Below are 57671 nucleotides of genomic sequence, written 5' to 3' on the forward strand. Positions count from 1 at the left end.
GCACCAAACTCTGCTCGTGTGATAGCAAACCTCATGAACCTGCCTTTAGAAATTCCTTGTTTAACAGTTGCGAACAACTGTGTATCAGGACTCGAAGCAGTTGCAGAAGCATCTCGCCGAATTATGTTAGGTGAAGGGGAAGTATTCCTCGTAATCGGTGAAGAATCCCAAACTTCTATGCCGTTCGTTGTAAAAAATGCTCGCCTTAACAAAAAAACAAACAGCTTAGATTCACTTGTAAAACTCCTTCCAAACGACCTTCCTGAAGGTGTGGAACTACGTGACACATTAGAAGATGGTCTTGGTGATGGGGAAACTTCTTACGGAATGCAAGTAACAGCAGAAATCCTCGCACAAAACTATGCACTCCCACGTGAAACACAAGACAAAGTAGCTTACGAATCTTTCAAAAGAGCTTTCGAAGCAACACAAGAAGGTCGTTACAAACCATATATCATGGAAGTAAAAGACGATGAAGGAAACCCACTCCAAGCAGATGAAGCGGTTCTCCTTCGTGAAGGTCTTGTGAAAAACCCTACTCGTATGGGTCGCGCAATGCTTATGTTTGATAACCCAGCAATGAAATTTGATGCATGGAAAGAAAAATACGGCAAAGATTTGAAAAAATCTCATGGCCCTACTGTTTCCATCTTCAATGCAAGCCCACGTTCTGATGGAGCAGCTGGAATCATTGTCGCTTCTGAAGCGGCAGCAAAAAGACTCGGACTTAAAGCCGAAGCAGTAGTCACTGGTTTCAAAATGAAAGGTGTTGCTCCTAACCTTATGGGACTTGGACAAGCAGAAGCAACTCTTGGTCTTCTGGAAGAAGTGGGCGAAAAAGTGGAAAACATCGATGTGATCGAAATCCATGAAGCATTCGCGGCAACTGCAGTTGCAGCTCTTGAAGAAATCAAAATCAGAACTGGTTTTGATTGGGAAAAGAACTTTGATGCAAAGAAAATCAATCCTAACGGTGGATCGATTGCCATTGGACACCCGTTTGGTGCGACTGGAGTGAGATTACTTCACAACGCCATTATGGACTTCCATGAAAACAAAGATGCAAAGAAAGTTCTTGTGACCGCTTGTGCACACGGTGGAATCGCAGGATCGATGATCGTAGAAAGACCGTAATTCGAATCTAAGATTCAATTACGTTCGTTCGAAAGATCGATGGAAAAGCCAAGGGAAACCTTGGCTTTTTTTGTTTAGGAAGGAAGTTGAAAGATTTTGGGTATATATCTTGCAAAAGAATGAACTTTTCTCAAAAGAATTCTCGGTTTTCAAGAAGGGATTTGCAAAATGGAAAGAGTTGTAGTAGAGAGGACGTATTGGGTGGCGGGTGGTCAACCCCACCCAATACAGGGCGGGGATACTAAATTCACACTTTCCCCCCAAACCGCTCAAGCATAGGAACAACCCCATCTCGCGACTGCCTCGCCGTATCGTAACCCGGAAAAATCTTATATAATTTTAAATAAAATTGTTTTTCGACGCGTTTGGTACCAGCACTTGTGCGTTCCAGAATATCCTTTGTGTAAAAATGAAATTCAAAAAAACCAATTTTAAATTTTCCATCTACGCTCAGTCTACCACCTAACCGTAATCTTAATGGTGTTTCTATGTTGATACTCGGATACATAGGAAATCCATCTTCAAAATCTGATTTTGTGATCTGAATGGTTTCTTTCATATCCATTTCCAGAAAATCTTTTTGATTTGGCAGTTGGCACAAAACTTTTCCTTCACGGCGAAATTCTATCTGGTAGGACAAATACTCTGAATTTTCAACATCAATGGGAAAAACATCAATTCTGAGGTGGTGATCTAAAATTTCAGTCGAATGGGTGATGATATTTCCTTCTCTTTGTCCAATCACTATGATTCGATTTCCTTCATTTGGGATTGAATACTTGTAGATCGTTCCCGGTTCCGGTAAATCTCTTCCAGTTACCGTTCGTTCATTGTGAACGGGAGTTTGTGTGATCGTATGGACATCGATGATATTTGGATCTTCCATCTGACTCTCCATGGAACCTTTATCAGTGGATTTTAAACTTTGTTTTAATTTAAAAAGTTCAGAGGATTTAAGTTTTGCCAATGCAAGTTTTTGCATGACAACGATTAGTAGAAGTACGGCAACAAACAAAACCAAAGCAAACACCCATATCTCATAAGTGATCATTTTCTCTTCTAAGATTCGAATTTGTTCTAATGAATATGGTTTCATATCGGTTCTTGTTATGTTTTGATTTTTCTAAAAATCAATCTTACATTGAATATCGACTTCTTTGATTCAGAAAAATACCCTTTGTTAGGAAAAGAGATCGACTCTAGTTATGCACTTCCCTATTTTTTACACTATGTCAGGTATTGTATTCTTCTTATCTCTCCTTTTAACGAGCCTCATTTCGCCAATACTCTCACAAAATCATTGGGATGATTATATCGCTGAAAAAAACATTAAATCCACCTATTACATATTTGGTGACAATGTAAACTTGAGAGAAGCAGATCATCTCAATGCTAAAGTAATCCGAAAACTGCCTCTAGGAACTGTGATTAAGATTCTGACAAAAACGAACCAAATCTTAGAACAGAATTCATTGAAAGAATTTTGGTATAAAGTGCAAGTTGGTGAGGAGACTGGTTATCTTTGGGGAGGCCTTATCTCAGATTATTCATTTCCCCTGAACGACACGATTATCCTTTGTAAAAATCTTGGAACAAAAACTAAAAAATTGGAATTAAAGATCCTCCAAGGATCGAAAATTCTAAGCCAAGGAAGTTTTGAAGTTGGACCATTGAGTAATGAATCATGGGACCATACGATATACAATCCGAGTCTTTTTTCACCTAGCCCGCATACAATATTTGCTATCAAATTTTTAATCTTTTCAGAAATTGAGTATGGTTATTCAAATGAACAAGTATTCACTTTGAACCGAGAATTGAAAATTACACCGCAGTTTTCGTGGAATCCGGGTTCTTGTGATCCACCAGCATGTGCGGAAACATGGTTAGTTTTCCCAAAAGATACCTTACCGGAAGATAAAAAAATGAGTCGAAAAACCCTAAAGGGAAAAGAGAACACAATCATTGAACTTATGCATAGTTTCGATTTAGATGAGACAAACCAACATGATTTTTACCAATCTGAATATGTGTGGAATGGATCTCAGTTTCAGAAAAAGGAAAAATAAACACCAATGAAAAAACAAATCATCTACAGTATTCTTATATTATTTTCTATTCCATGTTTTGCTTGGAATAATCATGCAGGTATTACCTATCTTATATTAAAAGACCATTGGAAAAACCAAAACACTCCAAATGTCAAAGTGGAATCATTAAAATCATTTTTAACAAAAGAAAAAGATTCAATTCAGGAAACACTATCGCTTTCAGAAGATTGGGCTCTCAATCGTTTGCCTCATTTATCTAAAACAAAGGATGAATTGAAATTTTCGCCTAACACAAAAGATGTGGATATCGTAACCAAATTTTACCTTGCACTTCGCGTGAATCCCAAACATAAAGCTGCATTGTACATCCAATCGGTTCCAAGAAAAAATGGAAAAAACTTACCACTGGACGAACTCACAACATTGAATGAAAAGGGAAAACTCGTAAACGAAACGTTTCTCTCACTCAAAGAAGGGCAGATGATTGGTGCCGATGAAGTCATTGTTTCTGCAACAGATGAACCTGATTATGATTTGGACTTATACCTTTTCGAAGATAATGTAAGTGATGTGGGTAAGTTATATGGTTTTGGTTACCAACCATTCGGAAATCCTGCAGTTGAGTTTTCATCCCAAGCACCATTCCACATGGGTTTCTTTTATGAACCAAAAATCATTTTTACTCTAGCTGGATTTTTAAAACGTACATACCCAGAACTTAGAATCCATCAATTTACAGAATTATCAAAATTAGCCTTTAGAAAAGGACATCCCTATTGGGGTTATCGATTTGCAGGTTGGGCATTACATTACATACAAGACCTAACACAACCTTATCACTCATCTGTATTGCCAAGAGTGAGCGCTTCCAAACAAATTGGAGTTCAACTAGTTTCAATCGTTGGTTACCAAACTCCCAAAGACAATATGATTCAATTTGTGTCTGGCCGACATACTTTGATTGAAGAATATCAATACTATCTCATTAAAAATGTAATCTCTTCCAAAAACTGGAAACACCCAGTTGTAACTTCGATTATGAATTTTGGACCGAATGATTTAACAGAATGGAAAAGTTTGGATGATCTCCGTGTGAATGTTTGTAAAGAAGCTTATGATGCAGGTGAACCAACCGACGAACAATTGGAAAACCTAAACATTCCAAAGTATGAAACTTTATATGACGAAAATCATCCCATTCATACGATCTTAGCAACTCTTTTGAGAAATACATCCAAACACACGAGAGCCTATTTGGATTCACTCAATGTGAAACGTTAATCGATAGGTTCGACAGCAAATCTTTCCAGAAGTTCCAAGGGAATGATTTCTAACGCTCGTTTGTGAGTTGACTCTAAAAAAACCTTAGGAGCTACTCCGTTTCGATATGCCTCGAGCCACCTTGAGGCACATAAACACCATCGTTCCCCTGGTTTCACACCAGGGAATTCATATTCAGGCCATGGAGTGATGAGATCATTTCCTGATTCTTTTTGAGAAAGCAAAAAGTCTTCAGTTGCCAATACACAAACGGTATGAGAACCAAAATCCTCATCTGAAGTATTACAACACCCGTCCCTAAAAAATCCAGTCAAAGGATCTGTAGAACAAGGTAAAAGAGGTCCGCCGAGTACATTGAGAGATTCATCCATATTGATACAAAATGTATAGGAATCTATAAGAGACAAGTGAGGAAAGTTGTTTCTCTACACAAGATATGAAAAAAGAAGGGGGTTTGCACCCCCAAAGTACGACCAAAAGGTCTTGGAAAGCCCAAAGCCATACTACTATACATATATTTACTTGTCAAACGATTACGCGCTAACTTGAAAGAAAAATACTTTTTTTTCGACACCATTCACTTTCACAACCATCTTCCATTTTCCTATAAAATTTGGGTGTTTTGGGATTTCGAAATAACGAAATTCGACCGCTCCTTCATTTTGTGAGAACCAATTCATATAATATGGCTCAACTTTATCACCATCAGTTGTTAGTAAAAGTTCGATTTGATTTTTAGTAGGTTTTAAAAATTCCAATTGTAACGCATAACGATCACCCAACCGGAAATTTGTATCATTACATTGAGTTAACAATTCTTTTCCATTGGACTTACATAACAAGATATCTTCTTCCAATAAATCCGTTTTTGGTGGGTCAATCCCTTGCCTAGGTTTCCAATATAAATAAAAAGGAGATAATGTTTCGTGATCGTTATATTGGGTTCTAAACGATGTGGGGAGTGTTATAATTTGAGAATCTTTTGTTGGTTTATGAACTTCAAAATGCAGATGTGGCCCTTGCGAATAACCAGTGTTACCCGAATAACCAATCAATTGTCCTTCTTCCACTTGGTCTCCAATATTTACAGTAACTCCGTCCTTTTTTAAATGAGCATAGTTACCGATAGTCCCATCATCATGTTGGATCATTACATAATTTGCTTTTGACAATAAATCTTTTCTAACTCCTCCTTCTGAATATTTTTTTACAAGAGAAACAACGATTCCTTTTCTTGCTGCATGAATTGGAGTGCCGATCGGCAAAGAAAAATCTAAGGAATACTTTAAATAACCCGAATGAGTGAATCCTCCATTGTATCCTTGTCCGATTCTTGCGCGAATACCACTTGGGAATGGTAAGGAATAAGAATACGCATCATCATGTTTGGCATCCCAATCTCCCATATTGACTGTGATAGAATAGGAATAAAAAAAAGATTTTGTAACATCTACAATCTTTAAGTTTGTTACAAAAACTGGATCGGCACCTCGAAGGACAAAAAATTTGGGGGACACTTGATCCGAACTCATATTTTTGAGTGAAATATTGATTGTGACTGACTTTATTGCTGCAAGGTTCGGATCTTTATTTTTTAAATACAGTTCATAGCCATTTTCAGTTGGAACAAGGATTGTACATGTGCTCTCAACGATACAGGATTCTTCTCCAATCATTTCAGGCGCAGAAACAATCGGTAAGGTAATCAAACAGAATAATAATATTAATTTTTTCACTTTAAACTCGTTATTTGGAATTCCATTTTCTTTTGGGTAATATGGTTCACTGTCACAGTGAGGTTCCATTCACCATCTAAAGGTTCCTGAAATTCTTGGATGGGTATCATAAATGAAGTCCACCAATCTTCTTTTTTAGAATCCCAAGTATATTCGTAAAGTATGTTACTATCTTTTTTACGCAAAAACAATTGAAAAGTATAAAGATCAGGTCTTAAAATTGGAAGCGTTATGAATATTGGTTTCAGTTTCGAAAATATGTTTTGGTTACAAAGGCTAACTTCGTTTGCCTCTGAATTTTCACATAAATAAATTCCATCGGAGTCAACTAACTTCTTTTCAGGAGGGGTTCCAAATTCTCGTCGCCAAACAAGAACTCCTTCAGACAGGATTTCGCCATCCGACATCTGGGTTCTAAATTTTGTTGGAATTGTCTTTTTTCTCAAAGTGTTAGTTGGTTGGTATACTTCAAAATGAAGGTGTGGTCCCTCACTATATCCTGTACTCCCCGCATAACCAAGGAATGTTCCTACATCCACATGTTGTCCTCGTTTCACAACCACACCCATATATCGTAAATGAGCATATTCTGCAATGGTTCCATCATCATGAAGAATCTTTACAAAATTGGCGGATTGTTTGTATTTTGGATCAAATCCTCCTTCATTATTTTTTTCTTCGGTATCAATTACGATTCCTGGTCTTGCAGCCATAATCATATCATCTTCTTTCAGTCCAAAATCAATAGAATACCGATTATCTCCCGAATGGCTTTTTTTCCCATGATAGGCTTGGAAAATTCTAACCTTCAGTTTCGAGTCAAAGGGAAGTTCATAAATATAACCTGAATTATGTGATACATGATAATTCCCCAAAATCCACTTATAGTGTATCTTATAAGAAATCTTCTTTCGTCGGTTAATGGTCTTTAAATGGAATAATTTAATCCTCCTTTTCCCTTTCAAAATTGTGACAAGTGGCAAAGGAACCGAACTTTTCATATTTTTGTATAAAGCATTAACAGAAATTGATGTTTCCGTCACGTTTGTTGCAATCTTATTTTGAAAAAAAACATCAACACCATTTCGATTCGGCTCAAAGTCTACGCATACACGATTCATAGAACAATAAGAAAGTGGTTCATTGGCAAATAACAATCCTAAGGGTAACAAAACCACTATTGAAAATAAACCGAATCTCATAATGATGGAATCAGATTATAGAAAAGAACAGTTTCGACAATCTATTTTTCCGAGATAAAAACATAGTTGCATAAAGAATTATTTTTTATGAAAGTCGACAGATGAGTGCAAAGCTTTATACGTTTCCGATCTCTCACTTCTCCGAAAAAGCAAGATGGGGTCTCGACTTAGCAAACTATCCTTATTTGTTAAACCCATTAATTCCTGGCCAACACATCCAAACACTAAAACCGCTTGTGAGTGATTTGTATGTTCCCGTTTTGGAAACTGATTCCGGAATTGTCCAAGGTTCTGGGCATATTTTAGATCTAGTGGAAGAAAAAGCCTTTGGTTCCAAATCTTCTGAAGAAGAAAAACAGATGGAAGAAACGATTGATTCAAAAATTGGGAAAAGCCTACAGACACTCTTATACCATTTTATCCTAGATTATCCGGAAATTGTAGGAAAACTTTTTTTACTCAATCCAGCAAAACTTTCTGATACTGTCTCACCACCCGAACATTTTGAATTGATAGCTTTATCACTAAAACGCAGGTATAAAATTACTCCTAAAAACATTGATGTCGTAAAACTGGCATTAGATGAATGTGCGAAAGAACTAATTGAAATTTATAAAACAAAAAAGTACTTCAATGGAAAATCTTTCGGCAGAGTTGACTTAACAATTGCTAGTTTGATGGGAATGCTCGTGGAACCAAAAGAGTCCCCTGCTTACCCATGGTTTACTTCTATCACAATGCCAGAATCATTCCTCCAATGGAAAAAAGATCTTGGATACGATCTCTTGTTTGATAAAATCAAAGAATTTTACAAAGACTTTCGGATCCAGTCCAAATAACTTGGATTCCCTTTCAGAATAGGCCAACCAACGATGCAGGGTATATCATAAGAATGCAAATCTCTTATCCTCTGTATCAGTGGTTCTGATTTTTCCATGGTAGTTTTCAATAAACAAACTACTTCCGTTGTTTCCTCTAATTGTTCGTTCCAGACATAAATCGATTCCATCTGATCAATGAGATTTGCGCAAGCTGCTAGTTTTTCTGTTACAAGAATCTTTGCCGTCTCTTTTGCTTCCGCTTTTGAGGGAAAAGTGGTATAAACTGTTACATATTCAATTTCAAATTCCATAAATAATATTTCCTACTTGCCCATTCTATCCAATGCTTATGATTTTGCTTTATGAATCTTCGTAATTTCAAATCCACATTACTCATCCTGAGCATTTGTCTCCCACTATTTTCCGAATCATTAAATCCACCTGTCATCACATCAACAAGCCAACTCCAACCCAAAACCAAAAAGTACATCCCAGTATTCGCCATGGATGGAAAACTAAAAACAAGTTGGGTAGAAGGAGCGGAGGGGGAAGGATTAGGCGAATCTCTCCAATTCAAATACAAAACTCCAATCAATTTTAGATCACTTTCCATTTATAATGGGTTTGGTGATCCTAAACTATGGGCTGCCAACAACAGGATCAAAAAATTAAAAGTTACCACGGAAAGTGGCATCGAAGAAGTGGTCACTCTAAAAGACTCACTCTCAAGGCAAGTGGTAGAATTCAAAAACGAAATCCGAGCTAAAGAAATTTCCCTAACAATCCAAGAAGTATACAAAGGAACCAACTCAGAAAACACAGCCATTGCAGAAGTGATGTTTGATTCGGAACAAGCTGGTTCAGCATTAGTTCCACCTAAGAATACTTGGGCAATTGGAAAATGGAAAACGAAATCAAATATTGCAAGGATCCAACTTCATAATGATGGAACTTGTGAAATGGGATATGAAACTGCAAAAATGTTATGTACTTGGACAGAAAAAGGGGACAAAGTCATTGTTAGCCTAGAAGCAACATTACCTCTAACCAATACTGATATTTTGGAAATCAAACGTAGAGGGAATGCCACTGACCCAGTAATTGAAATCAATGGTAAACACGAATTTGTTCTCAACAGAGATGAAGTTTAAACAGATTCTCCCAAACTTCCTTCGGTCCATGTAGACCAAATGGATTCAACCACAGTAGATTCATTTTCTACTGTGGTTTCAAAATACAATACTGCATTTTGGTAGGCTTTTCCAGTTAAATCCCGAACAGGTGTGAGTAGAACCAAATCACAATTTAGATCAGTTTCTAATTTCCTTAGTAGTTCCCATTCCTTAAGTTTTCCTTGTTTCGGATAAGGTAAGACTAGTAGTCCACTAATCATTTCCGATTTCACGTTTCTTTTTTTGCGAACTTCCCATAAAATGCGCCCTATCGAATAACGAAAATTAAATTCTGAAACAGGTTGCACAACAGTAATACCAGCGCCTCTATACAGAAAACCATCAATTGCACAAGGCCCTGTGTATTCACTTGGGATGAGATTCTTCAAGTCTTTTACTAGATCATATACTTTCGGAAGGAACAAGGCTTCATATCCACTATGATTGCCACCAATGTGAATTCCTCTAAATCCACCATCATGATCAATCCACATGTTTGTGGCTGTGAGATAAAAAAACTCACTCTCTTTCACATCCCAAAGTGTGGAAAAATCAAAAAAACGAGAATCTCCCACCCACTCTTCACAAACAATTGGATAACCAAATAAACGTTTGTTTACTTGAGAGAGTTTCCATGAATCAGAAGGTGTTTTGAAGATGATATGATTTCGGCCTGCAAGTCCAAATTCACTTTTTAAAACCACAGGTAATTTTGCCTCTTCTAAATCGGCAAACAAATGTTCTTCGGATGAAATCAATTTGGCAGGAAGTGGGGAGTGGTTTTTGCGAAAGTCAAGTTGGGTGACCTTAGAATTAAGATACCTAACCATTTCCAATTGAATCGGATCAATTACAAGTTCACCATCTTCCCAAAAATGACGCCTACCCCATTCGACAAGTGTTACATCTTGTAACAAAGAGCCAACTAACGTTGGGATACCTGGAGTGAAACCTTTTTCTTTCCAATGTGAATACAATTCATCAGACGGAAGTTCTTCGACAAGGACATAGTCCTCTTCATTTGTGATGGGGAAAAATAGTTTCTCCAAACAACGATTCCTCCTCTTAAGTGAGGAATCTAAATTGAGAGGAGGTGAATGGAGTTTATACTCAAATAATGAGTCTAAGTAGTATAACTTTGGCACCAATCAATAGATACGTCGGATAGCGGTTGCAATCCTTTGCACATTATCTTTTGTTAGGTTAGGATAGATCGGGATACAATGCCCTCTTTGGAATAACCTTTCTGCATTTGGGTATTCTAAATGGTTTTCTTCCAAAACTCGGTGAAGTGGTTCTTCTACTGTCCTTTGAGTTCCAATATGAATTGATTTAAAGTATCTTTGGATTTCTTCATAATTTTGACCAGAGACAACAATCGGAAACCTTTGGAATGTATCTTCGTTTGGATTTTGGAAAAAAGTTTCGAGCCTTGAGTTTTGAACAGCTTGCAAATATGCAGAGGCAATTTTTTTCTTACGTTCTAAAATCACACCAAGTTTTGACAATTGTTCGATTCCAAGAGCAGCTTGGTAATCCACCAAATTATAATCATATTTTGGTTCACCAAAGTTGCGTTTTGCGGTAGTACCAGATTTATAAGATTTCACAACATTCGCCAATTGACTTTCAGCAGTGATGATCATGGCACCATTACCTGTGGTGATAATGTTTTCAGCGCTAAGTCCACAGATGGCAATTTTGGATTGTTTCCCAACTGTGATGGTTTCGGAAGTGGCACCAATGGCTTCGGTGAAGTCTTCAATCACTTCCAATCCATCGATGGAATAATCAGTGATTCGTATAAGGGAACCAAAACTGTGATCAAACAAGGCAAACTTTGCACCAGATTCATTTTTTTTACGTAAAAATTCTTCAGGGCATGGGTGGAAAGAATTACGTTTTAAATCCACTATCACCGGTTTTGCTTGGATTAAAAAAAGCGCATCCAACGCAGAAATAGGTGCATAACTTGATAACAAAACAGAATCACCAGCTTTCACACCTAACCCAAGCAAGGCGAGGTGATAAGCAGAAGTTAAGGAATTAGAGGAAATGGCATATTTGATTTTAAATGTATGGCAAAATGTTTTTTCAAAACGTTCTACAATTTCACCAGTGGAAAGATGTTCTTCCACGAGACATTCTAAAACACCCTTCAGATCTTCTCTTGAAAGGGTAGGTTTGAAGAATTCGATGTTTTTTTCTTTTCGAATCGGTCTTTGTATTGTTTCGGTGCTCATCCAACAGCACTCCTCTTTATTATGTCACTTAAATACTCGATTTACGAATTATGTCACTTCATTTTTCGAAATGCGAACATAATTTTAGAAAATCCAAGGAAAATTGGTTCTGAGTAGAGAAAGTTCCCAAAATATGACCGAAACCATGGACCAAATTTACTCTTTGTGGGCCGACCGACTCCGAAAGAACCAAGGGATCCGATCACTAATGGAAGACTTAGGCAAGACCACTGGCCACCCCAATGAAATCCTCCTAGGTGGGGGTAACCCAGCTCATATCCCAGAAGCTGAAGCGATATTCGAAGAAACGTTTGGCAAATTGGCAAAAGACCCCATCCTTCGTTCCCTTCTCGGAGATTACCAAGCACCGATTGGAAACGACTCCTTTCGCGAATTGGCTGCAGAGTATTTGTCTCCACTCCTCCAATCAAAATTCAAAAAAGAGAACATTGCATTTTTCAATGGAAGCCAAAATACCTATTCCTTCCTTCTAAACCTCCATTCAGGACTTATGGCAGATGGGAGTTTTAAAAAAATACTATTGCCAGTGGTTCCAGAATACATTGGTTATGCGGACCAATCAATTGCGGAGAATGTGTTTTTAGCAAATCCACCAAATGTAGTTTCGACTGGGGAAAACCGTTTCCGATATGAGTTAAACCAATCCACTTTCGATCTAGCGGATGTAGGTGTTTTGGCAATTTCCAGACCAACCAATCCAACAGGGAATGTCCTTTCACTAGAACAATTGGAGTGGATGGAAAAAAGTACCACAAAACAAAACATACCGATTCTCATCGACCTTGCCTACGGAAATCCATTCCCAAATTTAATTGGGAAGGAATCACCCATCCAATACAAAGAAGGACGAACTTTATCCCTAAGTTTTTCCAAAATCGGATTACCTGGAGTCAGGTTTGGAATTGTAGTCTCAAATGAAGAAACAATTGATACCCTCTCCTCTTTTGCTGCTGTGTCAAACCTTGCGGTTGGAAATTTGGGAGTGTATATGATGCAAATCCTTTTCCAAGAAAATTTGTTACCCAAGTTATCAGAAAACATATTACGTCCGTTTTATGAAGCAAAAGCAAAACTCGCGCTCCACTTGTTCACAGAAACATTTAAAAAGATGGGAGTTGAGTATGAAATCCATGATCCAATGGGTGGTTTTTTCCTCTGGATTCGATTTCCATCACTATCCATATCCAATCATGAATTGTATCACCTTTGCAAAGATAAACGGCTCTTCATTGTTTCAGGACATTATTTCTTTCCTGGATTAAACACTGATTTTTCGCATACGAAAGAATGCATACGTTTGACATATTGCCGTAAGGAAGAAGAATTAGCCAGGGGAGCCCAAATCCTTGCAGAAATTGTGGCCTCTCACCAGGCGAATTCCAAATGAGTGAAGATAGTATCGATTTATCAGACACAGTCTTAGAGAATCCCTCATCTAAAGAGGAGAATACTTCTGAGAGACCATCTGCTCAATCTTATATATTTTTGTCTGATTCTGTTGGTAGCCTAACTCCCACAGCACGTTGTATCTTAGATGAATTGAAAGACTGGCACAAACGTGTAGAAAAACATGGGAGTAAAGAGAAACACGCATCGTACCTCATGACAGTGGACAAACTTCCAGAGGCCCTTGGGAAGTACACGAACCTAGGTGCACAAGGTAGATCGGAAAATTCCATCCACCATGCTCTCCGCCAAATTTTAGACATAGACCACCGTGGACAAAATAGAGCCGCTTATGCATACCCATATCTGATTCGTACGGGAAGTAAAATTTCTTCAAAAATTGCCCTCATTGCACCACAAAACGAGAACAAGACGGACACCCAACCATACAGGCAAGCTTGTTTTCGATTCTCACAAGAACTCATCAAAGTTCTATTAGAAAACAGAGCCAAAAAAGGAAGGAACTGGGACGAAGACAATCCAGGTTCACTTCTTTTACAAAAAAACAAAGATGGGAATACTTGGCTTTATCCCAAGTTAGGTTCTCTGGAAGCAGAGATTTCCTCACTTGTTCGTAAAGGATTTGGGAACTTACCATATATCCCGATGCCAGATTTTCTACAAGACTTCACACTGTTTGCGAGAGAACAAAATTTGGCACTTCCTATCTTAACCGATTATCATATTGTGATTGATGAACTGAATATTTTACCTGATGGAAGTTTCAAACGATTACCAGAAGTAGTTAACCAAATCCTTGCACACTTAAATGGATTGGAACATTTTGCAAAGGAACAACTCACAAAACTTGCAAAAGATGCAAAATACGAATCGTTCTTAGCTCAATTTAATGAATACATATCTGTTCCGAAATTTTCTTCTCTAGAAGCAAAGATGAATCCGGAAGAAGAAGTGAAAAAGTTTTTATCCATCATCGAAAACTTTCCTGTCCCTGCAGAAAAAAACAACCGTGCACTTTCCATCAAAGAAACCATAGATCTCAGCATTAAAATTTTAAAACGACTTACGGAAGAAAAAGGATCAGTTTTAACGAGAAAAGATGATAGTATTTATGGCACTGTCAAAAATGCAGTCATCAGTAAAATTCCGGAACATACAAAAAATCATAATACACTATTACGCATCAACTTTGAAGAAGAAGTTGCCAATGCCGGGATCACAGATCCAGATAAAGTGTCTGAATACATCAAACGATTAAAGGACGATGTATTCTCAGAACATTCTTACTATGAAGAAAAAACTCCGGACGGTCGAGTTGTCTATTATGTTGTTGACCATGGTTATATGGCAGCTGTTATCCACAAACTTGCGTTTGAAGGGAGAACCAACCCAGAATACAAAAAACAATTGGGTTATGCCAAAATTATCAATCATAAACTTTCTAATCCCAAACACCCAGGACTCAATAGCAAACTCAAACCCGAGTTAATTGCCAAACTCAATGCGGATGTCAAAAATATGGAAGTGGAGGAATTGGAAAAGGAAAGGTCCAATGAAATTCGTTCACGTTTTAATGTCATTCCAGGGATTTTAACATTCGTTGTGAGTACGATGATTTTTATCACAGGGGCGTATTACTTACGTTCTGCGATGCCAATCTTTTTTGGTGTTCCTTTTTCTGTGGTTCTTGGATTTTTAGCTGCGATTTATTTTAGAGAAAAAACTACAGAAGAAATCCGAGAAGACATTAAAAATTCAGGGAAATTTTCTGGTGTGGGTGACTGGGGAAAACCAAGTTACTCTTCCAGTTCCTCACCAAGTTATGAAGAAGAACAAGAGACTAGCAAAAAAGAAGAAAAACTTTCTCACATTTACAAAGCTGCTGACAATTTTGTTTTTCCAAAACGATTTAATAAAATCACAGACAAAGTGTTAGATCCAAAATCCTTACGATCCCGTATCTACGAAAATTTGGACAATATCAAACGGAACAACATGACCCTCGCCAAAGAAAAAGATGAGGATAAAGTTGCTTCCACTGTTGAATATGCGGTTTTACAATCTGTGTCGACAATCGTTATACCCGATGATGTAGCCGTACGTGACCTTCCAAGCACAATTCTCATCAACCGAAATGATATGAAATCTGCGCTTTTCCGAACCCAATTGGCAGATTTTTACCGCGAAGAGATGAACAAAAAGAAGTTCGATAAAAAATTAGTCAAATACTACACCTATCTCATCAATACAGTTGAGATGGAGTATTACAAATACCTTCCGAAAAAACGAGTTTAGAAACTAAAATCATTTGATTCTCTGTGGGACATACCTCCTATGGAGTTGATGTATCAAAACGGTATCGTACAATTTCCTATCATCATCATTGATGAAGATTTTCGTTCCGAAAATGCCAGTGGTCTAGGCATTCGAGCTATTGCAAAGGCCTTAGAAGGCGAAGGAATCGAAGTTTTGGGTGTGACCAGTTATGGAGATCTCACGAGTTTTGTACAACAACAAAGCCGGGCTTGTGGATTCATCCTCTCCATTGATGATGAAGAGTTCACTCCGGAGACAGAAGGTGAAGTACCGGACGCTCTTCGACAACTGAAAGATTTTGTGACCCAAGTGCGTCATAGAAACGCAGACATCCCTCTTTTTTTATATGGAGAAACGAGAACAAGTCGTCACATTCCCAATAGCATTTTAAAAGAACTCCATGGTTTCATTCATATGTTTGAAGACACACCTGAGTTTATGGCGAGGGCCATCCACAGAGAAGTAAAATCGTATTTGGATAGTTTACCTCCACCGTTTTTCCGAGCACTCACTCAATATGCACATGATGGAAGTTATAGTTGGCACTGCCCTGGTCACTCAGGTGGTGTTGCCTTTTTAAAAAGCCCTGTGGGTCAAATGTTCCATCAGTTTTTTGGTGAGAATATGTTACGAGCTGACGTGTGTAATGCGGTGGATGAACTCGGTCAACTTCTCGATCACACGGGTCCCATTTCTGCAAGTGAACGAAATGCTGCCCGAATTTTTCAATGTGATAGTTTGTACTTTGTGACGAACGGAACCTCCACTTCCAATAAAATTGTTTGGCATAGTACCGTTGCTCCTGGCGACGTAGTGATTGTAGACCGTAACTGCCACAAAAGTATTTTACATGCTATTACCATGACAGGAGCCATTCCTGTATTCCTCATGCCAACACGAAACCATTTTGGTATCATTGGCCCTATTCCCAAATCCGAATTCACTTGGGAAAACATCAAAAAGAAAATCGCAGAACATCCGTTTGCAAAACATGTAAAAGGGAACCCAAGAATCTTAACCATCACACAAAGTACTTATGATGGAATTCTGTATAATGTGGAAGACATAAAATCTGAGTTAGATGGTAAAATTTCCACCCTTCATTTTGATGAAGCATGGTTACCTCATGCTGCGTTCCATCGTTTTTATACAGGTATGCACGCGATAGGATCTGACAGACCACGTCCGAAAGAAAGTATGATCTTTGCAACGCAGTCCACTCATAAATTACTCGCGGGACTTTCACAAGCAAGCCAGATCCTTGTCCAAAACAGTGAAAAGGAAACTTTAGACCGAAATTTATTCAATGAAGCATTTTTGATGCACACAAGTACAAGTCCACAGTATGCCATCATTGCCTCTTGTGATGTGGCTGCGGCGATGATGGAATCTCCTGGTGGGAATGCACTTGTGGAAGAATCCATTGAAGAAGCTTTAGATTTCAGACGAGCGATGCGCAAAGTGGATTTGGAACTAGAAGAAGATTGGTGGTTTAGTGTTTGGGGTCCAGAAGCCCTCGCCGAAGAAGGTGCTGGCGAACGAGATGAATGGATCCTCAAAGCAAATGATCGTTGGCACGGGTTTGGTGACATTGCAGAAGGCTTTAATATGCTCGATCCGATCAAAGCAACAGTCATCACACCTGGTATGAGTGTGGAGGGTGAATTTGCTGATTGGGGAATCCCTGCCCTTATTCTCACCAAGTACCTTGCCGAACACGGGATCATCGTCGAAAAAACAGGGCTTTATAGTTTTTTCATCATGTTTACCATCGGTATCACAAAAGGCCGTTGGAATACAATGGTCACCGAATTACAACAGTTCAAAGATGATTATGATTCCAACCAACCATTGTGGAGAGTGATGCCAAAGTTTACGGCAGCACATCCAAAATACGATCGTATTGGTTTACGTGACCTTTGCCAATCCATGCACGAAGTCTACAGAGCCAATAATATTTCTCACCTAACAACTGAGATGTATTTGAGTCCGATGATCCCAGCAATGAAACCATCAGAAGCGTTTGCAAAAATGGCCCACCGGGACATTGAACGAGTTCCAATTGATGAATTGGAAGGAAGGATCACTTCCGTGTTACTCACTCCGTATCCACCAGGGATCCCACTCCTCATCCCAGGAGAAAAATTTAACTCAACGATCATTCGCTACTTACAGTTTGCTCGTGAGTTTAATACAAAATTCCCTGGGTTTGAAACAGACATCCACGGTCTTGTAGAAGAAAAATCAGAAACAGGAATTTTGACATACTTCGTTGACTGTGTGATAGAGTCTTAAGTCGATAAAACCAAGGAAACAAAATCTCTAAAAAAATCTCTCGTGCAGTGTATGCTGCACGAAAGATCAAACTTCTAAAGTTTTATATTGGATTCACAATATTTCATTCGAAATGATTCGATCGGATTTTTCTGATGGATTATTCCCATTCAATCATTCGTACAACATCTTTCAAACAATCTTCCCTAGTGGATTGGTCTCCTTTTGCTGTTGGAAGTCCTGAATACCATTTGCCGTCAGGGAATTTTAAATCCACCCAATAGGTAAAGAGTGTCGTTTCTCCATTATTGTTTTTGATTTCGATGTTCAAAAGTTTTAAATCCGAAAGTCCTGTTTCTTTATAAAATGTTTCTCCATTTTTGGTTCGGATGCGGATCTTTTTGGGAAGGACTTCATAAGTAGTTCCTTTTTTTTCTTCCCGTTTTGATTTGAGTTCCCAAGAATCAATTTTAATCGAATCAAGTTCTGCGATTGTTAATTTCTTTTTGTATAAAATCCCATCTTTTGTATGTTCAAAGAATATCGACTGACTACCGCTAGTTGATTCTCCTCGAACCGTTCGTCCATCACAAAGGGTTAAGTTCAAAACCTTTGTTTCCCCCGATTCTTTTTCACCACGGGCATTTCTTGGTTCTTTCGTTTCTTCATTTGGTAACGAAGGCAAACTAGGTTCTTTTGGCATTCGTGGTTCTCCGAAGGCCGGAGAAAAAAAACCGAGGGTTCCGAGCCAAAGAAAGAGTCGCAGTCGAAGTAAGTAGTCCATATTCTGACCTTTATCCATGGATGCATTTCTGACTGCAACTTTTCAAACCCTACCCTTACCATTCCTCATACTTGTCATCATTGGCTCTATCCTTGTCCTTGGGAAAGCTGCTGATGTTTTGGTAGACGAAGCCGTTTCCCTCTCCACAAGATGGGGTGTCCCAAAGATGATCATTGGTGCAACGATTGTCAGCTTAGGAACCACTCTTCCAGAAGTTTCTGTTTCTGTCCTCGCTGCCCTCGAAGGAAATCCAGGAATTGCCCTGGGAAATGCTGTGGGATCGATTATCTGTGATACTGGACTCATCCTCGGGATTGCCATTCTCATCTCACCACCTGACATCGACAAACGCCTTGTCAACCGCCAGGGTTGGATCCAAGTTCTCAGTGGATTTTTACTTGTGTTTGCTGCTCTACCATGGTCAAACCTGGCATCCGTATTCACAACTGGTGGACGAATTGACCAAGGGACAGGGATTGTCTTTTTAATTTTATTAGGTGTTTATGTTTACCTAAGCATTCGTTGGTCAAGGTCCAAACCGGGGGAACTCGAAGCAGGTCTCGATGACACAACAGAATATGACGAGTCTCCTTTTTGGATTGTCTTCATCAAACTGGTGACTGCCATCACTCTTGTCATTTTATCATCAAAAGTGCTTATCCCTTCTGTCCAAGAAACAGCAATTCGATTATCAATTCCTGAATCCATCATTGGGGCAACTCTTGTCGCCTTTGGAACGAGTTTGCCTGAACTTGTCACTGCCATCCAGGCTTCAAGGCGTGGGCACTCAGAACTTGCTGTGGGTAATATCATTGGTGCCGATATTTTAAATGTCCTCTTTGTATCAGGTGCTGCGGCAGCCGTAACCAGGAATGGCCTCGAAGCTCCCGTGAGTTTTTTCAGTTTTTATTTTCCTTCGATGCTCATAGTTCTCGTTTTATTCCGTTTGGGAATTGTATTCTCCAAAGATAAAATCAAACGTCCGTTTGGTGTATTTTTGCTAGTGATCTATGTAATCGCAACAATCGCTGGGTTTATCTTTAAAGGTTAAATTGAAAATCCAACACCTCTTCTTCCTTTTTCTTAAGGAAGGAGGTGTTTTTAAGTTTTTGCCACTCTTCGTAAGAAAAAATGATTCGTTCGATCGTTTCCGTTTTTACGATTTGACTCCCACCACACAAATGACTTGCACCTTGCCGTAACAACATCTTCCCTCCTTCGTTATCAAATTGTTTTGGGTGATCAAAGACAAAAATTTCCCTGTTTTGTTCCATGGCACTCATCGCTGTGGAAATAGTGCCCGATTTTTTACCTGATTCCATGATAAAAACCTTTTGGCAAAGTCCAGAAATCACACGATTTCGTTTCGGAAAAGTCCATTTGGCAGGTTCTGTATGCAGGAGGAATTCAGAGATTAACAATTGTTTGGGGTCATTTTTAATTCGTTTGTAAAGATCACGATTCCCCGGTGGGTATTCGATTCCAAGTGTGGTACCGAGGACTCCCACAACAGGGATTCCGAATTCGAGTGCAGTGACGAAAGCCTGTCTGTCAATCCCGAGGGCCATTCCAGAAACAATGGCGATGTTTTCTTTTTCAGAGAAAGAACCCACAAGTGCTTTTGTTGCTTGTAAGGAAACAGGCGAAGATTTACGGGTTCCCACTATGGCAACAAGGTCTTTCTGCAATAGAGTTAAGTCACCCATTCCCACAATCACTAGTGGGGGATCATAAATTTCTTTTAGAAGTTTTGGATAATTGGAATCATAATAGGAAATTAAGTTCCAACGAGGGTCTTTGTTTTGTTCCCATACTTTACATTCGGATAACCAAAATTTCCAATCTTCTTCTTTAAAAAACATGGGTAAAGTTTGGAATAATGGTAAAAATTCATGATAATTACGCCAAATCTTTGTTTTGCGTAAAAAAGAAAGGACTTTCGGATGACCCAAAATGGAAAGTACCACATGGGATTAGGTCAGTTAGATTTGTTTTGGGCCCCGAGTACACTTAAATTCTTTAAGACATTTTGATAAGAAGAGTTTTCTTCCAAAGGTTCGCGGATACTTCCTTTCCCCTTCATTTCTTCTAAAATGGATTTGATTCGAATATATTCATCATGGGCGAGAGAAGTCTTTCCAATTTGGTATAAAAAATTAGCCTTCGCAAATCGAGTGGGAACATTATAAGGTTCTTTTCGCAATATTTGGTCTAACAAAGAAAATGCGGAATCCAATTCATCATAACCACTTGCCAGTTTTCCATTCCAACTTTCATCCTTCAAAGAAGAATCAAAATAGATCAGAGCTAATTGGAATGGGAAACGAGTATCGTCTTTGTCTAATTTTGCCAATTGTTTGAATAAACTAATAGCACGACTCCTTCGTGTAGGTTCCCATCCCATATCTTTAGATGCATTTGCATAAGCAACAGCTGTTTCATATAACAATTGTTTGTCTAGTTTCCCCGACTGGATAGCCTTTTCAAAAAAAGGGATTGCAGATTCGTAAGAATGGATTTCATATCCACCTTGTTTTGCATTGGGAATGGATTCTGTGACGGCTTCCTCGTAATAACGAACACCCACATCTGCAGAACCTGCACGCATATAAGCGCGGGCAATTTTCCAAGAGAGGGCTGCCGATTGGTTGGACTTTTGGACCAATTTTCGGATCCGTTTGTCCATTTCTTCAATTTCGGCTTCTTCCAAAGCTAGTTTCTCTTTCCAATTGACGATGTCTTTTTCTGTGGGTTCTCCACCGATTCGTTTGCGGTACCGGGATTCTGTTAGGGATTTTAAGTAATCACAATGGGTAAAAAAGAGGAGCATACCCAAAACAACTCCCCACTTGAGTGCGAAAACCATTGAAAACCAGTTGTTTTTTGTGCCCATCGGTTCGATTTTAGTTTCTTTCTTTTGGATGAAAAGAAAAAAATGTGATTATGTCTCTTAGTTTTCAAAGGTTGGGTGAAGTCCATTTGCCAGTGATCCTTACTTGGGAAAAACTATGTTTTCCAGGTGAGGAATGGACAGATAAGATGATCCAAACTCATTTGGAATTCCATGCCGCATTTGGCATAGGTGACCAAAAAATACAATGTTATGCGTTAGTTTGTGAGACACCTTGGGAAATTGAAATTTTCCGAATCGCTACACTACCCAACTTCAGAAAGTTAGGCCTAGCAAAACAATTGTTAGAAAAATTATTTAAGGAATTTCCAAAAAAGGAATTTTTCTTAGAAGTGAAAGAATCAAACGAACCAGCAATCAATCTCTATTTGTCTGCTGGTTTTAATGAACTTGAGAGACGTAAAAAATACTACCTAGACGGATCAACTGCCGTTCTAATGAAGAGGAATCCCATCGAATGAAAAATGCATATGTTACAGGCGCATCGCAAGGTATCGGAAAAGAATTTGTTAGAGCACTCGGCAAAGATTATAATGTTTTTTTAATTTCTCGGACGGAAGCGGACTTAAAAAAAGTCATTCTAGAATTGGAACCAAAGTCAAGAGGAATGTTGAAGTATTTCGTCTTAGACCTGACCAAAAAGAAAGATGTGGAAGAACTATCAAGTATCATTGAAAAAGATAAAGATGCAGAACTTTTAGTGAATAATGCAGGATTTGGAACTGTTGGTGAGTTTGCGACCCTTCCTCTTGATAAAGAATTAGATGAAGTGAGTTTGAACGTAAAAACACTTGTTCACCTTTCACACACGGCACTGAACCGTTTCAAAAAAAACAAAAAAGGTTACCTAATCAATGTGGCATCTATCGCTGGTTATCTGCCAGCACCTGGTAGTGCGATTTATGCGGCAACAAAAGCGTTTGTTAAGTCTTTTACTGAATCCATTCACGAAGAAGCCAAAAACTACGGCATTCATGTACAAGCACTTTGCCCAGGCCTCACTCATTCAGACTTCCACCAACGTGCAGGAATTAGTAAGTCTAAATACCCTTCGTTTATGTGGCAAAATGCAGATGAAGTCGTCGAAGAGTCGTTAAGCGCACTCAAATACAACCAAGCAGTTTGTATCACTGGAAGTTTTAACCAAGGTGCAATCACTGTTTCAGAACTCATCCCTCGAGGTTTTTTACGAAAACTCAGTGGTAGATATTTAAAATTAGAAGAGGAATAAGATGGATGTTGCTAAGTTAGATACTTGGTATCGCAGACTCCTCGTATTATTTTCTGTTATTTGTGGTGGATTTCAAATATACTACGAAGGGAATATTTGGATCAACGCAATCTTTGTTGTGCTTATGGCGGGAATGGTTGGATATTACACCAACTTCCTTGCGATCAAAATGTTATTCCAACCAAAACATGGGAAGGTGCTTGGTTGGTCAGGGCTTGTTCCCAAAAACAAATCAAAAATTGCAAAGTCTTTAGGTGAGAGTATCCAAAGTAATTTACTCCATCCCGACATCATCATTGCTTATATCTATGAAAGGAACTTAGTCGAAACTGGAATTCAAAAAATTGTCAAAGAAATTGACGAAGCCATCCACAACGACGAAATCCGCACTCTACTTGTTACCAAAATCATTTCCATGTTAAAGGAACGTGGTCCTGAAATTTTAGAAGTGATTTTCGATTTTTCAGAAGAAACCATGAAAAAAATGGCGGAACGTCCTGAAGAAGTACAAAAACTTTGGGAATACACAAGAAACCGCCTAACATATTACCTAACAGAAGAAACGAATCGTGAAGAGTTGGGAAAACAACTCCGTGTCATTTTACTAGAAGAGATGCCGAAACTTGCGAACCTTTTAAACGAAGGACTCGAAGAATATTTAAAAACACGAAGCACCTTGGGAAAAATTGGAATTGGTGTGAAAAAAATATTTTCCTTCAACGAAGACGCAATCCGCGAACTTTTAGAACGGTTTGTCAAAGACCCCGAAACATCCGATCAATTTATGAAAATGATGGATGATATGATGGCTGGTTTACAAGAAAGACTCAATTCCAAGGAAACACAAGAATTCATTACAGGTAAAATATCCAATTGGTTGGAAGCCAGTGGTGATTACGCCAGACAGAACCTATTGCCGTCGGGCATTGAACGTTTACAATCTTATTTGGATGATCCAAACAACTGGGAAGAGATCGAAAAAAACTTTTTCCGTGCAGTGGATTGGGTGAAAAAACGCCTTCTTGAATTTATGAATAGTGAAGAAGGAAAAGCGTATCTCAAAACCAATATAGAAAAATTTGTCCATAATATCAATGTAACAGCACTTGTGGAAGAAAGAGTGATGGCACTTGATACAGATGATTTGGAAAAAATGATTTTGGACAATACTGGCGGGAATTTGGTCGTAATACAATTCTTAGGTGGTATTTTGGGTATGATTGCGGGACTCATCCAAGTTCATATCTATTTTGCAGTTCCTGTGGGGGCTTTAGTTCTCATCACGTATTTGGCACATTACAGAAACCAAAAAAGATTTGAAGAACCATCTCAAAATAAATAATGATAGGAACCAGATACTTCTTGGTAGTTTGGTTCCTTTTTCATTTCCACTCGGAATTCTGATTCTTGTGACAATAAGTATCGCAATGTTACAGTCGATCCAATTTGGTTTTTGATGGTTTGATTTACATAATGTTGGAAAAAAAACCCACCTAACACCTTCCAGTTCCCCCACTCTTTTTGGTAAAGGGTTTGGACATTGGGTCCAAACCTTCCCCCTTGTTCAAAGCCAGGGTGGAATTGTGACTTAATACCAAGTAGAAAAGAAATAGCCCCAAATCGATCTTTGGTTTTCGAAAATTCATCGGCAAATGTCCAACCTGCGGCAAGATCCAAATTTGGAACTTGTTTTCGTTCCCATTCTGTTTCCGCTCTTTGCTTCCAACTTTCCCACCATTGATTCTGTTTGCCTTTGATTGGAGTGGTTTGGATTCCAAAGTCGAATAAATATGACCAATGTTTTGATATGGAATTGTAAGGGCTTAACGAAACCAATCGAACTAGTGTTAAAGATGTAAGTTCTATTTTTTTCCCTTCATACTGACGAATGTTTCCATCCAAAAACACCAACTCTCCGTTTGGTGGGGAACCCTTACTCACATTGAGTAAATCATGGTAAGCAAAACGGTATTTCCATTCCAAAAATGCTCCAAAATTGGAAGACCCACCACCAAGAACAATCCGTGATTTGGGATGTGCCAATTCAGGTGGAGATGGATTGAGACTTGGATACTGAGGTTCTGTTGGATTTGGGAACCTTGAACGAAACTCTAATGTTTTTTGTTCATTGGATTTTTGCATCTCATTTGGCTTTGGAGATTGGAAACTTTGGTAACGGGAGGCTAACAAAAAAGCATCGAGTACGAGCGATTGTCGGATTCCTTTCTCCTTATTTTCTAAGATGTGTAAATCAAAGGTTTCTTTTTGATATCTTTCTAATAAATGATAGAAGGCTTTTTTTTCTTCCGGTTCCATTTGTCGGATAAGGAAGGTGATCTCCGAATACAACGATGGTCTGTATTTTGTTTCCTCGACAAGACCTTCTGTTTGGGTATACAGTTTAATGGTATCAACAGGACTCACAACACCACCTAATTTTGATTTTAGATGGAGTTCTGGTTTTACAACATCCAACCATTCGACAAGGAATGTCCCACAGTTGGCATTCAGAAAATAATAATCAAATTCTGCCCGAGACAATTCCCATAAATGAGAAACAAGGAGTTCCAACTCATCTTTGTTTAACGACAATCGGTATTCCCATAAATCGCGACTTTCGAGGTCATTGTATTCATTCACTTTTAAATAATAGGGGAACAAAGAAAACTTGGCTTTGAATCCACCAAACAATCCATGATAGGCATAACGAATGGGATCTAGATTGGGAGTATCGGCCGAAACATTCACCGCATAATCTAAAATTTCGGATCCGTTCTCTTCATTTGACTTCTGGTTGAACTTGAGCATTGTATGCCCAAAAACAGAAGCAGGTGACATGAGATAATAGGAAGCAAACACAACTGATACCGAATCGGCATGGATTGATGCTTTCCAAACTTCATAGCGATCACAACGAATTCCATTTCGTTTCAAAAAATCTACACCAAACGTTTGTTTAATGAATTTATGCCTCGTGGGAAAGGAACAAACAGGATGGATGAGTCCTTCTGGAATGGGTTCCTCTACAAAAAAACTACGAATGGTTGCTTCCAATTCCTCTTTTGGATTGGTTCTACCTTCGGAAGAAAAGAAAAAACGAGAATTTACGATTTTACTTTGGTAATTATCCTTTCCTTTCGATTCATAATGGACGAGTTTGAGCCACATGGGATCCAAATCAAACCGCCTAACAACGATTTCATCCAATATGGATTGCAGTAAATTTTGATCTACTTCTCGTTTCGGAACAAAACCACCCCATTCTTTTGTTTTTTCTGCATCCAGGAAAAGGAGAGAATTGGGTTCCCCGAGGAGGGAAAATGGTGCAAAACAAAATTGCAGTGTCAAAACAAGGACCCACTCAATTTTCGTTTTTTGCATTCGCACAAACCAAAATTCTCCCTCCTCTCAAAATGAAAAAATGCTTTTTACTTCCATCCGTTCCCTTAGAAATTGTTGAAATGCAAATTCTAAGATCGATTTTTCTCATCCTACTTGTTTCTTTTTTCAGCACATGCCGTTCCACAAGTTCTGCCATTTCTCGATTGCCCTCCCTTGGCGAATCAGAGCTCTTTGTTTCCGAAGAGATTTTCCTACTCAAAAACCTCATCCCTGTGACAAACAAAAAAGATACCTTCAACAAAAACATGTTTGTTGGTGATCTGAATTTTTCTGGTGGGATCTCCCGCGAAAAAACCATCTGGGGGGAACAAGTGGTGACCAAACAAATCGAGTTCCTCAATGAAACAGGAGTTAAGGATGAGTCCGTGAACTATGTCCAGTCTATCGTGACAAACCGATTCAAAGGGTATCAGAAATTTACCATATTACAACCTTCCAAACTCTTCCAAGTCCAGTTCCAAAAGGACTTAACAAAAGTTGCCGACGAAGGTGTAGACAATATCAACATCCCAAACGAAATTCCCCAATTCAAACTCTCTGCCAATGCTGATTTTAAAGGGAAAAAGGGAGTTTTACTCATCCCCATCATCCAATATGCCTATTCCCATAACGCAGGTTGGTTCAATGGCCAAGACTGGGGTTGTATGGCGGGTGTCAGAGCAAAACTGGTGCTAGTGTGGGTCCAAATGGAAACAAAGACCGTTTTACATGTGGAAGGTTTAGAATCAAAACAAAAGGAACCTCAGAATAACCGCTACAATTACCTAGACCGCACACGCAACTTTCAAAAAATTTGGAAAGAAATTGAGCTTCAGATCTAGAATTTGTTTGACTGATTCTCTATCGTATATCTAATCTTAGTCTCTCGGAGGAACTCAACTTGAAAAAAAGTTTACTTTTTTTAATCGCTGCAGTAGCGTTCGTTGCTAACTGCTCATCTACTACAAAAACTATGCCAGGTCTACATACTGAATCAGTAAGTCTCGCCCCTGCAGACTACACTATCAGTGGTGAAACAACAGGTAAATCCTGTGGTGGAAATTTTTTAATTTTCCCATACGGAATGAATGACAAGTATGGTTCGGTATCAACTGTATTTGCACCAGGTTTTGTTGAGAGACAAGCTGTTTATGATGCAATTTCAAAAGTTGAAAATGCAAATTACCTAGTTAACCCTAAATTTGAGTACGAGTCCACTTACTATATTATTGGACAAAGTGTTTGTGTCACTGTAAAAGCAAAGGCTGTTACATTAAAGACTGGCCCTGTTAAATAAGGGAGGAACAAATGAAAAAAATATTTGTTCTGGTAGCAACTATTACAATCGTATTAGTCAATTGTACACACTCCGTAAGAACTATCGAATCGAGTAAGATTACAACGCTTCCTCTTGCTGAAGCTGCTTATGAGATGGGCGCAGAGACATCAGCGAAGGCTTGCTCTTCAGAGTTTGGTATCTTTTCTTTTAAAAGAGAAGGTTACTTAGCAACGGGAGTGGAATCTCCATTATCTTTTTCACCTGGAGAAATCTTCGTTGGAGTCATAACTGGTGGTTTTTACATTATTGCAAAAGCTGGATTACACGAAATCGGTATTGAAGATACAAGAACTGACGTTGAAGGTGCAGCCGTTAGTCGAGCATTGAAAAAGACTGAGGGTGCAGATATACTTCTCGATTACAAAACTACAACGACCAGAGAAGGATTTTTCTTCCCTGAAGTTTGTACAACTGTATCTGGAAAAGCAGCGACTTTAACAGGTCCGTCTGGTAATACAAAGGCAAAAAAATAACGATTCATTTCGTTAGTTGTTATACTCTTTGTGTTTCATAAAGAGTATTCATCAAAAAAAAAGCGGGGATTCAAATTCTCCGCTTTTTTTTTGCCTATCATAACCAATCATGGAAACCTAACATTCGATTTGGAGTCTCTAATTTGCCAAAATTTCTTTTTACTTTCTTTTGCCTTCTTTTCCTTTCGTGTTTTCCAACGGGGGAAGAACCAAGAGATCTCTGCAAAAAAAACTATGGGGAAGGAAGAGAAGACAAACGGAATGAAAATTGTTTTTTTGCCCTTCAAGGTATTAATTCCGAACTAAAGAAAAGCCAACCAAACGAAACTCATATCAATGCGAACTTGTTTTCATGTTTCTATTCAGAAATGCAAAACAAAGATTGTGACAAAAGTACAACCTTACCTGTGTACATTGGAGATATAAAATAAGAATATATTGATAGTGATCCTGATTTTAAAATGAATTGGATTTTGAAGTGGCTCACTTCAAAATCCAGAGAGGGAAAATTTACTGATATAGTTTATCGCGGTAGATATCGTTCACAAAATTATCTGGCACATTTTGATTGGTTATATAGCTCATTTGTCTAAATGGCATTACAAATAACAAAAATAATTGTCTCACTTCAACTACATCATTTTCATAAGTATACCTTTTGATTTCTTTGCCTTGGTTATATGCTACAAATTCTGTTTTCCCATTGATTTCACCAAAAAAAGGAACTAATCCCAAAGTGACTACAAACAATGTCGAAGATAGAAAGAGCGATGCATTCGGCTTAGCTCTCGTTGTTACTTCTATCTTGACTTGATTTTTACTGTTTAATTTACTTACATCATCCAATCCAATAACATAGAGATTAAATTTCTCAATACATTTACATCCAGATATGATTTCTGTAAATGCCCGTTTGTTTGCCTTATGAGTCTCTTCACTTACAGGGAATTTTTCACCGAAGGCATTGTATTGATTAAAATCTAACACAAAGTCAATATTCGAGATTTTTTTCTCAATCTTTGCAGGATTATAGACAGGGACATCTTTTTTAAGATAGGTGATACATTGGCTCAAGGAAATAACGAGAGCCAAGAGTGGTAATATTTTGAGAATTTTCATTGTGTACCTTTTGATTTCAGAACTAACAAGATTCAGTAAATAGGTAGTTTCCAGGTTTCAAAAGTCAATTTAGAAATGCAGAATCTTCCATTTTCTCTGTAAACATTCCCCTATTCTTTCCAGGCTCTAATCCTTTACATATTCCCCACCTGAGTATTGGAGAAAGGGTTTTCCTTCTTTACTCCCAAGAGTAAGTCTCTCACCCAAATTTCTACCGTAGCCTAAGATCCTTAGTGTATTGTCTCCTTCCCATTGGCAAGGGACTTGGACTGTGTTTTCCATTCCACCTAATGCGTAGTATATGGTTAAAAGTGGGAATCCTCGTTTGTCCTTTTCTAGTCTAAGTTTGGGAATGATGGCATAAGGTTCTTTTGTGACAAAGGTCCCAAAAAATTGTGCATCTGGAAAACGGTTGTTTGGAGTAAACTTGACCCCAATTCCTGCGACTCCCTTGGGTAGGTCCTTAGAATACAAAGTGAAAATGGAATTCCCTTCCCAAGTTTCAAATTCAACTCGCATTTCGTTGATACTAGGATCGTTAATTTTAATCAGTCCGAATAATACTCGTAAGTCGATTCCGTAACGATTTTCCTTTTCAATGAGTCCTACATCAAAACCCATCAAACTGAGAGTTGGCGGATTCCCTTTTTTGTATTCGTGAATCCCCATGGGAGAAATATAAACCCCTTCTTCCCCTGGAACAGTTCCTTTTTTTCCCATCATGGGTGGGAGGCTTGGTTCTGGTTGTAAGCCCATTTTTTCTTCCCACAATACCTTCATCACTTCCGTATTGGTACTTTTTAGTTTTCCCGTTTGTATACCAAGTGTGTTCCCAGCGACAAAGGAAACAATTTCCGTATTAGGATCATATACTAAGTCAGCAAAAAAAGGTGGAAGAGAACCCGAATGCCCATAAAACCAAACTGTTTTTCCATCCGCTTTGTAACTTGATTTCATCACAGGCAATCCCAGTTTCATCTCAAAATTGGCAACAGGACCAATTTGTGTTTTATGGAACTCATCAAAACTAACTGAAGTTAGTAGTCCTTTGTTTTCCTTACTTCGGAAAAAAGCTTTCATAAAAAGACCCATATCGTTTGCCGTTGTGGAGATGGATCCTGCGGTCAAATCACGGATGACAGGCCGAACGGTCTTCGATTTCCAAAAAATGCCAGAATAACCCGTAATGAGTTCTGATCCTTCTAAATTTTCCATTAGCGTTGTATGTTTCATTCCCGCTTTATCGAAGAGATGGACACGAAAGTAGGATTCTATTGATTCACCTGATGCCCGTTCAATGATATTACCCAGTAAGCCAAAACTTAAATTGGAATAGGAATGGATTTTTCCAGGTTCATTTCGTTCAAGCCCTGCGAGTGATTTTGGTAAAGAACGAAAGGAACGATAAATCTCATCTTCTTTTGCTTCGGGAGATAGGAAAAAACCATTCGCCAAATCGGAAGGTAAACCTGATTGGTGGGTGAGTAAATCACGAATGGTAATCTCTCGATACCCTTCTTGTTTTGGTTTCATCAATTTCAATTCAGGTAAATACTGGGAAGCTGGGTCATCTAACTTCAGTTTACCGGATTCTTGTAATTGTAAGATCGCAATCCCAGTAAATATTTTTGTGATACTTCCAATTTTAAATCGTTCGATTTTGGCATCAGAACTCACCCCAATCTGAGATTGGTAGACATCTCCATCTCCCATCATAACCATATAGGTGAGTGATTTGATCCCTGAGGGGGCCAGTGTTTCCCATTTTGATTGGATATCCGCTTTTGTTTTTTCTTTGTTTTGGAAATACGAAATTTCTTTCGAATCCCCATTCGATTGGCATTGGAATAGAAGGAAAAAAATAAAAACAAAGAGAATGCGGAAGGGAAAGTATAAATCGTGAATTGGATTTTGGATTTGAGAGGGAAAAGAAGGAGCTTTTTCTTGTGATTGGTTTTGTTTCGATTGTACGGAATGAATCTTTTTTTCTTTCTTCGATTTCATACCCCAAGGAAAAAATGAAAGGAAATTGGAACAAGCCTATAAAAAACAAAACTCCCCAAACCTATGGAATGGGGAGTGATCGCTATGCCAAATGGAAAGAACTACAATTGTCCTTCACAACATGGCCCGTGTTTGTTGGTAATATTCTAAAAAATCGAACCTTATTCTTAGTCCTGGATCACACTCATTGAGTATTCAGAAATTGCTTCACGGCGTTTTTCTGCATAATCTTTGTGGAACCATAAGTCTTGTGTGGTCTTAGCAGATTTTTTATTACCAATTGTAATCGTTGTCATACAATGATCTACAGCATACTTCATGGCTTCTTTTCCTGTTTCCCCAAGACCCTTGTTTCGTTTTTTGCGAGTGATTTCCGCACCTTGTTTGTTCACTCTTGCAACTAACTTATCATAGTCGGAGTCATCAATACAGAAAACAGTTTCTTTTTTACCATCTTTCCACTTTACATCCACCTCATAGAGTGGTGCTGCAGAAATATTGATAAAACCTAAATCAAACAGTTCAGGCCAATATTCATAAAAGAAAGACAACATCAAAGAACGAATCGCATACCCATCAAAATCGGCATCCGTGATGATACTGATCTTATCATAATTCAATTCATCAATGGATTTTACCTTTTGGTCGAGAGGAAGTCCCACAATGGCAACAATGTTTTTCATCTCCTCGTTTTGTAATGCTTTGGCAAGTGACATCCCTTTACAGTTGAGTGGTTTTCCTCTGAGTGGGAATAATCCATGTAATTTTGGATTCCGTGCTGGGCGTAGTCCCGCGATCGCCGAGTCCCCTTCTGCCACAAACAAAATTCGGCCTGGATCGGTTGGTTTACCTGTCGGAGGCATAAGCTTAGGGATGTTGTTCCGAGACGCCTTACGGAGGCCTTTCTGCGCATCCTCGAGCTGTTTCATCTGGGTTCTACGTTCCATCACCATCTTAATTTCTTCGATGAGGCCAGTTTTTTTCAAAAGTTTGTCCAAATGTTTGTCTACAGACTTTCGAATGTCTTCATTCAAATCGTTAATGAGATAAGATTTATCTTGGGATTTAAAACGAGGGTTAAGAATCCGAAGGTTCACATACATGTGAAAACAACTTCTCACATCATTCCGTGTACACTGTGTATTGAGTTTTTTCTCTAAACTGACAATTTGAGATTTTTTACGAATCTCATCACAAAGCCTGTTTTCCAAATATTCAATCGCTGATCCACCTTGTGGGCAAAAAATAGAGTTCACCCAAGTGAGAGTTTTATTCTGTCCCACTACAACATAGGTATCCATATGGATTTGTGAGGCAGAAGTTTTGTCTGCATAATCCAATTTGTAGTACACCATTTCGGAGTTACTAAAGATCTCATCAAAACCTTTTTTGAACTTATATTTTTCTTTCCCAGTTTTGTGTATAAAAACAACTTCGAGACCTGGGTTTGACATTGCAATGTCTTGCAGGTATTGTTTCACCAAATTGATGTTAAAAGAAGTATCAAGGTTGTTGAAATATGCTGGATTGAGCTCAAACTCGACTGTTGTTCCGTGGTCTTCTTTTTTTGCTGCTTCCACCACTGCAGTCATCCCTGTTTTGTCACAAGGGCCTTTTAGTTGTTTGATTTGGTCAGCGGAAAGTAAAGGGCAATCGACAAATGTTCCATGTTCATCATAATACAAGTGAACACGTTCTGTATCTTCTTTAGAAAGTTTGAAACTGCGAATTACTTTTTTTACATCATCATGGATGCTAAACATTTTTTTGTAAGCTTTTCCACCATTGATGGTTTTCACTCGAAAGAAAGAGGAAACCATTCTTACAAGTGAAATCCCCACACCATTCTGTCCTGCAACATGATCTTCTTTCACTTTGTCGTCAAAGTTTTCCCCATACATCAAGTGGAGGTAAACTCCTTCGGCATTGTCAGCGGGAATCCCACGACCATTGTCTTGGATGGTCACACGTTTGCGATCCGTTGACAATTGGATGATGAGTTTGTTCATCTTATCTTTTTCGGGAATGGATTTGTCGTTTAAGTTCTTTCTGTATTCATCCACACAGTTCATACATGCTTCATCCAAACATTTGAGTTTGGCTGGGATGTCGGAAAGTTCTTCGTGTACAATATCATACTTACCAGAGTTATCTTTGGTAAAAAAATGTTGTTCAAATGTGGAAAGGGAGTTTTGCCCAAGCCACATTCCTGTACGCATACGAACGTGTTCTACGTTCGATAATTTCTTAAAATTTCGCGAATTTCCTGAGGTTTTTTCAGTTTTTTGAGCCATAATTATCTATTTCGGATCCCATTTTTTCTTCAGTTCATCCAACTCATCAGTCATAAAACCTGTGAGTTTTTTATCATCTTTTTGTAGTGCCGTATACTCGGTGTATTTTGTTTTTGCTTCTACAATGGCTTCTTCACATTTACGAACTTCTTCCAAAGTCATACGGTAAACGGGAATGGAACTCAACCATTCAAAGTAAACGAATTTGGCAGCTTTTAACTTTTCTTCGAATTCTTTTTTCGATTTAATGCCTGTTACTTTTTCGTTCCATTTTTCTTTGATGAAACGAATGAGTTCGGAGTTACGATCAATTTTTTCTTTTTCTAAGCCAGCAAGGCGTTTGAATCTGCGAATGAGATGGGTTTTTCTAAAATCACAGAAACGTTTGATGATTTCTTCTGGAACAAAGTTACGCAGTTTTCCTTCATGTGTGATGACATTGATGGTCAATACTTCGTTGTTTTCTTTGGAGAAAAGTTCTTTGATTTCTTTCTCGGAAGGTTCTTCGCCTTTTTTTGCAACAAGTTCGATTTTAAATGTTTGGCTGGAATGATCAATGTAGTCCTTTAACCAATTGTCTTTCTTTTCGATTAAATCATCTAAGTAGTTCACAACCTTTTCGCGGTTCCAGTTCATGGGAGAATCTACCAAATACAATTTCCCATCTTCTTTTTTGAAACCAAATGTCGTAGACATGACAGTGCTACCATTGTCATTTTTTGACATTTTTACCTCTCCGCCGTACCCTTTGTACCATGGAGTGATCTTTTTCGGTTTGCCCGTTTTTAAATACGTTACTTGAGAATCAATTACGTCACTGAGTTTGTGTGCAGGTATAAAACAACGAAATCCCGTTGCAATCCCTTGGATATTATTTAAGAGAACTACAGGAACTTTTCCCACAAAATGAATCGGTTCATCTTCTGTTTCATCGTAGTTTTTGACATAATCAATGTCAGGTAAACTTTCAAAAAAACCTAAATCTTTGGCAAAGTCAGAAAGTTTGACTTCTGTATAACGAGGAGATGCAATTGCATTGGGATCAAGAACGTCACCAAAGGTTCCTTCGCCATGAACCAAAGGGTAGTTGTTTGCAAACGCAAAGTCTTGTGCCATTTGGGAAAGGGCATCTTGGATTGATCTGTCTCCATGAGGATGGTATCCCATCGCAAGACCCGCTACTTTTACTGTTTTGGTATGACGGTTTCTCGCATCTGAGTTCCACATCGCCCAAAGAATTCGTCGTTGAACAGGCTTTAGGCCATCAATTTCTTGTGGAATGGCTCTCGAATCGCATACATAGCGGGAGTATTTCCTTTGGTCATCATTCACTTGGTCTTCAAAGGGGCGTTTCGGATACTGTTCTTCGTTCTTCATGGTTCCAAATGACACAGGGGTGCGATGAATTGACTTGTCAAGCGGTTTTCCCTTTTTAGACTGGCGATACGCACCTATCTATGTCCCCACAAACTCAAGAATACTCCCGTTTTCATTGGCTAATCTGGTTCTTGATTTTTTTTTCTGGGTGGAGTTGCCAAACAGTCAATTCTCTCCTTTCGAGAGATCCTAAATCCGAAATTCCTGCTTCCGTTTTATTCCTCAAATCACCTCGAAAAATGAGTTCCACTTTCTTCAAAGATGGGTCTTCCCATTACCGTTGTATCCAATGGGAACCGGGCAAATCCAGTGGATATGCTGAAAAAATTGAGTTCAGTTTCATTGCTTACGACACTAACTTTTCAAACAATATCAATGCAGAATTTGGGAATGATGTTGTTGAATCATACAAACTCATTTGGAATCGCAAAGTGGGAAAATTCCAACGAAATAACCTTGAGAAAAAAATTGTCTTTGTTTATAAGGAATCTTATTTTAAAGAAGTGAAAGGAAATACAATAGAAACACTTCTCGAAAACCAAATTGCATATAAAGAAAATAAGTTTGTCATCGATGAGATGGAAGTGTTTGAACTCAATGGAGATACGGGAATCCTTTTAGAAGAAGGAAATCGTTCTGAAATTGGAGGAGAAAATCGTTGGTCTCACAATCTTGGTTCCAATCAATTTTTTACTTCTTCCAGTACATACACCAAAATCAACAACCAAACGATTGTTACTGAACACACTTCCACAAACTACGACTACCACCAACTCAGTTACGAATGGAATGAAACAGAACCAGACAAACTTTTTTTCAAACCGATTTATAAAGAAAACAATCTGCAATTATTTTTTGTTCCTCCCTATACCAATGGTCTCACTACCAAAACCAAAGAACCATTTGGATACAAACGTTTGGGAGATTTTTTACTCAAAGAGGAAATCAAATGACAGAAGTTCGTACCCGTTTTGCCCCATCCCCTTCCGGATTTCTCCACGTTGGTGGAGCAAGAACTGCCTTATTTAATTATTTATATGCAAAGGCAAAAAAAGGAAAATTTTTACTGAGGATCGAAGATACAGACCAAGACAGATCCACAGAAGCATCTTTCAAAATCATCTTAGAATCTCTCAAATGGCTTGGAATGGAATGGGATGAAGGTCCTGGAGTTGGTGGACCTAACGGGCCTTATACCCAATCAGAACGAATTCATATCTACAAAGAATACACAGACAAACTCATCAAAGAAAAAAAAGCCTACCGATGTTTTTGTACGGCAGATGAACTAGAGGGCAAAAAAAAACAAGCAGATGCAATGGGGATTCCTTACATCTATGATGGAAAATGTTCTGATTTAAGTGACGAAGAAATACATTCACAACTAGAGAAAAAAACTCCCTTTACAGTTCGTTTTAAAACCCCTCACAAGATTGTGATCGTAGATGATATGATCCAAGGCAAAGTAAAGTTTGAATCCAAACTGATTGGTGATTTTATCATTGTAAAATCAGATGGATTCCCATCGTATAACTATGCTGTGGTGATTGATGATGCGCTTATGAAAATCACACATGTGATCCGAGGTGTGGGACATCTTTCCAATACACCAAGACAAATTTTGATTTTTGAAGCCTTTGGATTCCCTCTCCCACGATTTGCACATGCCAGTGAAATTGTAGGAACAGATGGTAAAAAACTTTCCAAACGAGCTGGTGCCACATCAGTCCTTGCGTTCCGTGACTTAGGTTACTCAAGTGAAACCATGCGTAACTACATGGCACTCCTTGGATGGACTTCGCCTGATGGCAAGGAATATATGAGTGATGAAGAATTGTGTTCTGTCTTTGATGTGGAACGTTGTTCGAAATCCCCTGCTACCTTTGATGTATTCAAAAAATTGAAAGAAGAAGAAAAGGAAACTGTTGACTTCAATAAACTTTCCTTACTTGGTCTTGCTGAATACCTAAACCCAAAATCAAAACTCAATTGGATGTCCAATAAGTACATCCGCGATGCCAAAATTGAAACCCTCGGTAAAGCACTCGAACCATTTTTAAAAGACTGCCAAATCCCTGACGCATACAAGTCAGGTGAAAACCCACAACTCCTTTCCATCTTGGATTCCGTTCGTGTGTATTTGGACAGACTCATCCAAGCCCCTCCTTACATTGAAGAATTCTTTTTAGAGAATTTGAGTTTCGAAAATGACGAAGCCAAACAATTGGTCTCCGAAGGCAAAGGAATAGAAGTCGTCACTCACTTTTACCAAATGGTAAAAGGAAGTTCTCTCACCACCCCCGATGCGTATAAGGAAACCATGGCAAAAGTGGGTGAAGTGACTGGGGAAAAAGGAAGGACTCTTTTTATGCCGATTCGTGCCATCACTACGGGTAAGTCACATGGATTGGAACTTCCCATCCTCTTTAGTCTTCTTGGCCAAGAAAAGATGGTCAAACGAATGGAACAATTGGCAGGGTCATTAGGTATTTCACTTAGGTAACTTTTTTACTGCTCGTTCGGTTTTCGGGTTTTTTTGACTTTTTTTCTCACTTCGTATCGTGTAATATGATGAGAGAGAGGAAAAGGCGGCCATTGACAGCACCATCTGAAGTGATTCCCTATCTGTTAAGCCCTTCGCCAGGTTCATACGCCATGTTCCTGCCTCCCGATATGTCTTCCGTCAAACAATTCCGTTTTGAATTAAAACGAACTTTGGAAGACAATGGGTTCAGCTCTGACAATATCATGCAAATTGAACTCGCAGCTGACGAAGCATTAACCAATGCTGTTGCTGCCAATGTATCTTGTGACTGTGATGAGACGATCATTTGCCGATGGCGGATTGATGCTGCAAAGTTCACTTTGTACATTTTGGATTATGGATCAGGTTTATCAGGTGAATCACCTGTTCCAGACAATGACAAAGAACTTTTACGTTCCAACCAATCCCAATGTTTTTCTACCTTCCTCGACCACATCAAAAACCACCAAAGCAAAAAACCAGAAACCCTTCCTTATAATGGTTCCGGCCAAAAACATAAGAACATGGGAAAAGGATTGAAAATAATCAATGCCATGATGGACTCCGTTAAAGTAATGTTTCACGGAGAAGGAATGGTAGACGAAGCACCAGCTGGATTCAAGGTCATGGGATCCATCGTCGCTCTCGAATACGACCGTTCCAAACACTTATAATTTGATCCTACATATCAACACTTCTCGCGAATGGCGCGGTGGAGAACAACAGCTCTATTATCTAGTTCAAGGTTTGGCAAATTACAAAATCCCACAAATGGTCGTGGGCCAACCAGGTTCCCCGCTTGAGGCAAAATGCAAAGACAATGGATACGAATTTGTTCCCATTGAGATGCGTGGAGAATGGGATAGAAAAGCATATAAGAATATTCGATCTCTCTGTTTGTCTAAAAACATTAAACTCATTCATACTCATACTGCACACGCGCATACATTAGCATTACTTGCCAAACGAAACCATCTCAAAATCCCTCTCATTGTATCAAGGAGAGTGGATTTTAAACCAAAAACTAGTTTTTTCTCCAGATGGAAATACCAACACCCAGCTAACGATTATTATCTTCCTGTTTCTCAAAAAATTAAGGAAGTGATGATGAGTAGTAAAATTGCTCCTGAAAGGATCATCACCGTTTATTCTGGGATTGATCTCAAACGATTTTCGAAACCCACAGCACATGAATATTTACGCGAAGAGTTTCAGATTCCCAAAAAAGCGGTAATCATTGGAAATGTAGCTGCCCTCGTTGACCACAAAGACCAAGAAACTTTAATTCATGCCATCTCTAAGATGAAAACAAATCTGGATTTTCGGCTTTTAATTGTTGGTGAAGGTAAATTAGAAAAAAAACTAAAAACACTCACCGAAAGTTTAAATTTAAATGATAAAATCATTTTCACTGGATACAGAAAAGATATTCCCGCCTTACTTTCTTTATTCGACATTTTCACGCTCACCTCAAAGGAAGAAGGACTTGGGACAGCCGTTTTAGATGCAATGGCTTGCAGTTTGCCAATTGTTGCAACCAATGGTGGTGGGATTGGAGAAATGTTGGATCATAACGAAGGTGCTTTTGTTTGCCCTGTAGGAGATTCAGAAGTGATAGCCCAAGGCCTCGACAAACTTGTTTCTTCAGAAGACCTTAGAGACCAATTCGGAAACTTTAACAAGACTTCTGTTAAGCGATTTTCTGTTACAAAAACTATCGATAAAACAAAACTAATTTATTATTCCTTTTTAGGTGATTCCTTATACGGAGAAGGCAAATGAGTGGGAGATTATTAATCATTGATGGGCATGCACTTGCCTTTCGGGCTTATTTTGCATTTGCTGCTTCTAATCTAACCAATTCCAAAACTGGATTACCCAGTGGTGCCATTTTCGGATTTTGGAGGATGCTTTTTAAACTGCTTCAAGACGAACATGTCACCCATATAGCCTTCACATTTGATCCTGGCACAAGGTTAGAAAGAAACGATCTTTATGAAGAATACAAAGCGCATAGAAAACCTATGCCTGAGGATTTAAAACCTCAAATCCAAAAAATTTATGAAATGTTACAAGCATTGGAATTCCCAATGTATAAAATGAATGGCATTGAAGCAGATGATATCATAGGATCTCTTTGTAAAAAATTTGGGAAGGATTTTGAAGAAATTGTCATCCTTTCAAGTGATAAAGATTTATACCAAGTATTAGACAAAAACATACACATGTTACGTGGGAAACGAGGCGTGTCTGAGTTTGAAAAAATTGATCCCAAGTGGGTGAAGGCAAATATCGGAATCACAAAAGAACAAGTTCCTGATTATATGGGACTTCTGGGTGATGCCTCCGACAATATCCCTGGTGTCAAAGGGATTGGCGAAAAGGGTGCAGCAAAACTCATCCAAGAATTTGGAGATTTAGAAACCATTTACAAAAAAATTGATAAAGTCAAAAACAAATCTTTAATCGATAAACTCATTGCCGAAAAAGAAAATGCATTTTTATCCAGGAAACTGGCAACCATCGTAACCAATCTCAAACTAGACATCAAAAAGTCGGATTTAAAATTACCGAACTACCATGATCCCAAAAAAGTACAATACTTCAAGGACGAAGGTTACAATGTCCTACATCGTGATTTAGCAAAACAAGCAGGGATTCCGATTGTAAGTGATGGTGACACTAAAGAAGAATCTCCTGCAGCCAAAAAGACATCGAAAGGAAAAAAAGAAACTAACGCCGAAGTTTCTTTAGATGGATCGAAAAAAGGAAAAAATGCTGTTTCCACTACTACAGTTGTCGCCAAACAATCATACAAACGTATCCAATCCATTGATGAATTAAAAAAGATCATCTCAAAACTAAATCCTAAAAAACCATTATCCATTGATACAGAAACAACCTCACAAGACCCGATGATGGCTGAATTACTTGGTATTTCCTTTTCGGATGAACCAGGTGTCGCTTATTACATTGCATTTTCACATTCAGAATCCATTTACAGCCACCTTCTCCCTTCCGCAGAAGAAGCACTTAAAATCCTAAAACCAATGTTAGAGGATACAAAATGGAAAAAACTAGGCCAAAACATTAAATACGATCTCCTCGTATTCAGAAATTATGGCATTGAATTAAAAGGCATTTACTTTGATACGATGCTTGCTTCCTATCTCTTAAATCCAGGAGAAAGACGCCATAATATGGATGATATGGCTGTTGATTACCTCAACTACAAAACTATCACATACGAAGAGTTAGTTGGCACAGGAAAAAAGAAACAAAATCTTTACGATATTGATCCAGACAAAGTTTCAGAATATGCATGCGAAGATGCGGACATCACATTACAACTCCATAATGCCCTTGCACCAAAAATGGAAGAAGGCATACATAAAAAACTTTTTTATGAAATGGAGATGCCAGTACTACTCGCATTGGCCGATATGGAGTTTGAAGGAATAGCCGTAGACAAAAAGTACTTCGAATCATTATCCGTGACCTTTGATACCAAAATCAAAGAACATGAAAAAAACATTCATTTTTATGCGGGAAGACAGTTTAATGTTAATTCAACAAAGGAATTGCAAACAGTTTTATTTGAAGACTTAAGACTCCCTGCTGAGAAAAAAACTCAAACTGGGTATTCAACTGACCATTCGGTTTTGGAATCTTTACAAGGCACTCATCCGATCATCGATGATTTATTAGCGATTCGAAAATTCTCTAAATTAAAATCCACCTATACTGATACATTACCAACACTAGTGAATCCAAAAACAAATCGGATCCACACAAGTTATAACCAAACCATTGCAGCAACGGGACGACTCTCTTCTACCAATCCAAACTTACAAAACATTCCCATCAAAGATGAAGAAGGAAGGTTGTTACGAAAAGGGTTTATAGCAAAAAAAGGTTATGAAATCCTTTCCCTTGACTATAGTCAAATTGAACTTCGGATCATGGCTCATTTCTCCAATGATCCCAATATGATTGATGCATACAAATCGGGAGCGGACATTCACAAACGAACAGCGGCAGGTATTTTTGGTGTTTCTGAAGACCAAGTAACTCCCGATATGCGAAACAAAGCAAAAGTAGTGAACTTTTCTGTGATTTATGGTGTTACTTCTTTTGGTTTGTCCAATAATTTAAGAATCAGCCGAAAAGAGGCAAAAGAGTTTATAGAGAAATACTTTGCCGCATACAAAGGTGTTGCCACCTATATGGAAGAGATCGTTGAGTTCTGCAAAGAGAAAGGATATGTAGAAACCTTACTTGGGCGCAGGCGTTACCTTCCTGATATCCACTCCACCCATAAAATGGTAAGTGAAGGTGCCAAACGAGTTGCGATCAATTCTCCCATCCAAGGGACATCGGCCGATATGATCAAATTGGCTATGATTCGGATCCATGAAAAAATAAAAAAGGAATCGTTTCGATCCAAACTTTTATTACAAGTGCATGATGAATTAGTATTTGAAGTAGATCCGAAAGAAAAAAAAGATTTTTACCAAATGGCAAAAGAAGAAATGGAATCTGCAATGAAACTCAAAGTTCCAATTGTCGCACAAGGGAAGTTTGGTGGAAATTGGGATGAAGCACATTAGGCCGATCCTTGGCCTAGTTTTCTTTTTTGTATTCTACCTTTGGAACTTTCCAATTGTATTCGAATCCAATGAACTGCTCGGGAGATTTGATTGGGACTTGTATACATTTCACGTTGAGTTTTTACGGAAATCCTATTTAGACTTTGGCAGTTTTCCACTCTGGAATCCGTATTATGGAGCTGGTTTTCCTGTTTGGGAAAATCCATCGAGTAAATCGGGAAGTTTCACCCATCTTCTTGCCATTGTATTCCCAAGCCTTACAGCTTTAAAATTGAGTTTCGTATTTTATTTTGTAATTGCAGGGGGATTCAATTACCATTCCTTCCAACTTTATAATAAATCTTCGAAACTAATAACGATCCTCTTTGTTTGTTTCTTTCAATTCTCCGGATATTTTTTTCAAAAATTCTATGCTGGCCATATGAACCAGGTCCAGGGATTGTTTTTGCCTGCGTTTCTTTTTTATTTTTTATACACAATTCAAAACAAAAGTAAGTGGATTCCTTATCTCGTGATCTTAATCGCCTATATTTTGTTATCTGAAGGTGCAATTTATACAATCACCCAAGCCACTTTTTTATTATTCTTTTTAAGTGGTTGGGAAATTTACCATTCAACAAATCCAAAAGAATCTTTCTTCCGGTTTTCTAAATTTGTACTATTGATTCTTGTTATACTTTCCTTCAAATGGATACCTATGTTTTTATTTGTCCACCATGTAGGAAGGTATTTTGTCCCCGATCAATTCTCACTCTCCATTTCTGATTTGTATCCTATCTTCTTTGGAACTTCCCAACACCCACTTCTTTCCCAATCCTTAACACAAATGCAATACCGTTATTGGGAATATGGGAACTATCTCGGACAAATTCCACTCTATTTGTTACCACTCCTAATTGTAACCAAACGTAAAATGATTTTTATCGTCGGTTTATTGTTTCTCACCATCTTGATTATGTTTGGTAATGTAGATACGATTTCACCTGTGAAGCTTTTAGAACAATTGCCGATTTATTCCCAAGAAAGGGTGTACCCGCGTTGGAGCCTTAGTGTTGTTATGTTGTACACTTGGTGTTTGGCTATAAACATCCAATCCTTAACAGAAAAGACAAAACACAAATTCAAAATCTACCAATCGATTGTGATATTGATTTTGCTCATCATCCATACAATTGATACAAGAAAGATGAATACCAAGTATTTGGATGAAATATTTGTGTTACAACCTCCTGCGGATACCATCCATAACCAAGAAATTTATCCAATCACAATCAGTACGTTTACTGATTATGGCTCTGACTCCCGGATGTTACCAGCATTGGGAGCAAATGCATCCATAAATGACATTTACGAAAACCTTACCTTTTATTTTTCCAATGAAACCATTGACTCTAAGAACTACCATGGAGAATTTTTTCTACATCCATCTCTCCAATCTGTCAAACCCACAAACTGGGAACCAGACAGTTTTACTTTTGACTCACTCCCCAAAGGGCAACTCCTTGTAATCAATCAGAAATTCCATCCTGGATTTAAGGCGATCAATACAGAGAATAAGCCTTGCTCATGGAACGGGTATTTGGCGGTCCCTATCCAGCTAAATTCCGAATCCATAAAATTAAAGTATTCATTGTTAGGTTCCTTTAGACTATACAATCCATGGGAAAAATCGCAAAACTGTTCAGTCTTGTTTCCACGTTTTCTCGGACCCAATTGGAATTAAATTTCTTTACTTTATGTAAAAAGAAAACCATTCTTTTGGATTGTCTCCTTTAAGAGTGAACTGTGTCACCGATTTGTAACGAATCGATTTCCACATTCTTTCCTGGAATTTCATTGGAATGTCACATTATCGTAACCGAGATCCTTTAGCGTAACATGAAGATAAACAAGAGGAAAACAAATCCTATGAAACCAAATACAATCAGTAAAACAGAACGAATCTTAGAAGTTCGTTTAGCAGAAAACCAACTCGAAATTGAAAGAGCACTTGCGTTACGTTATGAAGTGTTTAACTTAGAAATGGGAGAAGGTCTGCCACAATCTTCTGCTACTAGAAAAGATCGTGATGAGTATGATTTATACTGCCACCATTTAATCGTAATTGATAAATCCACAGAAGATAAAAAAATCGTTGGTACGTATCGTATCCTCACTCGCCAAAATGCTAAAAACGGAATCGGTTTTTATAGCGAAAACGAATTTGATATCACATCCATTTACAACCTTCCAGATGAAATTGCTGAAGTAGGACGTTCTTGTGTTCACCCTGAATACCGAGATGGTTCTGTAATTTCTTTATTATGGCAAGGCCTTGCAGAATTCATGAACAAACATAATGTTCGTTATCTCATGGGTTGTGGATCCATCCACTCCACTGATGCATCGGTTGCATCACAATCGTATGGATTTTTAAAAGCAAAAGATGCAATTGCACCAGAAGAATTTCGTGTGTATCCAAATCCTGATTACGTTCTTCCAGGTTTTGATGCTAATTTTCATGTAGAAGATCCGAAATCAATCTCCAAAAATATCCCTCCACTTTTGAAAGGATACCTCCGAGTAGGTGCTAAAATCTGTGGAATTCCTGCACTGGATTCTGTTTTTGGTACTACAGACGTGTTCATTCTTTTCGACCGCAAGGAAATTACGGAGAGATATGCGAAACACTACATGAATGCATGAGCCAAAACCAGGAAATTGATTACCAGCACCCAACAAAACAAGACCAAATTCGATTTTTCGTTTTTACCTTTGTTTTAGTGATTGGGATCACAGCTGGTTATTTCCTGGGCATTCCTCGGTATTATCTCGGATGGTTTTCCTTTGCGATTGCATCATTCTCTGTGGCAGGAAATGATGCAGTCCAAACCATCGGGACCTTTATCGAAAGTAAAAAGTCTGTCCATTGGCTCCATAAGATCCTCGTATTCGGTGGTCTTTTATTTTTTGTGCACTTACTTGCTTGGTTTTTCCATGGCGGAGAAATCCACTTCCACAGATTGGATTCCATTCCCGAAACTAAAGAATTCAATTTACTCCAACTCCTAGCACCTGTTTTACTCGTTGTCATCACAAGGCTTAGAGCCCCCGTATCCACAACATTTCTCGTCTTAGGTTTGTTTGGTGGCAAAAGCATCGACCAAATGTTAACCAAATCTTTTTTTGGGTATGGACTTGCTTTCCTCGTAGCCATTGCGGTTTGGGCCATTCTTGTCAAAGTTGACCCTCATGAATACCATGAGGTACACACTCCTGACCCCGTTTCCGAAAGGCGTTGGTCACGTTTGCAATGGTTGTCGACAATGTACCTTTGGGTGGCATGGCTTTTCCAAGACACAGCCAATATCGCCGTTTTCCTTCCCAGACAATTAGGAATGATTGAATTCCTTGTTGCCGTTTTCATTTTGATTTTTGCGCTTCTAGTCATCATCCGAACCAATGGTGGCACCATCCAACAGGTGGTTTCTGAAAAATCCGACATCCAATGGGCGAAGGCCGCCACGATTGTCGATTTGGTATATGGAAGTTTGTTATTTTTTTTCCAAGCCATTAGCAATATCCCAATGTCCACCACTTGGGCCTTCCTTGGCCTTCTCGCTGGTCGTGAGATCATTTTAAATGTCATCACCTACAAGGACCTCCCATACCTAGATACCTTTCGCAAAGTGGGAAAAGACGTTGTTCTTGCCACCATCGGGATTGTTGTTTCGATCCTGATTTTTTTCCTCTCTTATTTCCTCTACCCAGAACAAAGAAAGTCCACCCCACTTGAATTCTGGAATACAACAAACCAAGAAGATTCCCTTTAATTCTCTTTGACAGTTCCCCCAATTGTCAGGGAAGTGTCATATATGAGATTGATTCTCACATACAGAGACAAGGAGCCATTATGTCAGTTGCAATGATGTTACGAGAAGGGACGGCACAAAAACACGAGGAAACGGAAAAAGTACCTTACATCCGTGCGATTTTCCGAGGGGGATTGGACGCACAAACCTACACCTACCAGTTGGAAAGTTTACACGCAGTGTACCAAGTCATGGAAGACCTCTACCGCCAAAATAAAGACAATCCAATCCTATCCAAATTGTACTTTCCAAACCTTTTTCGGGAAAAAGCCCTTTTAGAGGATATCTCCAGTTTTCAAAAAAAGTTCGGCACAAAACTTCGTGGAGAAGTTTCCAAAGCGACCCAAAACTACATCGATCATATTCGTAAAATTGCAAATTCCAAACCTGAACTTTTAGTAGCACAAGCTTACGTGCGTTATTTGGGAGATTTATCTGGTGGTCAGGCAATTAAAAAAGTAGTGGCAAAAACCTTTGGTCTAGAAGGTAATGAAGGAACTGCTTTTTATGAATTTCCAGAGATCGAAGATTTAATGGCATTTAAAGGAATTTATCGCCAAAATCTGGATACTTTGCCTTTGAATGATTCACAAAAAACAGAACTACTAGAAGAAGCAAAAGCTACGTTTGATTTGAATAAATTTTTGTTTATGGAACTTGATTCCGATCTGAAACAAAATATTGGAATGGAACGTTACCAAACTCTTCTACCAGCAGGTTAATTTTTGGGATTCCCGTATACACTCGTAACTTTAGTTTTTTTATCGATGTTACCGGTCACAATGATTGTGCCCGTTGTCAAAGATATCGTAAAGGACCGCCTGCTCGGATCCAACTGGGAGGTTGCCTATTTCACAAGCATACCCATGTTAGGTTCTTTTTTATTTGCTCCAGTTGCGGGAATCATTTCGGATCGTTTTAAAAACAGAAAATACTTCATCAGTTTATTCTGTTTTTTGGACGCTGGATTATTTTATCTTTTAACTGTCGTTACGGATATGGGAATATTTTTATTCCTTCGTTTTTTGGAAGGAGCATCCCACATTTTTATTATTGGATTACTCTTAAGTTCTGCTGCTGACCAGGAGAATGATCCCAAAAACAAACGTTATTATGGCAAAGGAATTCTGATGGGGATCACAGGTATGTTTTTATCCCTTGGTGGAGCCTTTGGAATGCCGCTTGGAATTTTAGGTAGGAGTAATCCGCTATTACCTTTTTACGTTGGATCTGGTATTTTAGTTTTTGTTGGTATCATGAGTTTATTCATGTTAAAAGACAAAGGAATCCACAAAGTAAAAGATTTTAAGTTAAATGATTTAAAGTTAGCAATTTTAGAAAACCCATTCCTTTTTGTTCCCTTTTTATTTAATTTTATCGATCGTTTTACAGTTGGCTTTATTATTTCTTCATTTAACATCCATTTGAGGGAAACTTTAGCATTCCACCCAGGGATGTTGGGTGTGTTTTTGGGACTTGTGCTTTTTCCGATGAGTTTATTGTCCTATCCGTCAGCTTTGTTGTCTCGCAAAACAGGTGTTTTGCCACTTGTTCTTGTTGGTTCTACGATTTACGGTGTGTTTTTAGGATTATCAGGAACAACAAGTGACTATTGGTTTTTGTTTATTTTTTTACTCATCTGTGGGGTTGGAGCAGGTGTGATGTTTGTCCCGTCCATGATGCTTGCAAGTAAGATGTCAAAACCTGGACTCACGGCCACCACTATGTCGGCATTTACGGGAGTGGGATCGCTTGGGTTTATGTTAGGTCCCATCGTTTCTGTGCAAATGCAGTCCGTTTTTAATTCCCTCTTACCCCAAGAATACAGTTTTTCTGCCCTTTCTTTCTTTTTTGGATTTTTAGAGATTGGACTTGTTTTTATGACAATTCCATTTTTTAAAAAGATTTTGAGTAAAATCAACCGAATCGATGAAGAAAGAGAAAAGATTACACTTGCCAATCCAGATCCAATCCTGTAGAATTTTTCCGAATCCATTTTAGGAAAGGTTTATGTTCAAACGATTATTGATCCTTAGTACACTTACATCCGTGTTATTCCTTGTTGCTTGTTCCTCAGGAAACAAAGTACAAGCAGGAAGCACAAAAGTTCACCCACACACTGCACTTCGCAAACTAGAAATTGATATGATCAAAGTAGGTGATGGATTGGTAAAAACAGAAGCAGTCCTTGGCAAACCAACTGAAAAATCAATTGATCCAAGTGGAACTGTCATGACTTGGTACTTTGCAGAAGACCGTGATGTTCCAGAACAGTACTACACTCTCAAAGAAAAACCAGAAACAGTTGAGAAGTTTTTAAAGTTAACATTTGATCCTAAAAACAAAATCACTGCAAAAGACTTCAAACTATAATTGAATTAAGGTCCTTCCGATTCTTCTTCGTTTTCTTGGTCGGTAGGGGCTGGGAATGGAAAACCAGGGAAACTTGGTTTTTCCTTTCCTTCGACATCATCATCTAATAAATCAACGGTGGTAAATCCTAACAAAAAATCAAAAGCTTCGGCAATATTAAATCCTACTCTCGCTCCTCCGTACACACCACCAACAACTTCGACGTTCCATGAATAACCAGGAGGATAACCAAATGGTTTTAAATCTTCTTTGGGAAGGTAAATTAAAAATTCTTTTTGACCTGTGCTTGCAACGATGTCTTTTGTAAGTTCTCGTCTAAAGTGTTCTTTTTTTCTTACCTTTCTATCTTTAACGGGATCATAAAAATAAGAATAATATCTCATCTTATAACTTTTTAAATTTGACCTTTCATCATTCGTGAGGGGAATTCCTTTTTTATCTACAAGCCAATTGCCTTTAGCATCAAGAACGGGAGAACCTGAATGGAAACTTTCTCCACCTAAGATACCAAAGACGAGTTGTTGGGAATGATACCCACCAATTTCTCCACCTCTGATTCCAACACCACGACCTAAATCGCGTTTTCCCATTTCTGATTCGCCACCTTGGAAAACAAATCCAATCGGAAGAGGCCCTACTTTAACAGCTGCTCCATACATCGGAGTTTCAGCTCCTACGGTAACAATATCTTTCAGATCATTTTTCCGATTTTTCCAATAGGTAGCACAGTTGACTGTCAATACGAGGCAAATGATTGGGCCGATGAAACGCATTCTTTTCCAATTTTTTTCATTTTCTACTTTTCGGAATCAAAAAAACAAACTTTTTGGGAAGATATGACTTCTTTTGAAGATTTTCCCATGATTGAAGTAAAAAAAATGAACGAAACTGAGGTTCGCCTTTTCAGTTTGTTGTTCAACCTTTTACGCGAACCAAAGGGAATTAGTTTCCAGAAATTTCGCAACATCATGCCTCGTTTTTATAAAAACGAAGACATCGAATCGGATCGTAAAAAATTATACCGTGACCTAAACCAATTAAAGAGCCTTGGCTTTAATATCAAAGTGGCTCAATATGGATACCAATCAGAAGACTTTTTTCCCTATTACATTGAAAAAGAATCCATTGATCGTTCCTTAAAATTTTCCAAGGAAGAATTAGAGTATTTATCCAAAGTTTTATTTAGTTCTGAGTTATCCAGAGAACTCATCAGTTTGTCACAAAAACTATTTTCACATCATTTGGATTTGATTCCCAATCTAACAAAACAATTTGTTCCTGTTGATTCGGATGAAAATGCCGTTGATACAACTAACACAGAAAAAATCCTACAAGCGATCAAAGACAAACGAGCAATCACCATCGTATATGGTTATGATGAGAAAGAACGAACCATTGAACCATACCGTTTGATCCGAAAAAACACAACAGACTTTTATGTGTTAGCCTATGATCGAGGTAAAAAATCCCTACGTCGTTTCATTCTTCCCAAAATCACTGTGAAAAAAGAAACCAAAGAAGAGTTTTTTTCGAATTTGAAAATCTCAAAGGAAGATCTAAACTTTCATCCTCTTTCTCTACAAGTCCATCCAGAAACAGAAATCAATTTCACAATCCAAGAAAATTATGAAGATAGATGGAAGTCTTTTTTGGAAGGAGTACCATATGAAAACTTTGAAAATAAATACAAAGTCATGACAACAAATCAAAATGCATTGTTCCAATTTTTTGTAATCTTACCAGAAGCATTAGTTGAATGTAGTTCCGAATGGAAAACTACATTTACCAAGTATGTAAATGAATGGGAAAATTTATACCAACTCGTTTGATATCCCTTTGACTCCCATTACAAAATCATTATACCTACAAGCTCTTAAATGCCAAAATGCATTCCATTTGATCCATGATGAGGTCATACAAAAACCAAATACCGCATCCTTCGGTGGTTATTTAGAATGGGGAGATTATCTTTCGTTATGCAAAGGATTATTTCCAGGCACACCAACCGTAGAGAAATCGACTAACAGGGAAGAATCGATTGAGCTATCTTCCAATTATTTAAAACAAAAAATTTCACATTTTGGTTCCCAACTTCGATTCGAAAACTTTGTGGGCAGTGTCGAATTGATGGAATACGAAAAAGAGAGGGATGGTTGGATCCTTTGGGATTTTCGTCCGATTGGTTCCATCAAACAAGACATCCTTCGGTCCTTTTTCTTTTACCAAAAATTGGTAGAAGGTTTAGGTTACCGTGTAATTGGATTTAAACTCATTCGGATCCAAACTAAATTTGTGTATAAAGGTGGTGAAATTCCATCGGAAGAATATTTACTCATTGATGATGTAACATCCCGAATGGAATCAGAGTTTGGTGTAAGAGAAGAAGAATGGAATCTATTTTTGCAAACCATCCAAACTGGAAACGAAGGAAGTTTTCCTTATTCATTTCTTGAGAACAAACCTAGTTGCCGTTCCTTAAAGACCTGTTTGTCACCTTCCCACTGTGCCAAAGGAAAAGAATCCGCGAAGGAAGTTTTTGATTACAGAGACAGTTCTGAGTTGGCAAAACAATGGTTTCAATCAGGGTACAGTTCGTACGAATCTGTGCCCGATTCAGAACTTTCTCCCATCCAAAAAATCCAAAAAGAGTCTCATTGTTCAGGAAAGGTTCATTTTGATACAGCGGCACTTTCGCAATACCTATCTAATGTGACAAAATCTGTTGCCTTCCTTGATTTTGAATCCATCAATCCTTATCTGCCAATTTATCCAGAGACAAAACCCTTCCAACACATCCCTTATTTATATTCTCTTCACATTTGGGACCAGGAAACGGATACATTAACGCACAAAACGTACTTACATGATGATTTGGGAAGTGATCCTAGAAAGAATGTGATGGAACATCTACAAAATGACCTTCCCAAAGGCATTACTATCTTCTCGTTTAATGATTTTTTTGAAAAATTGATCATCCAGGAATCTGCAACCGTTTTCCCAGAGTACTTAGAGTTTTGGGATTCTATCAAATCGATGTTTATCGACCTTGCTTTGCCTTTTAAAAAACTTTGGATTTACCATCCTGGCCAAAATGGGAAAGCATCTCTGAAGGAAATCCTACCTTGTTTTAGTGATGAAAGCCATTTTGGACTTACAATCCGTGAAGGACAAGATGCCAATTACCAATATTTGAGATTGATAAAAAAGCAGGTGACAGCCGAAGAAAAAAAACGTGTTTTGGAGGATTTGATAGCTTACTGCAAATTAGATAGTTATGGTTTGTTTTTAATCTATAGAATGTTACAAAAAAGATTATCGGTTATTTAATGTTAGGTATCAAAAAATCAGTCGCACAGTTTGTCTTTTCCTTACCTGAGAATTGGATATCCACTCTCGCACGAAAGAACAACACAAACGAAACCAATCTTTTGGATCCACGTTGTGCACTTGCTTGTAACATTGCAAAGTTCCTTCCTAAAATGGAACAAATGAGTCCCGAAAAAGCGAGAAAACACTACCGAGACCAAATGAAATTGTTTGAACCAGCAGAATTCCCCATCGCTCATATCGAAGACAAACTCATCCCAACACCCAGTGCCTCTTTTATACCCATCCGTGTCTACAATGCAAATCCACAGAAGAGAAACTTACCTACGGTTCTTTTTTTCCATGGAGGGGGACTCACGATAGGCAATTTGGAGACACACGATTCCTTTTGTCGCAAATTGTCTCATTATACAAAAAGTATCGTCATTGCTGTGGACTACAGGTTAGCACCTGAACACCCATATCCGGCTGCCCATGAGGATGCTTGGCTCGCCTACCAATATGTTCGCAATTCTGCTTATATCTTTGGAGGTTCTCCCAAGGCCATTGCGGTCTGTGGGGACAGTGCAGGAGCCCTTCTTGCCACTACCCTCTGTTTGCGTGCCAAAAAAAACAATGTCCAAGCACCCATTTACCAAGCATTACTCTATCCCATGCTTGATACTTCCAAAGAATCCGATACGTATGAACTCTTTGGTGAAAATTATGTCCTAACAAAATCCCTCATGCGATGGTTCATCCAAAATTATCTGCCCCAAACCAAGGACAGATCCCTCATTCAGAATTCTCCCGTTTTAGCGGAAACCAAAGAATTAAAAGGGCTTCCTCCTACTTACATTGGCATTGCCGGTTTTGATCCTTTGCGAGAAGAGGCCGAAACCTATGCCAAACACCTCCAAACAGCTGGTGTCAAAGTGGAAGAAAGGCATTTTCCTTCCCTCGTCCATGGTTACATCCAATTATCAGGCCTTATCCCCAAGGCAAGAGAAGCAGAAGATGACCTATTCCAGGCCATGTTGCGATTTTTTTCACAAATAAAAATCTAACTCACTTCCATTCAAGAATCGACACAGAAAGATTCGATACTATAAAGGACAACATCTAGAGGTATGTCATGATGCTACGATTTTCCATTCTTCTCTGCTACTTTTTAGGAATGACTGCAGTTTTTGCAGAAAAACCAGCTTCCGCCACTTTAAAGGAAAGGGACTCCCAGAAACAAATCGACTTACAAAGGAAAAATGGGTTTGGAGACAACGAAATTGATACCTTACATGCTAGTATCATCGAAAACCTCCGTAAGATGAAAAAATTACAAGAGTTAGGTGTCGATAAAACAGCAGCTCAATACTTAGCTCAAACTCCACAAGAACACAAAGAGTTATATAAAAAAGATAAAGATGGAAAACCGTATTTGGAAATCAAACTTCCACAAGGGCAATCCTACATCGATTGGCCTACTGTATTTTTATATGATGGAATTGCTTATATTTATCCCAAAGAGGATTTTAGCGATTTGGACAAAATCATTTTAGCATTCCGAAGAGTGAATGCAGATGGAACCATCCATGTCAAAGAAATGCGTCGCCTCATAAACCCTTCCCCAAGATCAGAAAGCCCTGAAAAAGATGAAAAGGGAGAAGCAAAACTAGATACCAATTCTGATATTCGATTGGAGTACTTTCGATCGTTAACTTCTGATACCATTTGGCCGAACGATCCTGTACAAACTTCAGAAGCTGACATCGCAATGGTGTTAAACGACGAAAAAGATCCACTCCCTTATGACAAACAAAAACATATCATGATGTCTTACAAAAAGATGTTACGTAAGATTGCAAAACAAACTGCTTTTAAATTACGTAGTATCGAATTGGATCAAAAACAAATGATCACAAAAATTTTGGATTATAACACTAACTAAAATTAAAAAAGATCTAAGACTAAAACCTCAAGATTGTTGTTTTTCCCTTCGACTCATGAGGAGCTGCGAAATCGTTTGCTCCTCAGTCACATACTTCCTTTTTAAATAAGACAAAGCATTATTGATAAAACGAGGGACTTTTTTCTCGGCATCTAACAAATCCATTTTCGTTAACATCAATTCGTCGATGGTAGCGAGAGCCAAATTTCTTTGGCTCTGGTGTAATTCAAAATCGTCCTCGTCTTCTACAATCATGTTTTTTCTTGAAAACGGTTGGCCGCCTCGACTCCTCGTTCTTCATTTACGAATAAGTTAATGAGAAGTGATAAAAAGTAAAAGAAAGCAACAACCAAGAAGGCATTTCGTAAACTCACCAATGTTTGGATATAACCGAATAAAAAGAGCCCGAGTGCTGCTGCAATTTTTCCTGAAAGTCCCCACATCCCAAAAAACTCTCCCGATTTTGATTCTGGACTAAAGATACCAACAAGTGCCCTTGAAGCTGATTGTGTGGACCCAAGTCCCATTCCCGCAAGAGAGGAAATAAAAACAAACACCCATTGAACCGTCCAATTTTTTCCAAGCACACCATTCATAAATGCAGTTAGATCATGAACGTAATAAATTAATCCGCAAGTCATAAGCCACAAAACAAGAGTAAGGTTGAATGTTTTTTTAGCACCTATACTATCTTGGATCACACCAAACGCAAGTGCACCAATTGCGGCAGAAATTTGGATGAAAATAAACATTGCTTGTTTATGCTCTGCTTCGATATGAATTTCTTGGGATCCATAAATGAAGGCAAATGAAATGACAATCGCAAGTGCAGCCATTGTAAAAAACAAGGAAACAAGATAGATCATTAAATCTTTGAAGTGAGTTGCATCTTTTAAAGTTTGGATCACTCGGTCTTTCCCAATTTTAAAGTAATTTACCTTATGAGATATCCCAAGTGGAAGGTGTGGTTCTTTTAAAAAAAGAAATGTTGGAATTGCTGCGATTAAGAAAAAAATTGCTGTGTAAGGACCAACTAACTTTAAGTTATCGAAATTATCTAAGGTATAATCACCGAGTGTGGTCGCTAAGGCAACAGATCCAATCCCACCGAAGTAACCAATCCCCCATGCGTAACCGGATATTTTTCCTAGATCCTCTTTAGATCCAAGGAAGGGTAAAAAACTGGATGCAAAGTTTTCGCCCGAAGCAAAGAAAAAATTGGAGAATGCCACAAGCACCATTCCAAGCCAAATCATTCCAGGTTCTACATAATAGAGTAAAAAAGTTGCAACTACACAACCAACGTAACTTAGGAAAAGGAATAATTTTTTCTTAGAACTATAGTCTGTGATGGCACCAAAGATGGGACCTGTTGCAACTACAAATAAATAGGATGCTGCCAGTGCCCATGCCCAGAGAGTATTCCCGATACGGAACGGATTGTCCGATCCAACTTCTGCCGGTACGACGAGTCTTGTGAAAATTTCACAATAAACGACACTGATGATGACTGTGGTATAGGATGAGTTCGCAAAATCAAACATACACCATCCGAAAATTTCACGGTTTTTTTTCTTTTTGGCTTCCGGGTTTTTGTCTTGGGACATAGAGGGTTTCAGAATTTTCCTTGGTTGAAAGTAATTAAAGAGTTTCCCTCCCTTTCGTAAATCTGTCAAATGATTAGTTCAGGTATGGATCCTTTCGATTTAAATTCCCTCATGAGACCAAAACGGGTCTGTTTATGTCGAATGGTGACGGAAGAAGATTTAGTCCGTGCCATCCATGCGGGTGCCGTAACCATGGAACAAATTAGAGAAACAACAAGGGCCTCTACCGGCTGCGGGACCTGTTCGATGCAGGTCTACCACATCCTCCAGCGCGAATTGCAGAATCTCTCTCGGAGGAAAATTTCATGAAATTATCGATTAATATGGCAATGACCTTAGATGGAAAGGTTGTTCGCCCCGATGGCCGCTGGTATGGCCTCACATCTAGTGAAGACAAAACCCAAATGGACGTTTACCGCTCCCAATCCGACGCCGTCCTCATCGGAAAAAACTCCATCATCAATGACAACCCGATCGTAAAAATCCGTGCAGTTCCCAATGCCTTAAATCCAAGGCCTGTCATCCTTGTCCGAAAAGGAACTCTTCCTCCTGACAAACATGTCTTTGAGGAATCTGACCACATCCCGCTCATCATTTGTACAAAATCCAATTTAAAAGAAATCAAAACCAGTTTAGAGAACAAAGCGGAGATCTTTGCTTTGGATTCCGATGACATTGACCCGAAAAAAGTGACAGGGATCCTCAAACGAAAAGGATACAAAAACGTCCTCCTCGAAGGTGGCCCTAAACTCAATTTTTCCTTCTTGGAAGCTGATCTTGTGGACCGCATTTATATCACAGTAGTGCCTTATATCATCGGAAAAACGGGCCTTGCTGGCATAGCCGATCGGAATTCAGAACTACCAGGTTTTGACAAACAGAATTGGACCTTAAAACAACATTTTGCCAAAGGAAACGAGATCTTTCTCGTGTACGAAAAAACTTGAGAAAAATTCTAAATTTTAGATTGACCGATTTCTCTATCATTAAGTAGTTTGATATTAAACTATTTAGCAATAAGAGGTTCTATGTTTTACAAATTGCTCGCTACTAACAAAGACATCACTCTCACGATCCTTCGTGTGACACTCGGTCTCGTCATTTTCCCACACGGAGCTCAAAAAGTTCTAGGATCTTTCGGTGGATACGGTTTCGAAGGAACTATGGGATTTTTTGGAAGTTTAGGGATCCCTTACATTTTTGGAGTTCTTGCCATCGTTTCAGAATTTTTTGGCGCGATTGGACTCATCCTTGGACTTTTCACTCGCCTTGCAGCGTTTGGAATTGCATCCACTATGGTTGTAGCAGCAGTGCTTGTACACTTACCAAATGGTTTTTTTGTGAACAATAATGGTTACGGTTATGAATACCATATCCTTGCAGTGGGTCTTGCGATTCCATTAATCATCAAAGGTGCTGGATCGTTCTCTTTAGATGATGTCATCGCACATAAAATCGAAGGATAACCAAAACTTTGTTGGTTAAGACTAGCTAATAGTGTTAGCCAAACTTTAACCTCTCTGATTCCTTGTCTTAAATCCAATGATAAGGAATCGGAGATGACTCAAATCAATCTAACTACACTCCAAACACTTCTTCCAGAAGCAAAATTTTTAAATTCCGAAACAATAAAGAATGTAAACTTTACTGGTCTTACTTCCTTAACACTTGCTGGTCCTACTGACATATCTTTCGTTGCTTCCAAAACCTTTGTCAATGAAGCAAAAGCATCAAAAGCATCTTTACTTGTTGTATCATCTGAAACTGCTGAGTCTCTCAGCGACAAGACAATCGTTGTTGTTCCGAAAGTGGAACTTGCCACAGCAAAAATCATTCGGTTATTCTTTCCAGAAAAACAACCTTCGGGAAAACGAAGCTCACAAATCGTAATTGATCCAAGTGCTAAAATTGGTACCAACACAGATATCGGACATTTTGTAACCATTGGAAAAGACAGTGTGATCGGAAACGATTGTATCATCGAAGACGGTGTCAAAATTGGAGATCGTGTTCAAATTGGTGATGGTGCCCGCATTGGAAAAAACTGTGTCTTCTTTGATGATACCATTGTGGGAAAACGATTCATTGTATTTGGAAATTCCACTTTCGGTGGGGATGGATTTGGTTTTGTTTTCGCAGAAGGAAAACACAATAAAATTCCTCAAGTGGGACGTGTGGTCATTGGTGATGATGTAGAAGTGGGAAGTAATTGTACAATCGATAGAGGAGCCTTAACAGATACAACTATTGGGAACGGATGTAAGTTTGATAATATGGTTCACGTTGCTCACAACTGTAAGGTGGGAGATCACGTAATCATCGCTGGCCAATCAGGTCTTGCTGGAAGTGTTACCTTAGGAAACCACGTGATCATTGGCGGAGCTTGTGCCATTAGTGACCACTTAACACTCGTTGATGGAACAATTATAGCAGGTGGATCAAGTTTAAGAACTTCACCAAAAACAAAAGATGTGTATGTGGGTTGGGATTTAGGACTTACTTTCCCAGAGTTCCAAAAATACCGCGTGAATATCAAAAACATTGTGAACCTAAACAAATGGCTCAAACGAATTGAGAACATTGAAAAAAAAGTGGGGATGGACGTTAAAGAATCCTAACAGTTTGTCCTAACTTTCTTACATAAAAACATCACAGCTTTTGTGATAGGCTGTGATGATTCCTTTAAATGTCTCATTCTCAATTTAAAATTCAGGAACCCTGAATGATTCTCAGAAAATTTCTCATTCTATTCTTTTACTCACTCATTCACATTCTCTTTCAAGTTACCGAATCCAAATACAATTGAACCCGGGATCTCACATCATCTATGATGGAAGGATCAGGAAAAGATACGGAATTCCCTTCAGGATCGGCCCATTGGAAC

54 protein-coding genes (2 of these 54 cut by a window edge) are annotated in these 57671 nt (G+C 38.5%); 35 read left to right on the top strand and 19 right to left on the bottom strand.

From position 1 onward, the window contains the following. Positions 1–1134, top strand: the 3' portion of a protein-coding gene (locus DI076_RS10355; RefSeq protein WP_015676354.1) for a thiolase family protein. Its footprint begins 186 nt before the window's first position; 1134 of the gene's 1320 nt are visible here — the last part of the coding sequence; the start codon falls outside the window, past its left edge; it ends in the stop codon at positions 1132–1134. A 247-nt stretch (positions 1135–1381) separates the two neighbouring features. On the opposite strand, the gene DI076_RS10360 is transcribed toward DI076_RS10355, so the two are convergent. After that, on the bottom strand, positions 1382–2230 hold the full coding sequence (locus DI076_RS10360; RefSeq protein ID WP_108959811.1) for a hypothetical protein: 849 nt from the start codon (positions 2228–2230) through the stop codon (positions 1382–1384). 109 nt (positions 2231–2339) lie between these two features. Here DI076_RS10360 and DI076_RS10365 point away from each other — a divergent pair, with 109 nt between their 5' ends. Both DI076_RS10365 and DI076_RS10370 read left to right on the top strand, forming a co-directional pair. Next, positions 2340–3203, top strand: coding sequence for an SH3 domain-containing protein (locus DI076_RS10365; RefSeq protein WP_245918371.1), 864 nt, complete (start codon positions 2340–2342; stop codon positions 3201–3203). Between the two features lie 6 nt (positions 3204–3209). Then, positions 3210–4466, top strand: coding sequence for a phospholipase C/P1 nuclease family protein (locus DI076_RS10370; RefSeq protein ID WP_108959812.1), 1257 nt, complete (start codon positions 3210–3212; stop codon positions 4464–4466). Here DI076_RS10370 and DI076_RS10375 read toward each other — a convergent pair. From DI076_RS10375 to DI076_RS10385, 3 genes are all read right to left on the bottom strand, one after another. After that, positions 4463–4843 carry a DUF2237 family protein gene (locus tag DI076_RS10375; protein ID WP_108960916.1) on the bottom strand — a complete coding sequence of 127 codons (381 nt, stop codon included), beginning with the start codon at positions 4841–4843 and terminating at the stop codon, positions 4463–4465. The two genes, DI076_RS10370 and DI076_RS10375, sit on opposite strands and share 4 nt — an antisense overlap. A gap of 156 nt (positions 4844–4999) precedes the next feature. Continuing rightward, positions 5000–6271 carry a M23 family metallopeptidase gene (locus DI076_RS10380; RefSeq protein ID WP_245918373.1) on the bottom strand — a complete coding sequence of 424 codons (1272 nt, stop codon included), beginning with the start codon at positions 6269–6271 and terminating at the stop codon, positions 5000–5002. After that, on the bottom strand, positions 6199–7404 hold the full coding sequence (locus DI076_RS10385; protein WP_108959813.1) for a M23 family metallopeptidase: 1206 nt from the start codon (positions 7402–7404) through the stop codon (positions 6199–6201). Before DI076_RS10385 ends, DI076_RS10380 begins: the two co-directional genes overlap by 73 nt. Positions 7405–7505: 101 nt before the next feature. Between DI076_RS10385 and DI076_RS10390 the strand changes: the two genes are divergently transcribed. Continuing rightward, complete coding sequence (locus DI076_RS10390) at positions 7506–8243, top strand: glutathione S-transferase N-terminal domain-containing protein (protein ID WP_108959814.1); 738 nt, start codon at positions 7506–7508, stop codon at positions 8241–8243. Here DI076_RS10390 and cutA read toward each other — a convergent pair. After that, positions 8213–8536: a divalent-cation tolerance protein CutA gene (gene cutA / locus DI076_RS10395; protein WP_108959815.1), complete on the bottom strand. Its 324-nt coding sequence runs from the start codon at positions 8534–8536 to the stop codon at positions 8213–8215. The genes DI076_RS10390 and cutA overlap by 31 nt on opposite strands. A gap of 51 nt (positions 8537–8587) precedes the next feature. Between cutA and DI076_RS10400 the strand changes: the two genes are divergently transcribed. Then, positions 8588–9376, top strand: coding sequence for an NADase-type glycan-binding domain-containing protein (locus DI076_RS10400; protein WP_108959816.1), 789 nt, complete (start codon positions 8588–8590; stop codon positions 9374–9376). Here the strand turns inward: DI076_RS10400 and DI076_RS10405 are convergent. Together DI076_RS10405 and DI076_RS10410 are read right to left on the bottom strand one after the other, a co-directional pair. Then, positions 9373–10446, bottom strand: coding sequence for a hypothetical protein (locus DI076_RS10405; RefSeq protein WP_108960918.1), 1074 nt, complete (start codon positions 10444–10446; stop codon positions 9373–9375). The genes DI076_RS10400 and DI076_RS10405 overlap by 4 nt on opposite strands. 99 nt (positions 10447–10545) lie before the next feature. Beyond that, positions 10546–11640 (bottom strand): DegT/DnrJ/EryC1/StrS family aminotransferase, encoded by a 1095-nt coding sequence (locus tag DI076_RS10410; protein ID WP_108959817.1) that lies wholly within the window; start codon positions 11638–11640, stop codon positions 10546–10548. A 133-nt stretch (positions 11641–11773) separates the two neighbouring features. Here DI076_RS10410 and DI076_RS10415 point away from each other — a divergent pair, with 133 nt between their 5' ends. The 3 genes from DI076_RS10415 to DI076_RS10425 are packed head-to-tail and all read left to right on the top strand — an operon-like array spanning position 11774 to position 17679. After that, on the top strand, positions 11774–13048 hold the full coding sequence (locus DI076_RS10415) for a valine--pyruvate transaminase (protein ID WP_108959818.1): 1275 nt from the start codon (positions 11774–11776) through the stop codon (positions 13046–13048). Beyond that, entirely contained in the window at positions 13045–15363 is a 2319-nt protein-coding gene (locus tag DI076_RS10420) for a hypothetical protein (protein WP_108959819.1), read from the top strand. The genes DI076_RS10415 and DI076_RS10420 overlap by 4 nt, the downstream gene beginning before the upstream one ends. Positions 15364–15411: 48 nt before the next feature. After that, positions 15412–17679: an arginine/lysine/ornithine decarboxylase gene (locus tag DI076_RS10425; RefSeq protein ID WP_108959820.1), complete on the top strand. Its 2268-nt coding sequence runs from the start codon at positions 15412–15414 to the stop codon at positions 17677–17679. 139 nt (positions 17680–17818) lie between these two features. Here DI076_RS10425 and DI076_RS10430 read toward each other — a convergent pair whose 3' ends face one another. Continuing rightward, positions 17819–18460 (bottom strand): hypothetical protein, encoded by a 642-nt coding sequence (locus DI076_RS10430; RefSeq protein ID WP_108959821.1) that lies wholly within the window; start codon positions 18458–18460, stop codon positions 17819–17821. Here DI076_RS10430 and DI076_RS10435 point away from each other — a divergent pair. Continuing rightward, the gene (locus DI076_RS10435) at positions 18459–19493 is read left to right on the top strand and encodes a calcium/sodium antiporter (RefSeq protein WP_108959822.1); all 1035 of its coding nucleotides are present in this window, start codon (positions 18459–18461) and stop codon (positions 19491–19493) included. The genes DI076_RS10430 and DI076_RS10435 overlap by 2 nt on opposite strands. On the opposite strand, the gene DI076_RS10440 is transcribed toward DI076_RS10435, so the two are convergent. Together DI076_RS10440 and DI076_RS10445 are read right to left on the bottom strand one after the other, a co-directional pair. Further along, complete coding sequence (locus tag DI076_RS10440; RefSeq protein WP_108959823.1) at positions 19483–20409, bottom strand: DNA-processing protein DprA; 927 nt, start codon at positions 20407–20409, stop codon at positions 19483–19485. The two genes, DI076_RS10435 and DI076_RS10440, sit on opposite strands and share 11 nt — an antisense overlap. An 11-nt stretch (positions 20410–20420) precedes the next feature. Next, entirely contained in the window at positions 20421–21335 is a 915-nt protein-coding gene (locus DI076_RS10445) for a tetratricopeptide repeat protein (RefSeq protein WP_108959824.1), read from the bottom strand. A gap of 50 nt (positions 21336–21385) precedes the next feature. Here DI076_RS10445 and DI076_RS10450 point away from each other — a divergent pair, with 50 nt between their 5' ends. The 3 genes from DI076_RS10450 to DI076_RS10460 are packed head-to-tail and all read left to right on the top strand — an operon-like array spanning position 21386 to position 23926. Continuing rightward, complete coding sequence (locus tag DI076_RS10450) at positions 21386–21814, top strand: GNAT family N-acetyltransferase (protein ID WP_108959825.1); 429 nt, start codon at positions 21386–21388, stop codon at positions 21812–21814. Further along, positions 21811–22584: an SDR family NAD(P)-dependent oxidoreductase gene (locus DI076_RS10455; protein WP_108959826.1), complete on the top strand. Its 774-nt coding sequence runs from the start codon at positions 21811–21813 to the stop codon at positions 22582–22584. Before DI076_RS10450 ends, DI076_RS10455 begins: the two co-directional genes overlap by 4 nt. A gap of 1 nt (position 22585) precedes the next feature. Next, complete coding sequence (locus tag DI076_RS10460) at positions 22586–23926, top strand: DUF445 family protein (protein ID WP_108959827.1); 1341 nt, start codon at positions 22586–22588, stop codon at positions 23924–23926. Here the strand turns inward: DI076_RS10460 and DI076_RS10465 are convergent. Beyond that, the gene (locus DI076_RS10465) at positions 23914–25932 is read right to left on the bottom strand and encodes an Lnb N-terminal periplasmic domain-containing protein (protein WP_245918375.1); all 2019 of its coding nucleotides are present in this window, start codon (positions 25930–25932) and stop codon (positions 23914–23916) included. The genes DI076_RS10460 and DI076_RS10465 overlap by 13 nt on opposite strands. On the opposite strand from DI076_RS10465, the gene DI076_RS10470 reads away from it, so the two are divergent. The 4 genes from DI076_RS10470 (at position 25905) to DI076_RS10485 (ending at position 28208) form a co-directional block, all read left to right on the top strand. Next, positions 25905–26807, top strand: coding sequence for a hypothetical protein (locus tag DI076_RS10470; protein WP_245918376.1), 903 nt, complete (start codon positions 25905–25907; stop codon positions 26805–26807). The two genes, DI076_RS10465 and DI076_RS10470, sit on opposite strands and share 28 nt — an antisense overlap. Before the next feature lie 59 nt (positions 26808–26866). Next, on the top strand, positions 26867–27262 hold the full coding sequence (locus DI076_RS10475; protein WP_108959830.1) for a hypothetical protein: 396 nt from the start codon (positions 26867–26869) through the stop codon (positions 27260–27262). A gap of 11 nt (positions 27263–27273) precedes the next feature. Then, positions 27274–27777, top strand: coding sequence for an LEPBI_I0682 family protein (locus tag DI076_RS10480; protein ID WP_108959831.1), 504 nt, complete (start codon positions 27274–27276; stop codon positions 27775–27777). Between the two features lie 143 nt (positions 27778–27920). Then, a complete protein-coding gene (locus DI076_RS10485; RefSeq protein ID WP_108959832.1) occupies positions 27921–28208 on the top strand; it encodes a hypothetical protein in 288 nt (95 codons plus the stop codon). 79 nt (positions 28209–28287) lie between these two features. Here the strand turns inward: DI076_RS10485 and DI076_RS10490 are convergent, their stop codons facing one another. From DI076_RS10490 to DI076_RS10505, 4 genes are all read right to left on the bottom strand, one after another. Next, a complete protein-coding gene (locus DI076_RS10490) occupies positions 28288–28896 on the bottom strand; it encodes a hypothetical protein (protein WP_108959833.1) in 609 nt (202 codons plus the stop codon). Between the two features lie 126 nt (positions 28897–29022). Beyond that, entirely contained in the window at positions 29023–30900 is a 1878-nt protein-coding gene (locus DI076_RS10495; RefSeq protein ID WP_108959834.1) for a serine hydrolase domain-containing protein, read from the bottom strand. 167 nt (positions 30901–31067) lie between these two features. Then, the gene (locus DI076_RS10500) at positions 31068–33194 is read right to left on the bottom strand and encodes a toprim domain-containing protein (RefSeq protein WP_108959835.1); all 2127 of its coding nucleotides are present in this window, start codon (positions 33192–33194) and stop codon (positions 31068–31070) included. A gap of 6 nt (positions 33195–33200) precedes the next feature. After that, a complete protein-coding gene (locus DI076_RS10505; protein ID WP_108959836.1) occupies positions 33201–34571 on the bottom strand; it encodes a DNA gyrase subunit A in 1371 nt (456 codons plus the stop codon). A gap of 80 nt (positions 34572–34651) precedes the next feature. Here DI076_RS10505 and DI076_RS10510 point away from each other — a divergent pair, with 80 nt between their 5' ends. From DI076_RS10510 to DI076_RS10560, 11 genes are all read left to right on the top strand, one after another. Then, on the top strand, positions 34652–35524 hold the full coding sequence (locus tag DI076_RS10510) for a hypothetical protein (RefSeq protein ID WP_108959837.1): 873 nt from the start codon (positions 34652–34654) through the stop codon (positions 35522–35524). Continuing rightward, positions 35521–37074 carry a glutamate--tRNA ligase gene (gene gltX / locus DI076_RS10515; RefSeq protein ID WP_108959838.1) on the top strand — a complete coding sequence of 518 codons (1554 nt, stop codon included), beginning with the start codon at positions 35521–35523 and terminating at the stop codon, positions 37072–37074. Before DI076_RS10510 ends, gltX begins: the two co-directional genes overlap by 4 nt. 92 nt (positions 37075–37166) lie before the next feature. Further along, positions 37167–37769 (top strand): ATP-binding protein, encoded by a 603-nt coding sequence (locus DI076_RS10520; protein ID WP_245918377.1) that lies wholly within the window; start codon positions 37167–37169, stop codon positions 37767–37769. 1 nt (position 37770) lies between these two features. Next, positions 37771–38877, top strand: coding sequence for a glycosyltransferase (locus DI076_RS10525; protein WP_108959839.1), 1107 nt, complete (start codon positions 37771–37773; stop codon positions 38875–38877). Next, a complete protein-coding gene (gene polA / locus DI076_RS10530; RefSeq protein ID WP_108959840.1) occupies positions 38874–41705 on the top strand; it encodes a DNA polymerase I in 2832 nt (943 codons plus the stop codon). Before DI076_RS10525 ends, polA begins: the two co-directional genes overlap by 4 nt. Continuing rightward, positions 41692–43428 carry a putative glycosyltransferase family protein gene (locus DI076_RS10535; RefSeq protein WP_245918378.1) on the top strand — a complete coding sequence of 579 codons (1737 nt, stop codon included), beginning with the start codon at positions 41692–41694 and terminating at the stop codon, positions 43426–43428. The genes polA and DI076_RS10535 overlap by 14 nt, the downstream gene beginning before the upstream one ends. A gap of 185 nt (positions 43429–43613) precedes the next feature. Beyond that, positions 43614–44390, top strand: coding sequence for a GNAT family N-acetyltransferase (locus DI076_RS10540; protein WP_100715635.1), 777 nt, complete (start codon positions 43614–43616; stop codon positions 44388–44390). Further along, a complete protein-coding gene (locus tag DI076_RS10545; protein ID WP_108959841.1) occupies positions 44387–45517 on the top strand; it encodes a hypothetical protein in 1131 nt (376 codons plus the stop codon). The genes DI076_RS10540 and DI076_RS10545 overlap by 4 nt, the downstream gene beginning before the upstream one ends. A gap of 80 nt (positions 45518–45597) precedes the next feature. After that, entirely contained in the window at positions 45598–46278 is a 681-nt protein-coding gene (locus DI076_RS10550) for a biliverdin-producing heme oxygenase (RefSeq protein ID WP_108959842.1), read from the top strand. Positions 46279–46281: 3 nt separating this feature from the next. Continuing rightward, entirely contained in the window at positions 46282–47535 is a 1254-nt protein-coding gene (locus DI076_RS10555; protein WP_108959843.1) for an MFS transporter, read from the top strand. Positions 47536–47566: 31 nt separating this feature from the next. Continuing rightward, a complete protein-coding gene (locus tag DI076_RS10560; protein ID WP_100715639.1) occupies positions 47567–47929 on the top strand; it encodes an LIC13410 family lipoprotein in 363 nt (120 codons plus the stop codon). A gap of 5 nt (positions 47930–47934) precedes the next feature. Here the strand turns inward: DI076_RS10560 and DI076_RS10565 are convergent, their stop codons facing one another. Beyond that, on the bottom strand, positions 47935–48702 hold the full coding sequence (locus DI076_RS10565) for an LIC13411 family adhesin (RefSeq protein WP_108959844.1): 768 nt from the start codon (positions 48700–48702) through the stop codon (positions 47935–47937). A 63-nt stretch (positions 48703–48765) separates the two neighbouring features. Between DI076_RS10565 and DI076_RS10570 the strand changes: the two genes are divergently transcribed. From DI076_RS10570 to DI076_RS10585, 4 genes are all read left to right on the top strand, one after another. Next, positions 48766–49758, top strand: coding sequence for a helix-turn-helix transcriptional regulator (locus DI076_RS10570; RefSeq protein WP_108959845.1), 993 nt, complete (start codon positions 48766–48768; stop codon positions 49756–49758). Then, positions 49727–51256: a DUF2779 domain-containing protein gene (locus tag DI076_RS10575; RefSeq protein WP_167396526.1), complete on the top strand. Its 1530-nt coding sequence runs from the start codon at positions 49727–49729 to the stop codon at positions 51254–51256. The genes DI076_RS10570 and DI076_RS10575 overlap by 32 nt, the downstream gene beginning before the upstream one ends. Then, positions 51256–52302: an alpha/beta hydrolase gene (locus DI076_RS10580; RefSeq protein WP_108959846.1), complete on the top strand. Its 1047-nt coding sequence runs from the start codon at positions 51256–51258 to the stop codon at positions 52300–52302. The genes DI076_RS10575 and DI076_RS10580 overlap by 1 nt, the downstream gene beginning before the upstream one ends. A gap of 68 nt (positions 52303–52370) precedes the next feature. Beyond that, positions 52371–53180 (top strand): LIC13212 family protein, encoded by an 810-nt coding sequence (locus DI076_RS10585; RefSeq protein WP_108959847.1) that lies wholly within the window; start codon positions 52371–52373, stop codon positions 53178–53180. Positions 53181–53207: 27 nt separating this feature from the next. Here DI076_RS10585 and DI076_RS10590 read toward each other — a convergent pair whose 3' ends face one another. Then, the gene (locus tag DI076_RS10590) at positions 53208–53435 is read right to left on the bottom strand and encodes a hypothetical protein (RefSeq protein WP_015677408.1); all 228 of its coding nucleotides are present in this window, start codon (positions 53433–53435) and stop codon (positions 53208–53210) included. Continuing rightward, complete coding sequence (locus DI076_RS10595; protein WP_108960921.1) at positions 53432–54787, bottom strand: MFS transporter; 1356 nt, start codon at positions 54785–54787, stop codon at positions 53432–53434. The genes DI076_RS10590 and DI076_RS10595 overlap by 4 nt, the downstream gene beginning before the upstream one ends. 111 nt (positions 54788–54898) lie before the next feature. On the opposite strand from DI076_RS10595, the gene DI076_RS10600 reads away from it, so the two are divergent. From DI076_RS10600 to lpxD, 4 genes are all read left to right on the top strand, one after another. Then, the gene (locus tag DI076_RS10600) at positions 54899–55096 is read left to right on the top strand and encodes a (2Fe-2S)-binding protein (protein WP_265355909.1); all 198 of its coding nucleotides are present in this window, start codon (positions 54899–54901) and stop codon (positions 55094–55096) included. Further along, positions 55093–55734, top strand: coding sequence for a RibD family protein (locus DI076_RS10605; RefSeq protein WP_108959848.1), 642 nt, complete (start codon positions 55093–55095; stop codon positions 55732–55734). Before DI076_RS10600 ends, DI076_RS10605 begins: the two co-directional genes overlap by 4 nt. A gap of 81 nt (positions 55735–55815) precedes the next feature. Next, positions 55816–56253, top strand: a complete 438-nt coding sequence (locus tag DI076_RS10610) for a DoxX family protein (RefSeq protein ID WP_108959849.1) — start codon at positions 55816–55818, stop codon at positions 56251–56253. A 93-nt stretch (positions 56254–56346) separates the two neighbouring features. After that, the gene (gene lpxD / locus DI076_RS10615; RefSeq protein ID WP_108959850.1) at positions 56347–57405 is read left to right on the top strand and encodes a UDP-3-O-(3-hydroxymyristoyl)glucosamine N-acyltransferase; all 1059 of its coding nucleotides are present in this window, start codon (positions 56347–56349) and stop codon (positions 57403–57405) included. A 160-nt stretch (positions 57406–57565) separates the two neighbouring features. On the opposite strand, the gene DI076_RS10620 is transcribed toward lpxD, so the two are convergent. Beyond that, positions 57566–57671, bottom strand: partial view of an LIC_13241 domain-containing protein gene (locus DI076_RS10620; RefSeq protein WP_108959851.1) — the 3' end only. 287 nt of this gene lie beyond the right edge of the window; only the last 106 of its 393 coding nucleotides appear in the window; the start codon falls outside the window, past its right edge; the stop codon is at positions 57566–57568.

This window comes from Leptospira ellinghausenii, from assembly GCF_003114815.1.
In the GTDB taxonomy this organism is placed as follows: domain Bacteria; phylum Spirochaetota; class Leptospiria; order Leptospirales; family Leptospiraceae; genus Leptospira_A; species Leptospira_A ellinghausenii.

Bases quoted from the DNA above. Each gene is read 5' to 3' on its own strand.
- DI076_RS10360 (WP_108959811.1), bottom strand. From the start codon at position 2,230: ATGAAACCATATTCATTAGAACAAATTCGAATCTTAGAAGAGAAAATG.
- DI076_RS10365 (WP_245918371.1), top strand. From the start codon at position 2,340: ATGCACTTCCCTATTTTTTACACTATGTCAGGTATTGTATTCTTCTTA.
- DI076_RS10370 (WP_108959812.1), top strand. From the start codon at position 3,210: ATGAAAAAACAAATCATCTACAGTATTCTTATATTATTTTCTATTCCA.
- DI076_RS10380 (WP_245918373.1), bottom strand. From the start codon at position 6,271: ATGGAACCTCACTGTGACAGTGAACCATATTACCCAAAAGAAAATGGA.
- DI076_RS10385 (WP_108959813.1), bottom strand. From the start codon at position 7,404: ATGAGATTCGGTTTATTTTCAATAGTGGTTTTGTTACCCTTAGGATTG.
- DI076_RS10390 (WP_108959814.1), top strand. From the start codon at position 7,506: ATGAGTGCAAAGCTTTATACGTTTCCGATCTCTCACTTCTCCGAAAAA.
- cutA (WP_108959815.1), bottom strand. From the start codon at position 8,536: ATGGAATTTGAAATTGAATATGTAACAGTTTATACCACTTTTCCCTCA.
- DI076_RS10400 (WP_108959816.1), top strand. From the start codon at position 8,588: ATGAATCTTCGTAATTTCAAATCCACATTACTCATCCTGAGCATTTGT.
- DI076_RS10410 (WP_108959817.1), bottom strand. From the start codon at position 11,640: ATGAGCACCGAAACAATACAAAGACCGATTCGAAAAGAAAAAAACATC.
- DI076_RS10415 (WP_108959818.1), top strand. From the start codon at position 11,774: ATGACCGAAACCATGGACCAAATTTACTCTTTGTGGGCCGACCGACTC.
- DI076_RS10420 (WP_108959819.1), top strand. From the start codon at position 13,045: ATGAGTGAAGATAGTATCGATTTATCAGACACAGTCTTAGAGAATCCC.
- DI076_RS10425 (WP_108959820.1), top strand. From the start codon at position 15,412: ATGTATCAAAACGGTATCGTACAATTTCCTATCATCATCATTGATGAA.
- DI076_RS10435 (WP_108959822.1), top strand. From the start codon at position 18,459: ATGGATGCATTTCTGACTGCAACTTTTCAAACCCTACCCTTACCATTC.
- DI076_RS10430 (WP_108959821.1), bottom strand. From the start codon at position 18,460: ATGGATAAAGGTCAGAATATGGACTACTTACTTCGACTGCGACTCTTT.
- DI076_RS10445 (WP_108959824.1), bottom strand. From the start codon at position 21,335: ATGGGCACAAAAAACAACTGGTTTTCAATGGTTTTCGCACTCAAGTGG.
- DI076_RS10450 (WP_108959825.1), top strand. From the start codon at position 21,386: ATGTCTCTTAGTTTTCAAAGGTTGGGTGAAGTCCATTTGCCAGTGATC.
- DI076_RS10455 (WP_108959826.1), top strand. From the start codon at position 21,811: ATGAAAAATGCATATGTTACAGGCGCATCGCAAGGTATCGGAAAAGAA.
- DI076_RS10460 (WP_108959827.1), top strand. From the start codon at position 22,586: ATGGATGTTGCTAAGTTAGATACTTGGTATCGCAGACTCCTCGTATTA.
- DI076_RS10470 (WP_245918376.1), top strand. From the start codon at position 25,905: ATGGTGCAAAACAAAATTGCAGTGTCAAAACAAGGACCCACTCAATTT.
- DI076_RS10480 (WP_108959831.1), top strand. From the start codon at position 27,274: ATGAAAAAAATATTTGTTCTGGTAGCAACTATTACAATCGTATTAGTC.
- DI076_RS10490 (WP_108959833.1), bottom strand. From the start codon at position 28,896: ATGAAAATTCTCAAAATATTACCACTCTTGGCTCTCGTTATTTCCTTG.
- DI076_RS10495 (WP_108959834.1), bottom strand. From the start codon at position 30,900: ATGAAATCGAAGAAAGAAAAAAAGATTCATTCCGTACAATCGAAACAA.
- DI076_RS10500 (WP_108959835.1), bottom strand. From the start codon at position 33,194: ATGGCTCAAAAAACTGAAAAAACCTCAGGAAATTCGCGAAATTTTAAG.
- DI076_RS10505 (WP_108959836.1), bottom strand. From the start codon at position 34,571: ATGAAGAACGAAGAACAGTATCCGAAACGCCCCTTTGAAGACCAAGTG.
- DI076_RS10510 (WP_108959837.1), top strand. From the start codon at position 34,652: ATGTCCCCACAAACTCAAGAATACTCCCGTTTTCATTGGCTAATCTGG.
- gltX (WP_108959838.1), top strand. From the start codon at position 35,521: ATGACAGAAGTTCGTACCCGTTTTGCCCCATCCCCTTCCGGATTTCTC.
- polA (WP_108959840.1), top strand. From the start codon at position 38,874: ATGAGTGGGAGATTATTAATCATTGATGGGCATGCACTTGCCTTTCGG.
- DI076_RS10535 (WP_245918378.1), top strand. From the start codon at position 41,692: ATGAAGCACATTAGGCCGATCCTTGGCCTAGTTTTCTTTTTTGTATTC.
- DI076_RS10540 (WP_100715635.1), top strand. From the start codon at position 43,614: ATGAAACCAAATACAATCAGTAAAACAGAACGAATCTTAGAAGTTCGT.
- DI076_RS10545 (WP_108959841.1), top strand. From the start codon at position 44,387: ATGAGCCAAAACCAGGAAATTGATTACCAGCACCCAACAAAACAAGAC.
- DI076_RS10550 (WP_108959842.1), top strand. From the start codon at position 45,598: ATGTCAGTTGCAATGATGTTACGAGAAGGGACGGCACAAAAACACGAG.
- DI076_RS10560 (WP_100715639.1), top strand. From the start codon at position 47,567: ATGTTCAAACGATTATTGATCCTTAGTACACTTACATCCGTGTTATTC.
- DI076_RS10565 (WP_108959844.1), bottom strand. From the start codon at position 48,702: ATGCGTTTCATCGGCCCAATCATTTGCCTCGTATTGACAGTCAACTGT.
- DI076_RS10570 (WP_108959845.1), top strand. From the start codon at position 48,766: ATGACTTCTTTTGAAGATTTTCCCATGATTGAAGTAAAAAAAATGAAC.
- DI076_RS10575 (WP_167396526.1), top strand. From the start codon at position 49,727: ATGAATGGGAAAATTTATACCAACTCGTTTGATATCCCTTTGACTCCC.
- DI076_RS10580 (WP_108959846.1), top strand. From the start codon at position 51,256: ATGTTAGGTATCAAAAAATCAGTCGCACAGTTTGTCTTTTCCTTACCT.
- DI076_RS10585 (WP_108959847.1), top strand. From the start codon at position 52,371: ATGATGCTACGATTTTCCATTCTTCTCTGCTACTTTTTAGGAATGACT.
- DI076_RS10590 (WP_015677408.1), bottom strand. From the start codon at position 53,435: ATGATTGTAGAAGACGAGGACGATTTTGAATTACACCAGAGCCAAAGA.
- DI076_RS10595 (WP_108960921.1), bottom strand. From the start codon at position 54,787: ATGTCCCAAGACAAAAACCCGGAAGCCAAAAAGAAAAAAAACCGTGAA.
- DI076_RS10600 (WP_265355909.1), top strand. From the start codon at position 54,899: ATGAGACCAAAACGGGTCTGTTTATGTCGAATGGTGACGGAAGAAGAT.
- DI076_RS10605 (WP_108959848.1), top strand. From the start codon at position 55,093: ATGAAATTATCGATTAATATGGCAATGACCTTAGATGGAAAGGTTGTT.
- DI076_RS10610 (WP_108959849.1), top strand. From the start codon at position 55,816: ATGTTTTACAAATTGCTCGCTACTAACAAAGACATCACTCTCACGATC.
- lpxD (WP_108959850.1), top strand. From the start codon at position 56,347: ATGACTCAAATCAATCTAACTACACTCCAAACACTTCTTCCAGAAGCA.